Raw genomic sequence first — 57671 nt, 5'->3', positions numbered from 1 at the left:
TTGTAGTCATCGTCCTGTTCCTTTTAATTAAATTTTTAATAGCCGGTAATGGCAATACTTTAGTAATTACTTATGACAAACGATTAAAAGGCGCCAACAAATCCGCCTCTTGCTCCTTGCTTAATACTCCTGCTTTTCGCCTTGCCCGGCTCGCGTTAATCTCTTTCAAAATTGCCGCTGCTATTTCTGGTGATGAAAAGCTATATCTAAGATGAGTACCTATACCGTCTGGGTTCTCATCATTCACTCGCGTTAACTCAAAACCGTGCAAGCGCTCTAACTGCGTAAAGTAGTTCCTGCCACTGGATAGTCCAACGTTACGCAAAATATCGTTTTCTGTAGCACCTGCAGGGTGCTGTAAAATATAAATAAATGCTCGCTCTTTCTTTGGCTGCGTTCTCGGCTTTTTTGGGCTATTATCATTGGCTGCTGAATTGGCTTGAGTGGCGGCTTTTTTGCCGCTGCTCCCTTTCATTAGGCCGCCCCTTTCACTTCATTAGCACCGGGCAAGCTTTCCATCCATTTTTGAATATCACTAGCAAGCCAGCCCATAGCCTTAATACCTAGCTTTTTTCTAGCAGGGAACTTACCCGCCTTTTCCCAGCGGTTAATCGTAGATACGCTAGCGCCAGTAATTTCCACAACATCATTTAATTTTAAAATTCTATCTGTCATCGCCTTTCACCTTCTATTTTATTGGGTCAAGGCGAATATTAAGGACTCAAAAATAAATTACACGACAGCTAACTTTTGGTTGCGGATTTCAAGACTAAGCTTTCTAAAAATAAATATAAGAATATGATTCAAAACAAAATTCACCTTGCTTTATTCAACCATTCATTAATTATCTTTTCAATCGACCCCTTATCTTGTGGAGGCTCCAATGTTTCAGGCCAAAATAGCTGTGCTTTGGTTTCAACTAACTTAGCTACCTTTGCGCCAGCCACTTTACCTGTGGTTTTTGTTACACACTCCCCCCTAAATTCAGATAATACAGCTAATGCTGCCCCCAGTATTTCCATTCTTTCCCTATTACTTTTATCTATAATATCGAAACGATTATGAGGCTCTTTTTTTGGCTTAATTGCTTTCACTAATATTGCTACTTGATCAGCCTTAATTAATAAGTCATCAACTTGAGGGTGTATAGGGTGAATATGATGTACTTCAATTCCTTTATATTCTGCTAGCTCTTGATCCTTTAACTTCCACACTTGCCCTTCAATATCTTCCACCAACCCAATACTAAAGCTTTCATAGAAAAGGTGATGATCGTAGGGATCAATAACATTGCTACCCGCTTCAACATCACTATCTTTGAACTCTACACCTAAATGTAAAAGCAATAATTCAGAGAAATACTCATCACAATGCTGTCGGTTCAACTTAAAAAAGCCCTCCAACTTTTCTATACTTTCAGGGCTTTCCTGCTGATTTTCACGCACACCATAACGACTATGCCGACCAAATAATTCAATATAAAAATCAATTTCCCCTCTCTTGTAATACTGAAATAAGCGCTTTAACTTTTGTTTATCGTCCATATCTGCTTTATCAAAAAGCACCTCTAACGCTTCATCTACACTAATAAATTCATCCATTAGCTAATCCTTAAACTACTTTTAAATGCTGATTGCCAGTGACCGAGTAATCACCCTTGCTAGCCGCTTCAATATGAGCAGACCACCAGCACATCATTTTACGTCTGCGCTCTAAATAGTCGGTTCGGTTGTAGGCTGCGCGTACTTGGTTTTTATCTACATGCGCTAGTGCGGCCTCAATTAAATCAGAGTCAAAACCTTGTTCATTCAGTGTTGTACTGGCAAGCGCTCGTAAACCGTGGGCTGTTTGCTTACCTTGTAAGCCCATTCTCCTAAGCGCTGCCCCTAAGGTCTCACGGCTTAAGTGATTACGAGGGTTTTTATATGCAGGAAAAATAAATTCACGATGGCCTGTGATTGGCTTCATATATTCAAGTAAAGATAGTAATTGAGGCGTAAGTGGTACGGTATGAGGTCGCTTTTTTTTCATTGTTTCCGCTGAAATATTCCACGTTCTATTTTCAAAATCAATCTCGCTCCAAGCAGCCTTCACAGCCTCCCCAGGTCTAACCATTGTATGTAGCTGCCATTCAAATAAGCATCTTGTAATTAGCTTGATGTTAGCGCTATTCACTATGCTAATAAGATCGGGTAATTCTTGCGGAGCAAAGCTATACATACCTGTATGAGTAGCGCTATCAAATGCCTTGCTGATACCTCTTAAATTATTGGATTGTAGTCGGCCTGTATTAATAGCAAACTCCATAACCTCATTTATGCGCCTACAAATTCGATTAAGAATATCTAACTTTCCAGCAGCAGCTAACGGCTTTAAGACTTCAATAGTCAATTGAGCCGAGAGTTTACTAATCGGTATATCACCAACATCAGGAAAAAGGTGAATCTCAAACCCCCTACGCAGATTAAAAGCATATCTAGTACTTACCTTTGGCTCCTTAAGCGATACCCATTCCCTAACCACTGCCTCAAATGTGCTCTTGGCCTCAGTTATCTTGGTGCTCTGAATTTTTTCTCTATATTCTTTAGGGTCAATATCATCAGCAAGTAACGCCCTTGCCTCGTCACGCCTCTTTCTAGCTACTGCTAACGTCACTGCAGGGTAAATACCAAAACTTATTTGAGCTCGCTTTTTGATGTGCGGACGGTAGTAATTAAACAGCCACGTTTTAGAGCCATTCTTTTTTATACGTAAGCCTAACCCGCCACCATCCGACAATAGGTATTCACTTGCTTTTGGTTTCGCATTTTTTATCTGCGTATCATTCAAAGGGGTTGTTGCTCTTGCCATGTTTCACTCCATTTCCGAACAGGTAGCTAGGCCTAAAATGGGATACTTAAATCAAGATCCTCATTCTTCCTTTAATTTTCATCTGCTTAACTGAATTACAGCGGTTTTAGTTACATCAAAATCGATAAAATGATTCGGTGTAACTATGAGTGTAACTAAAAAAATGGAATATAAAAAGTGGTTATGGTGGGATATGGTAGAACTTGAACTTTAGGTATAACCAGCTACAGCAAGCCCTAGACGATTAAGCTGGTCTCATATGAATGAATATGAAGTAGTATGAAATACAAACAAAAACGTAAGTTGGTAGCCCCTGCAAGAATCGAACTTGCAACTGCCCCTTAGGAGGGGGCCGTTATATCCATTTAACTAAGAGGCCACAAATAAGCTGTATGCTTAGAGGTGTGAATTATAACGGCATCTGGTTTTTTATATCAAGCGACAACTGAACTTAATTACTTGATAAGTATATATCTTCTTTATTTAGTACATAAATTGGGATTAGTTTTCGACTACTCGCGACGATTTTTTTTGTATGCGCGTTAATTACACGTGTATTTACAACAACAGCATCATGTCGATAAATTAATGTACCCGCTAATACATGGCTCGCCATTTGCTCTTCGCTAAGCTTTTCAATATCACGCGAAAATGCAAAATCACCACGGCTATTTACATCTATTGTTTGGGTTGTTTTAAAATCAACCACGCCATAACCAAACTTTTGTAACTGATGAATTAATGTTTCAGAAATTTGATTACCCAATTGATTACTTTTAGTAAGCGATGAATCAAGATCGACCAAAGTAGTAACAGCAATATTAATGTTGGTGTCAGTATCACTTTCATACTCAAGCGTATCAACTAAATCAAGTGCCATTTGCTCTACATAGTTAGCAAGTGTTTTATGGTGCTGAAGTGGTGTAAATTGATTGCCGTTAGCATCCTCTTGAGTTGATTTTTGCTCGGCTGTTTTAAGCATGCTTGCTAGGTCATAATTTACTTGTGTGGTTGAAGATGCATTCATTTCAGCACTTTCATTATTTTGAGTAAAGGCACAACCAGTTAAATTAGCTAAAGCAAAAAAAACGATAAAGCGGTTTAATAATTTACTATACATAATTATCTCACTTGCTTGCTTGTTTTAACATTATGCCATCAGTGCGATAGCTACTATTAAGCGCATCAACAACCGACTGTGGAATAAACCCTTGTGCAGAACCGACTACGGCCTTACTTTCTAGCCCAACAATACGTGCATTGACAAGTACACCACCTTGATGGTTTACAAGCGTACCGGCTAGTACATACTTAAAGTTTTGATCTTGATTTAGCTCTAAATAGTCGCGACTAAATACAAAGTCGCCTGTTGAGGTAACGCGCATATAATCAGTTGTTTTAAAATCAATAACGGGTACACCAAAGCTGTGTAATTCATGCATGAAGCTTTCTGCAATTTGATTCCCTAGTAAGCTACCATCGTTGTAGTCTTCATCTAAAAAAATAAAACTCGAAACAGCTAATGGTGTTTGTTCACTTACGTACTGTAAGTTTTCAACCATGTCTTGCATTATGCCGCGCACATAATGGTTAATATTTTTACGCATTGGCGGTGTTGCTTTTGTGTAGTTATCCTGTGGAGCCATTCCTGACTGAAATAAGTTATCGTCAGAAACAGGCGCTGCAACGTCGCGTTGGTTACTCACCAGTTGGTTGCTTTGCTCACTTTGTGGTGTTGCGGTGTCTGTATTCATTGTGCCTAGTATTTGAGAGCAACCAAAGCCCAGAGGTAAGCATACTGTAATTAATAGGTTTTTCATTTTGTGCTCCAAATTAGTATTCGCTTCGGTATAAAAGTCCGTCACGCTGCTGAATTTTCTCATTGCCCCACATTACATTAATTGGGATCTCGGTACTTCCCGCAGAGAGCACCTGTTTATTTTCTATATTCACAAGCCGTGCATTAACTATGTATGCATGCTGCTGGCGAGTCACTGTTCCTGTGATAACCAAGTCAATATTTTGGCGATTACGTAATTTACTTAAATCGCGACTTAAAATACTGTCTGAGTTTTCTGATAAAGAAAGGTTATTCCCAAGTCTGTACTCAACGGTGTGATAACCTAGTTGAGTAAATTGTGTAAGCAGACTTTCTTGGATCTGCTGACTTAAGCCTGAGGCCTGCCCAGTCACTAATTTTGTATCTAGTGCGTCTGCATAAAAGAAGCTACTAACGCCAACACGTGCATTAGCATTTAACGCTCCATTTAGGTGGTTAAGTTGCGACGTTAAATTCACTACATAATCATTAACCGTAAAAGGAGCCATGGCCGCTTTAGATGCATTTGTAGGCACACTTGGTTCTGGTGGTGGCACCAAGTTACAAGCAGCTAAATTTAAAAATAATAAAGGCAGTAAAAGGCGCATAATTGCCATCCTCTTCAAAACATACTGAGGATAAAGCAATTTGTATGCCGACTTAACTATTGTGCGATAAAGGGCTGATCCACGTAATAGCTAACTAAACAATTTATATTTTGGCTCTTTAATTTTTGACAGTCAGCCATAGCGTTTTTTTTGTCTATGTATGCGCCTAGCTTTAAACGGTTATACATAACTTCTTTTACATTTATTGTTTCAACATTCATCACAAAGTTATCGCCTAGTAAGCTAGGAAGCTTTTTTTGTAGTTGCCTAAAAGCTAAAGAGAGTTGTTCTTTTTGCGTTATTGAAAGCACTTGTAAAGCAAATTTGGGATTAACTGGTTTTGTTACTTGTATATTCGAGTTATTAATTGTGTTGGTATTAACGATTTCTGCTTTTATTACTGGTGCGTTTTTCTGCTCATTTTCTTTTGCAATTGTATTAAGTTGCGATATTAGTAAGCTTAAGTCTTCTTCAATAAGTAATAAGCGCGCAAGTTCAGGCCTCATATTTTGCCACTGCTGGGAGCTCATTTTTAGAGCTTCAAGTTCTTGCTTTGTTATTTTTACGTAGCTTTTTTCGTCAGCTATTTCCGTCTGAGTAATACTATTATCAATTGCTTTATTATTCGCACAACCATAACTTAGCAACATTGCACTGATTAAAAACATACATTGAACTCTTTTCATCCTAATTCCTTTAATGGAGTATTTTATGTGTTTCAACAACACACTTTAATCCTTGCGCTTTTACTGAGTCGCATACAGAAATAAGCTCTGGCGAACTGTTTGTTGCGTACGCTAAGGCTAAAATAAATTTATTTTTAGCTTTATCATGCATATAAAAAGCTTCTTGCTGCTCTATTCGTGGTGCTATTAAACGGTAATAAATTTTTAAGATATTTAACGAACTAAAACTTCCTGCATTGGCAATGCTTCCAGTTGTTGCACTGAGCGCCTTTAACGTTAAATCAACGCCCATTACTACATCTCCTTGAGGCGATAAATTAACTGTTATATTTTGAGTGTTTTTTAGCTGCTTGCGTTGTTTATATTCATCATCAATTACTGCTTTATACTGCCCCGGTTTAAGGTCTGTAAATAAATAATAGCCATCATATGCTGCTTGAGTTTGTGCAACTTGATCCCCTTTCTCATTCAACAGCGCTATATTTGCAAAGGGTTGGATCTGTGTTGTATCACCTTTTTGTTGATAAACAACTCCCTCCACTTCACTGGCATTATTTAATGCGAAGTCCATATACTCTACAAAACCAGCCCTTGGGGTAATAGAAAAACCCTCGTTAGCTGATATTAAAAACGGATCTTCAAAACTATTTCTATCAAGTATTATATCTGTTGTACGATTTGCTGGCATTGAAGTTAATAGCGCAACGCCGTGTTCGTCTGTAATTGCTTGACGATAATTGTGAACGCCTTTTACTTTTACGCCGGCAACGCCGTGCTCATCATCATCCATAATACCGTTATTATTTTGATCTAAGAATACGCGTAACATTAAGCTACCCGTGTTAGTTAAGCTGCGCTTAGAGACAAAATATGTATTGTGTTCAACATCAAAACCTAAGCTAAAACGGCTATAAATACCGAGCCGCCAATCATCGTTACTGTTGTAGTTTAAGTTACTCGTTAAACTAAACTTGTCGCTTTGCCAATTGAGCCCTAATTCGGCCGATTGAATATTATTACGAAGTGAATCAGTTATAGTCAGTTCGGCTTGTAAATCTCGGCCCAAGTTGCGGCTAAACTCAGCCTCGTAACTAACAAGCTCACTTACTGGCGATATACTATAATCTATACCAAACCTTGTGTAGGTTCTCCCAAAGCGCTTTTGAAAACGTGTTGTTCCAAAAGTACTCTTAGAGCTATCGTCTTGTTGCCACAGTAATTGGTTACTTAGTGCAAATCCTGAGTATGAGTAGTTGAACTGGTTGCGTACTTGTTTAAAACGCCCTCTAATATCACTATCGTCATATAGGACGTTATTTTGATAAGAAAGGCGTCCATAGGTATTATTCATTAGCCCACCAGCTAAATTTATTTGGTAGCTGTTAAAATCTTGCTGCTGTTCGTCGGTACGATTTGTAGCACTAAAAAGTAGTGATTGTTCGGCAATTTGAGTTCGGGCTGTAAATTCAAATTCTTGTTCATTGTTATTATTTTTTTCAACATTCGCATTTAATAATAATCGGTCAAACAAGCTTATATTGGTACCAAATGCATACTTAAGTAGATCGTCATCTGTATTTTTTTGACCTGATGTAGCAGTGTATACAGATATATTATCTGTAAGCCCTTGCTCATATCTACCCGCAACTTGCCAACCCTGCCCCTGCGAACTTGAAACATTTTTATTTAGTAATTGCTTACCTTGTTCAGTAACCGACAATTCATAGTTACCTTGCCCCTGCTTAAGTTGATTTCCGTCCACAAAGTAATAATCACTTTTACGCTCAACTTGACCTTGAGGCCCATAAAAAATAAGCTCAAAATTATTAGCTCCAAATAATAGGTTTATATTATCAAAAATATAACGCCCATCTGCAAGGCTAAGCTGCTGGTCTATTAATATTTCATTACGATACAGCTCTACATCCCAACCTGGCTGTATAGCACCGCTTAAGTTAACTTGGTTATTAACTATTTTTCTGCTGGTTACATTATTAGAAACTTTAACACCTCGGGCATACTGACTACTGTAGCTATTACCTACTTGCGTGGCGATAACATCACCAAAAGATATTTCAGTAGGCATGAAGCTGTTTTTTATTTCTTTGTCTAAATTTTGCTTTGTAAACGTTAACCTAGAGTTGGTAAGTAAGTCAGTACTTCGTCCAGACAAAAAATACTCTGCAGATAAATACGCAAAGTCTTGAGTGCCTAAAAGTGAATAGTTCGTAGAATGTCTATCATCGCTCGCGGTAAAATTTAGTTGTAAGTCGGCAACCGGAGAAGATAGCGCTTTATATGGGCTAGCTTTCCATGGCAGCGTTGGTGGCGATCTTTTGTTAGGTGACTTAAGGTTGCGCGACTGTCTGTATCTTTGTTGTTCAACCGGTAAGGGGCTCTCTGAGCTTATAAGTAATTCTAAATCGGGGTAATCAATATTAAACTCTAGATTTAAAGCATTATGTAAACTTTTAATATCTACATAAATATCATCCTCAATGGTAATTTGATTTTTTGCTAATAAGTAGCTCTGTGTAGGACTAGTAAATACAGCGGGTGTAACCGCTGCATTTAGAGAAAGAGGTTGTTGGTTTGCTCCTACACCTTGAGCAATTCGATTGCTAGCATCAACATTCATTGCAAACTGTAGAATATCAAATAAGTCGCTTAAACTAACTTGTACACTTTGCTCGCTTTTAATTGCTGCAACTTCACCTAAGTAGTATGAGTTTAAATAAAGCGAAAGTATTAATAACTCGCCTGTGGCGATTCGCTGTTGCTGATTTTCTTTGTTTTTATAATCAATTACTTCAACGGGCTTAGTTAGCTTTAGTTCAATTGCGCGTAGTGTTGTTAAAGCATCCCCCACGGAAGAATTAGGATTAGCTATTACACTATTACTAAGCAAACTACTTATGCTTAGTAATAGTGCATACAATAAATTATTTAGCGTCATTCACAGTTAAAACATTAAGTGATTGTGAAGTTAAAGGCAGAGTGTATTGTGCAAATGTAAGGTCTTTATATTCTTGACTGCCTTCATATTTAAAAGTGACTTTTCCTGCTTTATCTAAATTTTTGTCACTAAATAAACTAAGGGTTACAAACGCATTATCCACTTCTGGATAAATACTTAAATTACCAATTTCTGCAATTTTAACTTGCTCGTTATTGCTATCAACAAAGTAAGCACTTAATTTACCGTAGCTACTAAACTTACCTTCTCGTTTTATATTCAATAAAAACTGAGGACGTTGATTGCTTTCATTTAGCACTAGCTTAGCTTGTTCTATGGCAACTTCTGGCTGTTTCATGTCTTTACGTAACAAAATAGGAATGCTGTAGCTCATAATCATATTAACTTTTATTGAACTTGTTTTATTAGTATTTTCACCAGGCAATGCTTGAAATAGAAGATGAGAGCGGTACTCACCAGAAGCTAGACCTTTAGGTTTACGTATTGCTATTTTTACTGTTTGTTTTTCACCAGGTGCTAAACGCATTTGTTTTGGTGACAAACGTGCCATTGAACTTAAACTTTCGCTTGTAGCCTCTGCCAACTGTATGTAGCCACCGCTAGGTTGCGCTTGCTTCTCACTCCATAAAACACGATATGTTTGATATTCATCACCCGTATTAATTACGGTAACTTTAGCGGTTCGTTGACGTTCATCAAAACTAATACGGGTTGGAGAGATAAGTAAATTTGCGTATGCATTTTTTCCTAAAATACATACACTCAGTGCGAGCAGCACTACAACTTTATAAAGCATGTTTTTCCTTTAGTAATCAATCGTAATTTCTAATTGGGTGTCAGTAATAAAACTACCATCTAAGTAACTTTGGCTAGTCCCTGTCGTTATTAAACGGCCACCTACTTTGAGTAAAAGCTCTCCAAATTCATCGCTAGTTTGCGTTCTTGGTAAATCCACTAATACAACCGAAAACTTGGCACTATTAGCTCCAAGTACTTCACTTTGCAATGTAGAGTCACTCATTTTATTAAACGATATTTGAGTAAGCGGAGGTAAATCGGTAAATAAAAGTTCTGCGGGATTCCCCTCAGTTAATACGTAAATACTACCAAATGTGGTTATTTCACCATTTTGGTTAATCGTGATAGAGCTTAAAGTATTATTTTGAGGGATAACTAAAGTGCCAAAATTAAGCGCTTCTTGTTGTATGCTTGCACTAAACACACAATGACTAACAAAAAAAAATAGCCATAAAACAGAATATATTAGGCACTTAAATTGAATATGCATACTAGCTAGTAAGATACTTCAACTTGGAAATTCCCAGAGTAATCACCATCAGGGTAATCAACTGTAGATATATTTGATGATGTATAAAGTGTTGCTCCTAAGCTAAATGAAACACTACCGTCACTATCAGCTTTAAGGTTTGGGGTAGTTGACGAATACAAATTACCTTGATTCTCACCACTTGTTATAAAAAATTTCCAATCGCTAATTCTAAAATCTGGTTCGCCTACACCTTGACCATCATCCGACTCAATAGCACCATCGTCTGGACTCGTAATTACAAGCAATGAATTAGGTACTACATCAGAAACAGTGAAGCTAGCTGCTTCCCCATCTTCAATTATAGAAATAATTGCACTCTGACTTGTAGGGTTTTCTCTTATTGATACTGGGGTTGATTCTGGATTAGGGCTTACAGTAAGTTTAGCTTGCTCAGCTCCCGTTTTATCAGCTACAGCACGAATAATACCAAAGCTTAAATCTGTGTCCTTAGTTAATACAACCGCATTTTGAACTGTTACTTTCGCCTCAAAATCTGCGCTTGTTGCATAAACGGCAGATGAATTGACACTTACTGTAATAGCTAATACTGAAAAATAAAACTTCATGCTAAATCCTTATAAGAAAATGGGCTTTATCAAATATTTGCCCAACTATAGTTAGTATCGACTATTAGTACAAATACTTTAATACTATATAAGTTTAAAAGGCCTAATTTATTAATTATATTGGTTTTCCGGCAAAAGCAGCAATATTACATGCTTGATCAAGCTGATTAGCTAAATAACAAAACGCACTTACTTGAGCATCGTTTTTAAATGGACCTACACGTAATCCATACAAAGTCATATTATTATTTTTACGTTCAAACATAGTAAAATTAAATTGAGTAAATGCACTAGGGTATAATTGCTTAAGCCTTTCGACTCTTGCTTTAACAAGCTCTGGCTTTAAATACCAACCAAGCTGTGCTCCAATTTTAGTTTCATCTGTTAAGGTGAGTTCTGAATTTTGTAAGTTTGGTGCTTTTACTTCGGGAGTGTTATTTAGTGCCGTCGGTTCCAAATTCTGTGAAGGCTGATTACCATAGGTGATATCGGTTTTACTTTGCATAAGTAAAGGAGGGTTTTCAGTTAATTCACTTTGAGACGATAACGCCATAATTAATAGCTGTAAATCATCTTCCATAGCAGTTAAACGACCAATGCTTTCTTGCTGTAAGTGCCACTGCGAAACATACTCTTTTACTTGTTTATCAGTTATTAAAGAATGCTGCACGCTCTCGTTATTTACAGTTGCGCTGCTGCATCCATATAAATAAAAAGATAAGAATAAAACTGATATTAAATGACAAGACTTAAAATACCGCATTGCAAAAGCACTCTACTAACCAAGATAATAAATTAAAGCAAATTTTGCGCCACTTTATAGCAACTTTTTAATTAAGTAGTCTATTTTTGAAGTAAGAAAAGCCATATCGATAACAAGGCAAAATTTCATCATTTAGTTGGTATCACTAATTGCTGCTGCATTGCTCTACCTCCTGCATTCATGCAGTCGTATATCAAAAATTATTAGCGAAGTTAGCGTCAGGTCTAATCCTTCAAATTGATTAGATATTATTGCAGATTGATATTACATGCTGTGAGCTAGAGCCTTACTGGCTTATCGGTGTAGTTACTTACTATGCAATCGAGTTTATACAGCTTAAATACGTCACAGTCTGCTTTTGCATTTTTAAAGTTTTGGTAAGAGCCTAGTTTTAGCCTGTAAAACATTTTGTCGTTTATCTTGGCGGTTTCAACGTTAGTCAATATTTTGTCTCTAAACAACGGTGCAGCTTTAGTATTTAGCTCTTGCCATGCTTTAGCCACACCTTGCTCTGAGTCAACCGAAGCTACCTGCAAAGCAAATACATGTTTTGGTTTATTTAATTTTACAGCTTGTTTTTTATTGCTGTAGTTTTGTTTAACTTGTTGGCGTGATTTAACATTACGTGTGTTTCGAGGTAAGCGTACAGACTTGCTGCTATACCCTTGATTAGACTGCGCAATAGCTTTGCTGTTTATAATATCAATATGATTTACGAGGTAAGTTATTTCTTTTTCTAATCTTAAAATTCGCTCTATACCTTCGCGTGCTTGTTGCCACTGCATTGCAGCATCTTTTAGCTGAGCAAGCTCCAAGGCTGTAATTGAGACGTAGTCAGGCGAGTTACTTTGAGGTTGTTCGTCAATGGTTTTTTTTTCAGGCGTAACGCTGCATGCTGTGCCAAATAAAAGCATTAGCAAGCTAAGTAAAAGCCCAATGTTATTTTTTTTATATATAAACATGTATTTGCTGTCCTGAAAGCAGTGTTTTCACTACATTTCAGTTAAACATTCTCACAAGAAAGCGTTTAACTTTATTTAAGCTGTGAGCTATAAAACTTAGCTCTTCGCATGCTTGTCAGTGTTTTGTAAAACACAACGTTGCATACTCCCACCCTTCCTTGAGAGCATTATTTAATACAAATTCAATGCCAGTTAACACAAACTTTACAACATAAATAACAATATGTCTGTAATGACTTAAAAACTTTTATTTTAGAGCTATTCCTTTCCTTATTTTATTTTATTTTAGGGCCTGTTGACCTTTCAGGATTAAAATTTGTTCAATCTAGGGGCCATTTAATCGCGGCGCGAGGTTTGTAACCTAGTGGGCTCGATAACTGCTCCTGCGTTATTCTACTGACTTACATCCCTGTAAGAATAAGTAAAAACCGAGTAAAGCTTCCGCGTCCTGCTCACGCCCCTTACCTACATCCATGTATGCAACAAAGAGTAAATTGCCCCGGGGCAGAACCCTTCGGGCAGCGCATGTTTGGCATCTATGCTACGTTATCGCCTATTTATGGGGAATAACCACACTACATAGGCTCTGCCTTGCCTAAATACCAAACAGCCTGCTGCAAATTTAACCTTGAAAGATAAACAGGCCCTGATAAAACTCATAAAAAAGGCGCCGATGCAGGCGCCTTTCATGATTTATATTAACTGTTAAATCAGTTTTTTAATAAATGACTTTAATTCATCAGCAAATTCATCGCGACGAAGTGCAAATTCAATAGTCGCTTTTAAATAACCAATTTTACTTCCACAATCGTGGCTACGGCCTTTTATAGCGTATGCATCTACTTTTTCGTGTTCCATTAACATCGCAATTGCGTCAGTTAATTGAATTTCATTGCCTGCTCCTTGCGGAGTTTTTGCAAGTAACGGCCAGATATTTTCGCTTAATACGTATCGACCCACTACAGCTAAGTTAGATGGTGCTTCGTCTACTGGCGGTTTTTCTACCATATTAAAGATTGCTGAGCTTTCACCTTGCTTTAGGTCAACATCGCCTAAATCAACCACACCAAACTTATCTACTTCATCCATTGGTACTGGCTCAACCATTATTTGGCTATGCTTATTTTGCTCAAAATTAGCGATCATTTCTGCTAAGTTATCTTTTTTAAGATCGCTCTCTACATCGTCAATAATTACATCTGGTAGAATAACTACAAACGGTTCGTTACCAATAATAGGCGCAGCACAACTAATAGCATGGCCTAAGCCTTTTGCTTCACCTTGGCGTACGTGAATAATGGTTACGTCTTTAGGGCAGATTGCTTGCACTTCGGCAAGTAGTTGCCGCTTTACACGCTTTTCTAAAGTAGCTTCTAGTTCAAAGCTCGTATCGAAGTGATTTTCGATTGAATTTTTACTTGAGTGAGTTACTAACACTATTTCTTTAATGCCTGCAGCAACGGCTTCGTTTACTACATATTGAATTAAAGGACGGTCTACCACTGGCAGCATTTCTTTAGGAATTGCTTTAGTGGCTGGTAACATACGAGTACCAAGGCCTGCTACTGGGATCACTGCTTTCATTTTATGTTTTCCTTAATCTTTTATTATACTGAAAATGGGTATTGAATCGCTTCGTGGCATTGATAGCCTGTTACTTCAAAGTCGTCTCGTGTTACCCACGTTTCTATGTCTTCTAATGATTTAATTTCTGGATTAATTTTTAACTGAGGTGATGCAAATGGCTCACGCGTTAACTGCACATCACGCATCAGCTCAAGTTGGTTTTCGTAAATATGTGCATTAGCAATTTTATGATACGCCTTACCCGCTTTGTGGCCGGTAATTTGAGCCACTAGCGCAAGCAACACAAAACACTGAATTTGATTAAAATTAAGGCCAAGTGGCACATCACAGCTTCGCTGATATGACGTTAAATATAGCGTATCGCCAAGTAACGAAAAAGTGTGTGTATGCATACACGGGCGCAAGCAACCAAGCTCAAACTCACCTGGATTATAAAACGTGATTATTTCACCACGGTCATCAATGCCATTTTTTAAGTTATTAATAACTTTTGAAAGCTGATCAAGCGTTGAGCCATCTGGTCGTTGCCAACCACGGCCTTGTACGCCATAAACACGCCCCATGTCATCCTCACCTTTACGGTTAGGGTTATTAAGCCATGCATTGTTATCGTTTGCGTTAGCATCCCATGTTTTACAGCCAATTTCACGAAACTGCTCAGCGCTGTCGTACCCGCGTAAATATCCTAGCAATTCAGCAATCGCTGCTTTGTAGTAACTTTTGCGTGTAGTGATCATCGGAAACTGATTATTAGCCACATCGTATTCTAAATCAGCATTGATAACGGTTAAACAACGCGTACCTGTACGTTTATTTTCGACCCACTGCCCTTCGTCAACAATACGCTGACATAATTCTAAATATTGTTTCATGCTTTTCTTATTATGCCTTAGCTGGTGTAACGTGTTGTGGTTTCTTATATGCCCAAATTAACAAGCCTAAACCACCCACTATCATAGGTAACGAAAGTATTTGTCCCATTGAAATAAAGTCTGCAAATAAACCTAATTGTGCATCAGGTTGGCGGAAATATTCAATACAGAATCTAAACACGCCATAGCCTAATAAAAATACACCGGCTACACTGCCTGCTGGGCGTGGCTTTTTAATAAACCATTGCAGGATTAAAAACAGCACTAGGCCTTCAAAAAATGCTTCGTATAATTGCGATGGGTGACGCGCAAGCGGACCGCCCGTTGGAAATACCATTGCCCATGGCACGTCGGTAACTCGGCCCCATAATTCACCGTTTATAAAGTTACCAATACGTCCAGCTAAAAGCCCTACAGGAACCAGTGGTGCAACAAAGTCGCCCACTTGAAGAAGCGACTTTTTACGCGTCCACGAAAAAATTGCGACGGCAGTTATAACGCCAAGTGTTCCACCATGGAACGACATACCGCCTTGGTCTATTCTAAATAAATACAGTGGGTTTTCTATAAAGTAACTAAACTGGTAAAACAATACGTAGCCAATACGCCCGCCTAGTATTACCCCTAACATGCCGTAAAACAGTAAATCGCTTACTTGCTCTTTAGTCCAACCCGAATTTGGCTTTGATGCTTGACGATTTGCAAACCACATAGCAAATGCAAAACCTATTAAATACATTAAGCCATACCAACGTACGCTTAGCGGTCCAACAGAAAAAATAATTGGATCAATTTGAGGAAACTCAAGTGCCATAAAAAATAAACCTTTAGCTAAAAACCATTTTAATTGCGATAACTACAAGCAGCACCGCGAAAACTTTTTTAATTGTATTAACAGGTAAATAGTGAGTTGCTTTGGCGCCAATAGGCGCAACAAACCACGAGGTAATAACAATTCCAAATAATGCAGGTAAATAAACAAACCCAGCAAAACCATGCTCTAAATCGGTAACATGCCAACCTGCGCTGATGTAACCAATAGAGCCAAATAATGCTATAACAATTCCGCACGCGGCTGCGCAGCCAATTGCTTTTTTTATATCAACCGAGAAATAATTAAGCATAGGTACTATTAAAGCACCACCGCCAATACCAATTAAACCTGATAATCCGCCCATTATCGCAGAAAATCCACCTAAAATAGGACCTGCCGGTAACGGTTTATCTGACATCGGTTTATTACGCGCAGATAGCACCATTCTTGCTGCAATAAATACAACGCTTATAGCAAACACTGTACGCAATATTTGTTCAGGGATTAAACTTGCTGCAAAGCCACTAATAAGTGCACCTAAAGCCACGCCAGACATAACCCATGGGGCTATATCCCAAGGTACGTTATCATTTTTATGATGAGCCAGCGCTGAAGACGTTGAAGTAAATAAAATAGAAGCGAGTGAGGTTGCAATAGCAATTACTAATACATGATCAGCTGACGTTACATTAAATGAGAGTAGCAGAGTGCTTAGAACTGGAACGATAATTAAACCGCCACCAATGCCTAGTAACCCAGCTAAAAACCCAACAATACAGCCTAGTAGTGCGCAGCTTGCGACTAACAAACCTAAGTCATACATAGTAATCTCAAATACCCTTTTAAGGTTTATATATTAAAGGATTATAAAACTAATAGCATCTGTGTATTGCAATTAATTAGGCGTATAAGCTTATTTAGGAGTGTAAAACAAATCACCTAATTTATGCTCTAGCATAAAGCTTCGCGTTAAACGTAGTACTTGTTTGGCTGTAGATTGCGCTAAGCATTCACTTAATAGTTGTTCCATGTCACTAACATTTAAACGCCTAAGTACCCATTTAACTTTATTAAGCGATGATAAATTCATACTAAGGCGCCTGTAACCCATGGCAATAAGCAAAATAGCCCCCTCAGGATCGCCGCCTAGTTCACCACACAAACTAAATGGCAGTTCATATTGTTCACATTCACGCGCTACTTTATTTAGTACCCTGAGTACGCCCGGATGATAAGGATTAAAAAGTTCGGCAACTCGTGCATTAGCCCTGTCTACTGCTAATAAATACTGTGTTAAATCGTTACTACCTACTGAGCAAAAATCGACTTTTTTTGACCACTCTGGAAGCATAAATACACTTGAAGGTACCTCTAGCATTATCCCTATGTCGGGTCTTTCTATGGTTTGCTCTGGGTATTTTTCACTTAACTCAAAATAAGCCTGTTCAAATAACGCAAGTGACTCATCAACTTCTTCAGTGCCGCTGATCATAGGGAGCATTATTTTTAGATTACCTAAACCAATATTGGCTTTAAGCATCGCTTTTAGTTGATCTAAAAATAACTCTGGGTGATCAAGGCTAATACGAATGCCACGCCAACCTAAAAATGGGTTTTCTTCGGTAATGTTAAAGTAATCGAGTACCTTATCGCCCCCAATATCCAATGTACGCATAACCACAGGATTAGGATGATAGCTAGTTAGTACTTCTCGGTACCAGTTTTCTTGCTCTGATTGCGAAGGAAACTGACCCTTTTGCATAAACCACGCTTCGGTTCGATAAAGCCCCACACCGTCACAAATATGCGCGCTACTTTGCTCGGTATTAAGCTCAAGGCCTGCGTTTAATAATAAGCTAACATGTTCACCGTCAAGCGTAATTGATTCTGAGTCTTGCTCTGCTAAAAAGCGGTTATTAAGTAGGTTATCTTGATGCTGTAACTCTGTGTATTCATCCATCAACATTTGCGAAGGCGATATATATAAACGCCCAGCAAATGCATCTAAAATCATCGGTTTGCCATTAAACTGCAGTAGAGGTAAATCTTCTATACCCCAAATGGCAGGGATCCCCATCGCACGCGTTAATATAGAAGCATGGCTATTTGCAGAGCCATTTACGCTTACAACGCCTGTTAAGTGACCTTTTGGCACCTCAGCTAGCATGGCGGGTGTTAAGGTATTAGCAATTAAAATAGTGTTGGCCGGATAATTTTTAACAGCGTGCTCGGTATTTACAAGATGATGTAATACGCGAAGACCAATGTCTTTAACGTCAACAGCACGCTCTTTTATATAAGGGTCTTGCATGGCATTAAATTGAGATATTAAACGCTCTATTACAATTTTTAGGGCGCTTTTAGCACACCAGCCTTCTTGTAATTGCATTTCAACATTATGCCCTAAACTTTTAGCGTCAAGCAGTTGTTGATACACATCAAATACCGCAAGAGCTTCGTGCGGAATAGAATCGCTTAGCGTCATAGATAGGGTATTAAATTCTTTGCGTGTTGCAGCTACAGCTTGAGTAAACAAACGGCGCTGCTCAGTAACGTCACTGTCTTTTAAAAGCTCAATAGATTTAAAATCGAGTTTTGGTAATACAACAAATGCTTGCCCTATACCTATTCCAGGCGCGCTCGATACGCCTTTTAAAACAGACGTTTGATGAGATGACTCATCTTGGCGGAGTATTTCTTTAATTTCAGCATGCGCTAATTGTGAAGCAAGTTGAGCAGAAAGCGTTATTAAAAACGACTCTTCGTCTTGGCTAAATACACGTGCCATTTTTTGTTGAACAACAATAACACCCAGTACTTTTTTTTGATGAACAACGGGTACAGATAAAAAAGCGTTGTAGCCTTCTTCATTTACTTCGGGGGAAAGCTTAAAACGAGGATGCGATTTAGCAAATGCAATATTAATAGGCTCTTCGCGTTGCGCTACTAGGCCAACCAAACCTTCGGTAAAACCAATTCTAAACTTACCTACCGCATCAGGATTTAACCCTTCGGTAGCCATAAGTACAAAATTGTCTTGGCTGTAATCTGCAAAATAAATGGAGCAGCACTGGGTTTTCATGGCATCTTTAACCATTTGCACAAAGCACACTAATGCGCTGTCTAAATTCGCTTGTCGCGATACAGACTCCGCAATAGATCTCAGTGTAGCCAGCATACCCTGCTCCTTTATTGTATCGAGAAATTACTACCTTTTACTTCGCCAATGATCTTTATGTTGTTCTCTCTTATTAAAAGGCATAGCGAAAGGAGCAAACTCTTTCATTACTCGTCGATAAACATCCCGTTTAAACGATACAACCTGTCGTACAGGATACCAATAACTTACCCAGCGCCAATCATCAAACTCTGGATGATGGGTTTTAAGTAAATTTACATCTTCGTCTTTACAGCGTAATTTTAGTAAAAACCATTTTTGTTTTTGCCCAATACACACCGGACTAGAGTCTCGGCGGATTAATCGTTTGGGTAATTTATAGCGTAACCAATGTTTTGAGCTTGCGACTATTTCTACATCTTCTGGTCGCAACCCTACTTCTTCGTGTAATTCACGGTACATGGTTTGTTCTGCAGTTTCGCCATCATCAACACCACCTTGGGGAAATTGCCAAGAGTGTTGACCATAACGTCTGGCCCAAAAAACCTGTCCCTGATTATTGCAAATCACAATTCCGACATTGGCACGAAAACCTTCGGCATCAATCACCTTAGTGCCTCATTTGTAAGTCGATTTTTAATGATTGTTCCACATTAGCCGCAATACGGCAAATACTATTATACCCAAGCCAATTAGTGAGCTAAGTTTGAGCTTTTAGTATGTTGATAAATTAATAGAGAATAGGTAAATATTTAGAAAATAACTCAGCAAAGCTATTGCGGTTCTTGTTTTCCTCTAGTTACTCACAGTTTGTGCATAACTTTTGTAAAACACGCTCATTTTGCAAACAAATCCACAATATTAGATCTTAAAACTTAGCTTCTCCACAGATTCTGTGGATAAACATGTTCATATAGTTGTATTTATCCTTACAACTTTTAAATGGCTTAATCAAAACTGAACGTGCACATTTAAAAAAACCTGCAGAGTCAGTAACTTAAAGTAAAGTAGCTTAATTTCAATATGTGCAAAATTAACACAAACAACAGACGAGCAAAAAACGTACAACCCTAAAGATATCCACGGCTTAGCCTATTTGCTATCATGGCTATGGTATTTATACAACCGAAATTAAGAATATGCGACCTACAAAACCACACTCAATAAACGACTTAATGCAGCGCGTTAACAGTATTGCCGGATTAACACTTGGGCAACTTGCAAACCAGTACCATTTTAAAACACCTGATGACTTACTACGTGAAAAAGGCTGGACTGGGCAACTCATTGAATACGTACTAGGCGCTACTGCAGGCTCAAAACCCCTTCCAGATTTTGAAGATTTAGGAATTGAGCTAAAAACACTGCCTATTTCTTATAAAGGTAGGCCACTGGAAACTACGTTTGTATCGGTTACACCTTTAATGAACGTGACGGGAATGACGTGGCATACCAGCTCTGTGCGTAAAAAACTAAATCATGTTTTATGGCTGCCAATTTTAAGCGAACGTGATATTGCGCCGTTTGACAGAACCATCGGCAGCGGCTTTTTGTGGCAGCCTTCACCTGAACAAGACGCTTTGTTACAACGCGACTGGGAAGAGCAAATGGAGCTAATTGCGCTTGGGCGAGTGGATGAAATATCAGGCCATTTAGGCGATGCGATGCAAATACGCCCTAAAGCTGCTCATAGTAAAATAGTCACTGATGCTATTGGCCCAAATGGGCAAATAATTAAAACCCTACCCCGTGGTTTTTATTTAAAAACCAGTTTTACAGGTGATATTTTAAAGCAGCAGTTTCAACTATGAGTGCGTAAGAAATTAAAGTATGAATAAAGCGTTATACTTTTGTGTTCCACTCTTTAGTGCTGCGTACATCAACAAGCTTAAAGCCTACAATTTATTTTCATCTCTTTGGAAAAAGTATCAGGCATAAAAAATCCCCGCATAGGCGAGGATTTTATCATCTAAATTAAAAGTTAGATTCTATATTAAATAGAATTACTGACCTTTAACTTCTTTAAGACCGTTGTACGGTGCTTTATCACCTAATTGCTCTTCAATACGTAGCAATTGGTTGTACTTTGCAACACGGTCAGAACGGCTCAGTGAACCTGTTTTGATTTGACCTGCAGCAGTACCCACTGCTAAATCAGCAATTGTTGAATCTTCAGTTTCACCAGAACGGTGAGAAATAACAACAGTAAAACCAGCATCTTTAGCCATTTTGATTGCAGCTAAAGTTTCAGTTAAAGAACCGATTTGGTTAAACTTAATTAAGATTGAGTTAGCAATACCGTTGTCGATACCACGTTTTAAAATCTTCGTGTTAGTTACAAATAAATCATCACCTACTAATTGGATTTTATCACCCATTAGTTTAGTTTGGTGTGCAAAGCCATCCCAATCAGACTCATCAAGACCATCTTCAATAGAAACGATTGGGTACTGATTAGTAAGATCTTGTAAGAAGAAGTTAAATTCTTCAGAAGTGAATTTTTTACCTTCACCTTTAAGATCGTAGATGTTTGCTTCTTTGTCGTAAAACTCAGATGCAGCACAATCCATCGCTAAAGTAATATCTTTACCTAGCTCGTAACCTGCGTTTGCAACAGCAACTTTGATTGCAGCAAGAGCCGCTTCGTTAGATGCAAGGTTAGGTGCAAAACCACCTTCATCGCCAACCGCTGTTGAGTGACCATCAGCTTTAAGCACTTTAGCAAGGCTGTGGAATACTTCAGCGCCCATACGTAGGCCTTCGCGGAAGTTTTTAGCGCCAACAGGTTGGATCATGAATTCTTGAATATCTACAGAGTTATCTGCGTGCTCACCACCATTGATGATGTTCATCATTGGAAGTGGCATAGAGTAAACACCTGGTGTGCCATTTAAGTCAGCAATATGTTCATAAAGCTCAACTTTTTTAGACTGTGCAGCTGCTTTCGCAGTTGCTAGTGATACAGCTAAGATTGCGTTTGCACCTAATTTTTCTTTATTTTCGGTACCATCTAAATCTAGCATCACTTTATCAACAGCGTTTTGATCTAATGCATTTTGACCAGCTAAAGCATCAGCAATTTCTTTATTAATATAACCAACTGCTTTTAATACGCCTTTACCTAAGTAACGTGATTTATCACCGTCGCGTAACTCTAATGCTTCACGAGTACCAGTAGATGCGCCTGAAGGTGCTGCTGCACGACCCCAAGAACCATCTGCTAAATGTACGTCTGCTTCAACAGTTGGGTTACCACGCGAGTCCATAATTTCGCGACCGATTACTTTTACGATTTCTGACATCTTGATTCCTCTATATTCCCAAAATGGTGAGTTCAGCTAACTTTACTACGTTTTATATAGCTTAGTCAGCCCTTAAAACAAAAAAGCCGTGCAATATGCACGGCTTTTAAAATTACGAATTCGCTTTTTGGTGGATGTGCGCAGCTGCTACAAACCCTTCAAATAACGGATGACCATCACGTGGCGTTGACGTGAATTCCGGGTGGAACTGCGCGGCAATAAACCATGGGTGATCTTTATTTTCGATAATTTCTACCAGTTTTTTATCTTCTGATAAACCAGTAAAGCTTAAGCCTGCTTTTTCAAGTATTTCTACAAAGTTATTATTTACTTCGTAGCGATGACGATGACGTTCAACAATTTCGTCGCTGCCATATACTCCATGTACTTTAGAACCAGGCGTTAAATGACATTTTTGTGCGCCTAAACGCATAGTGCCACCTAAATCAGATTTTTCGCTACGTGTTTCAACATTACCTTCAGCATCTAGCCATTCAGTAATTAAGCCAACTACCGGTGCTTCTGAATTTGCATTAAATTCTGTAGAGTTTGCATCCGTTAAACCTGCAACATTACGTGCATATTCAATTAATGCTACTTGCATCCCTAAACAAATACCTAAGTATGGTACTTTATTTTCACGTGCATATTTAGCTGCTAAAATTTTGCCTTCAACACCACGTCCGCCAAATCCACCCGGTACTAAAATAGCATCTAAGTGTGAAAGTAATTCAACACCTTTGCTTTCTAAGTCTTGTGAATCTACGTATTCAATGTTGATTGTTAGGCGGTTTTTAAGACCCGCATGCTTTAATGCTTCGTTAACCGATTTGTACGCATCTGGTAATTCAATATATTTACCAACCATACCAATGGTCACTTCACCCGTTGGGTTAGACTCTTGATAAAGTACTTGTTCCCACTCAGCTAAATCAGCTTCTGGTGGATCTAAGTGAAAACGACGACATACAAAGTTATCTAATTCTTGTGTTTTTAATAACGCAGGAATTTTATAAATGCTGTCTACATCTGGTAGTGAAATAACCGCTTTTTCTTCTACGTTTGTGAATAATGAGATTTTTGCACGCTCATTATTAGGTAGTTTACGGTCTGAACGACAAATAAGAATATCTGGTTGAATACCTACTGAGCGCAACTCTTTAACAGAGTGCTGAGTTGGTTTCGTTTTCACTTCACCGGCAGGGCCTAAAAATGGCACTAGCGTTAAGTGAATAAATAGCGCGCGTTCGCGACCAATTTCAGTTCCCATCTGACGAATTGCTTCAATAAACGGTTGTGATTCAATATCACCTACAGTGCCGCCAATTTCTACAATAGCAATATCATAACCTTCAGCACCGTCGTATACACGTTGCTTAATATCGTTAGTGATATGTGGAATAACCTGAATAGTAGCACCTAGGTATTCACCACGGCGCTCACGACGTAATACGTCTTCATATACACGGCCTTGTGTGAAGTTATTACGACTAGTCATTTTGGTACGGATAAAACGCTCGTAGTGACCTAAATCAAGGTCAGTTTCTGCGCCGTCTTCTGTAACGTAAACTTCACCGTGTTGAATTGGGCTCATTGTGCCTGGGTCAACGTTGATGTAAGGATCCAGCTTTAAAATGGTAACATTTAAACCACGGGCTTCTAAAATAGCGGCCAGTGAAGCTGCGGCAATACCTTTACCCAACGAAGAAACAACTCCGCCAGTAACGAAGATAAATTTTGTACTCATGCGAACCCTAGAATATCAGGAATTAAAAGGAATATAACACCCAAAGAAGAGCCTAAGGGTATATCATCAAGACGGGGCGAAATTGTACCAAAACACTGCTTATCAATCCAGCTAAAATTAGCTAATACGCGCACAAAAAATGTGCACTATTTAACATTAAGCCTATTTTACTTTTTTAATCGCATCCCACGCACTATCCATCTCTTCAAAGGTTGCTGTATCTAAGCTTTTACCTTGCGCATGCAAATAAGCGTTTACCTTTTCAAAACGCGCTGAAAACTTATCATTAGCGCTACGAAGCAGTTGTTCGGGATCTCGTTTAACATGGCGTACAACATTAACAGTGGCAAAAAGTAAGTCGCCGAGTTCTTCCGCTGTATGATCAGATAGCGGGTCTTGCTCAATCGCTTCTTTTACTTCTAGCACTTCTTCACTCACTTTATCTAGTGCACCATGATACGTTGGCCAATCAAAGCCAAGGGAAGCCACGCGTTGTTGTATTTTTTTGGCTTTGCTTAAGCTTGGCATATTGCCAGGGATATCTTGCCAAAAAGAAGGGGATTCGGTTTGCGCTTTAGCACTTCGCTCCTGTGCTTTGATTGCTTGCCACTGCTGCGATAATTGATCGTCTGTTAACTCTTTTTTTTCACCAAACACATGCGGATGACGACGGGTAAGCTTATCGTTTAATTGCTCTACTAGATCATTAAAATCAAATAGATTTTGCTCTTGTGCAAGTTGCGCATAAAAAACTATTTGAAATAGCAAATCACCCAATTCACCTTTAAGCTCATCTAAGTTGCCTGATTCAATACAGTCGGCAACTTCGTACGCTTCTTCTAGCGTATGCGGCACAATAGATTTAAAATCTTGCTTGAGATCCCACGGACAACCGCCCTTGGGATCTCGCAGTGTTTTCATTATGCTAAGAAGTTGTGTAAGCGCTGCATTATCATTCATGATTAATGACCACGCTTGGCATCATGTACACCTTCAATTTGGTGTAATTTAGAAAGAACACGGTTAGTACCCGATAAGTCATGTACTTCTATTTGCATTGTAAATATAGCTAACTGATTATCTTCAACCGTATTTACGTTCATGTTTAAAACATTTACTTTTTCGTTAGCAAGTACTGAGCTTATATCGCGTATCAGCCCTGAACGATCGGTGGCTTCTATTTTAATACTTAGTGCGTACGAGCCGTTAATATCATCAGACCAACTTACCGAAATAACACGCTCAGGATGCTGGTTTTTTAAGTTATTAAACGAATCACAGTCTTCCTTATGAACACCTATTCCTCGACCTTGCGTTATATAACCTATTATTTCATCGCCAGGTACTGGGCGACAGCACTTGGCTACATGGCTCATTAAGCTGCCAACACCATCAACCACAATGCCGTTTTTATCACCAGTTACTTTACTTGGTGCTTTAATACGAATAACCGGCTCATCTTCAGTCCGATCACTTACAAAGTTAAGCATTTGATTGAGGCGAACATCGCCCGCACCAATTGCAACCATTAAGTCATCCAGCTCTTTAAAGTTAAAACGCTTAATGGCTGGCTCTAAATCTTTATATGTTAAATTGAGCTTTTGTAATTCACTGTCGAGAATTTCTTTCCCCGCACTTAAGTTTTTGTCGCGGTCGAGCTGTTTAAACCAGTGATGGATTTTAGCTCTAGCACGGGATGACTTAATGTATCCTAATGACGGGTTTAACCAATCACGACTTGGATTTGGTTGTTTTTGGGTGAGTATTTCTACCTGATCCCCTGTTGTAAGTTGATGCGTAAACGGCACTATTTTGCCGAATATTTTTGCACCAATACAACGATGCCCCACATTTGAGTGAATGTAGTAAGCAAAATCAAGCGGTGTAGCGCCTAGTGGTAAATCGATAATATCGCCGCTTGGGGTAAATATATATACGCGATCTTCTACTACTTGGTTTTTAAGCTCTTCTGCTAAATCGCCGCCATCGACTACTTCTTCTTGCCATTGCAGTAATTTACGCAACCAGCTGATTTTTTGCTCATAACCCGAGCCGCGCCCTGGTAATGCACCTTCTTTGTACATCCAGTGTGCAGCCACCCCTAACTCAGCATCTTGATGCATGTCGCTGGTACGAATTTGTATCTCTACCGTTTTACCTTCAGGTCCAAATACCACGGTATGGATTGACTGATAGCCGTTTTGTTTTGGGGTTGCTACATAGTCGTCAAACTCTTTATTAAGATGACGCCAATTGGTGTGCACAATACCCAACGCACCGTAGCAGTCTTGCAGGCGTTCAACGACGATACGCATAGCCCGAATATCAAAAAGCTGATCAAACTCGTAGTTTTTTTGCTGCATTTTTTTATAAATGCTGTAAATGTGCTTAGGACGACCATAAACTTGGGCTTCTATGCCCGCTTCACTTAAACGGTTTTTTACTTGCTCAACCATATCTTCCATGTAGGCTTCGCGTGTAAGGCGTTTGTCGTCAAGTTGTTTGGCTATGCTTTTATAGGTGCCTGGGTGCAAATATCTAAACGATAAATCTTCTAGTTCCCATTTTAATTGCCCTATTCCTAATCTGTTTGCCAATGGTGCAAAAATATCAGCCGTTTCTTTAGCGGCAATGACGCGGTCTTCTTCATCCGCATTTTTTACATTGCGTAAATGACATACCTGCTCGGCAAGCTTAATGACCACGGCGCGCACATCTTCAACCATGGTTAATAACATTTTTCGAATATTATCAACTTGCATAGTGCCTTTACCTTGATGCGATAAAGTACTAATAGTGGCCATTTGTGCAACCCCAGTTAGCAGCATAGCTATGTTATTCCCAAGCTGCTCTTCGATGGTTTCAAGCGATATTAAGTCGTTTAAAAAATACGGGGTTAAATACGCAGTAGCTAACGATTCGGGGTCAAGATTTAGCTCAGCTAAAATTTCAACCATTTCGATTGCAGTAGTTTGCCTACTTTCACTATCACATTTTACGCAGAGCGCTTGGGCTTTAGTAAGTAGCTCTGTTTTTTCTTCAGACAAGGCAAGAAATGAAAGCCGAGTGCTAAAATCTGTTGTCTCATCTTGTTGATGTGATTGTCGTGTAGCTACCATAATGCGTTCTACCTCCGTTGAAATAACGCCATAGTTTCAATATGCCCTGTATGAGGAAACATATTCATTAGCCCAATTTTATTAAGATCAAAGCCAGCTTGTGAAATAATTGCGCTGTCACGGGCTAAAGTAACAGGGTCACAAGAGACATATAAAATAGTTTTAAACTGCTTTAAAGGTAATTGCTCTAATACAGCCATAGCACCAGTCCTAGAAGGATCGAGCACAAGCACATCTAAGTTTTTGCTAAACCATGGGGCGCTCTGTATGCTTTGGGTTAAATCAAAGCAATGAAACTGCGCATTGGTAATAGAGTTAGTTTGCGCATTTTGAGCAGCCATTGCAACCGCTGAAGTCACACCTTCTACACCAATTACAGATTTTGCTTGTTTTGCTAACACTAATGAGAAATTACCAATCCCACAAAATAAATCCAATAAATTTTCATCACCTTTTAAATCAAGCCAATTTGCAGCTTGCTTTAACATAGCTTCGTTAACTTGTGCATTTACCTGAATAAAATTACCTAAACCAAATTCAAATTTTAGATCAAATTCTTTAAGATAATAAAATGGCATGGCTAAGTGTGAATGTTCTATTGCATCGCTCTCGCTTTGCCATACAATTTCAAACTGCTGGCTTTTTGTTATGTGCTCAACCAAAGCCTTTGTATCATCATTAATTGCTTTAGTGTGACGAATAACAACAAAGTTTTGTTTATCACTTTGGCATAACTGTAAATGGCTTATACTGTGCAGTGCTTTGTGTTGATTAATTAAGTCATCAAAAAGTGTAAAAACATCTGTAAATACTTCATCAAGTACTGCACATTTATTAATACTCACAATATTTTTTGAGCCACTTGCTCTGTAACCCACGCGCATTTTTTTAGCTGCTTTATCAAACATAACGGCTATGCGAGCGCTGCGTCTGTAATGCACAGGTTTACTTAATAATGGGGTTTGCCAGTTTAAGCTGTTTAATTTAGCAAACTTACTAAATAACTGAGTAACTGCAGTTTGTTTTTCTACAACTTGTTGGCTTACTTCTAAATGCTGTAATTGGCAACCACCACACTGATTATAGTGCTCACAAAAAGCATGTACTCTTGATTCACTCGCTTGAATAACTTTAATTACTTTTGCACTGCTGTATTTAGCTTTATCTTCGACGAGTGTTGCTTTGACTGTTTCGTTTGGTAATGCACCGCTTACAAAACATACTTTATTGTTATGTTTAGCAATGCCACGCCCTTGATGATCCATTCCCGTTATAGTTAATTCTAGTGTTTGTTGCTTTAACGGTTTTTTTTTCGCTTTAAAAATTTGCGCCATTAGGCATTACCTTAACTTTATTTATGAAGCACCTATATTTAGATGCTTTAGAATGCGTGTTGAACCGTATATACTCAAGTCATACTAATAACGATAAAACGCTCTCATTATGACCAAATTAGGCTTACGCGATTCTGTTTTAACACTGACCCTGATCCCAACGGTGATCATAGGATTACTACTTGGTGGCTATTTTACAATAAATCGTTACATTGAGCTTGATGAAATTTTATATCAGCAAGGCACTACTATTTCTGAGCCCCTTGCTATTGCGCTTGAGCAACCCATGCTCGAAAAAAACAAACAGCTATTGAATCGCCTTATAAGCTACACACATAACAAGCACTCCCCTACAATTAAGTCGATTGCAATTTTTGATAAAAATAATGCGCTATTAATGACCAGTAATTATCACCGCTCATTTGAAAAGTTAATTAATCAAAAAACGCTCATAAATTTAAAAACCACCCATGTGCAAAAGTCAGATGAGCTTGTTACATTTTTCACCCCCATTATTAACCATACAAGTCACGATTCTAAATGGGACCCGTCGGCTTTTCAGTCATCTCTGGGCACCGTTATTATACAGCTAAACAAAGACCAAGCTGTTATAGGGCAACAACGAGCTTTATTAATTAGCGGTATTGTGATTATTTTATCATTGGTGTTTGCAGCTATTTTAGCTTTAAGGTTGAGCCGCATGTTTATGACGCCGCTTAATAAGTTAGTACTTGCAACCGACAAGTTAGTTGAAGGTAAAAGAAGTACTGGCCTTAACGACAATATGATTGGTGAGTTTGAGTTACTTCGCGAAGGCTTAAACACCATTGCTCACACTATGGTGATGCAAAAAGATGAAATGCAAAAAAATATTGATCAAGCAACAAGCGACTACCGCGAAACACTAGAGCAATACGAAACGTCAAATATAGAGCTCTCGTTTGCAAAAAAAGAAGCGCAAGATGCTAACCGTGTAAAATCAGACTTTTTAGCTAAAATGAGTCACGAGCTTCGTACTCCGTTAAACGGTGTTATTGGATTTACACGCCAGCTTTATAAAACACCGCTGAATAAACATCAAAAAGATTACCTCGACACTATTATGCTCTCAGCAAATAGTTTAATGACTATTATTAGCGACATTCTAGACTTCTCCAAACTAGAAGCGGGGGCAATGGAGCTTGAGTCGATACAGTTTCAACTTCGTGATGCTGTAAATGAAGTAATGACACTACTCGCTCCTAGCGCACACGATAAGCAATTAGAGCTATCCATTTACATTAACCAACAAGTACCGGATGACTTAACAGGCGATCCCACTCGCTTTAAACAAGTATTAATAAACCTATTAAGTAATGCGATTAAATTTACCGAAAAAGGCTCTATTAAGGTCGACATAAGCCATCGGTTACTCGACGACGAACGTACTTCTTTACTTGTGTCAGTAACAGATACTGGCGTGGGTATACCTATGGATAAGCAAGACTCTTTATTCACTCCATTTGGACAAGCAGACTCAAGCATTACACGTAAGTTTGGTGGTACAGGCCTTGGTCTTATTATTACCAAGCATATTGTTGAAGCAATGAGTGGTCGTATAACGTTAAATTCTGCGCCTGGTAACGGTACCTGCTTTACATTCAATAGTGTGTTTAGTTTGCCAAATCACGTATTTACAAATGACTTACCGACTAAATCGCTCATTGGTAAGCGTATCTTATATTTAGAGCCACATGAGCATACGCACCATGCCGTACTTTCGTTATTAACCCAGTGGGAATCAAACGTAACGGCATGCTTTAACGAAACTAGCTTTTTAGACGCTATAAAAAATACTGAACATAAATATGATGTTTGCTTAATTGGCCATATGGCATCAGTTGATGATATGCAGCAACTAAAAAGCTATGTAAAAGCCGTGCGTGAATCTACAGATTACTTATATTTAATGCTTAATACTGTATCGCACAATATGCGAGAAGCCTTTATAGGCAGCGGAGCTGATGCATGCTTAAGTAAACCACTTAATCACCGTAAGTTATGTGAAGTACTCGCAGCACCTTACAGGCTTGACCACCCTACTCATAATATTGAACAAAACGATCAAGCTTTACTGCCGTTAAAAGTATTGGTTGTTGATGATAACGATGCCAATTTAAAACTTCTCCATACTTTATTAAGTGAACAGATTGAAGTAATAGAAACGGCTCATAATGGTTCACAAGCATACAGCTTAAGTAAAAGTCATAAATACGACATAATTTTTATGGATATACAAATGCCAATTATGGACGGTATAACCGCATGTAAGCTTATACAAGAATCATCACTTAATGAAGATACACCCATTATCGCTGTAACGGCACACGCCCTTCAAAGCGAAAAAGAGCAACTGTTAAAAGATGGCTTTAAAGGCTATTTAACTAAGCCTATTGATGAAGATATGCTTAAACAAATTATTAGCGACCATAGTCCACAGACTCCTGTTAATCGTGACAAAGCTAAAACAGATACACCACAAAGTCCTGCACCATTTCAAAGTAGTAGAATTGATTGGGCACAAGCCCTGCAGCGTGCTGGCGGAAAGAGCGAGTTAGCGCTAGAGATGCTTAACATGCTACTTTTAAGTGTCCCTGAGACCCTTACATTACTTGCTAAAGCAATAGAGAGTAACGATTGCCAGCAAGTGTTAAGTATTGTTCATAAATTTCATGGTGCATGTTGTTACACTGGTGTACCTAAACTTAAATCACTCGCAGAAACAATTGAAACATCGCTTAAAAATAAATGCTTGTTAGAGAATATTGAACCTGAATTATTTGAGTTACAGGACGAGCTTGAAAACCTACTTGCAGATGCAAGTGTGACCGAACTGCAAAGATAAGCTTTGAATTTTAGATACAAAAAAACGCGGTATTTACCGCGTTTTTTAATTAAGCTTTTTAAATGCTTATGTTTGCTTATCTTACATTCTTGCTTCAATCATTAATCGTTTCATGTCTCGTACGGCTTTATCGAGCCCATCTATCGCTGCACGAGCAATAATAGCGTGACCAATATTTAGCTCATAAATCTCAGGCATTGCAGCGATTGGTTTCACGTTATGATAATGAAGACCATGGCCAGCGTTAACAATCAAACCTAAGCTTGCTGCGTATTTGACACCTTCACGAATGTGCTCTAACTCTTTGTGTAAATCAGTATCATTTGTTGCATCGGCGTACGCGCCTGTGTGTATTTCTACATAAGGAGCACCACATTCTTTGGCTGCATCTAACTGTGCTTTATCTGCATCAATAAATAGCGATACTTTAATACCCGCTTCGGTAAGCGTTTTTGTTGCTGCTTTAATTTTATCTATATTACCGGCTACGTCTAAGCCACCTTCGGTTGTTAATTCTTCGCGCTTTTCAGGTACTAAGCACACGTACTCAGGTTTTACTTCAAGCGCTATTTTTATCATTTCATCGGTAACAGCGGTTTCAAGATTCATACGAGTTTGAATGGTTTTAGCCATTACATAAACGTCGCGATCTTGAATATGGCGTCTGTCTTCACGTAAGTGAATCGTAATACCGTCTGCGCCTGCATGCTCTGCTACACTGGCTGCATGAGCGGGATCTGGATAGCTTGTTCCACGCGCTTGGCGAAGTGTTGCAATATGATCTACGTTTACACCCAAAAGAATATCTTTCATTTTCTTACCTGTAAAATTACGTTTATTGAGAGGCCATAAATAGCTCGCGGCTTTTTAATGGTTTACTACCTAATAAGGGTTTTAATAAATAGCGACTTAATTGCTTTGCCATATATAGCACATCATTTTGGCTAAAGTCATGATTTGCTATGGCGTTGAGTTGTTTGCCACTAAATCCAGAACGTGTATCTTCTTGTACTAAAAAACCAAGTTCGGGGAAATAACTATACGTCTGCTTTTCATCTATTGGTTCACCACTGGCGTCAAAACTAAAATCCACGCCATAACCGAGTAATTCCAATAGTTGAAACTCGTATGAGCGAAGCACCTCTTGTAAATTAGCCCCGCTGTTTAGGTTTGATAGATGAGTTTTATATAGCTCAAATACTTGTTCAATTGGCTCGTTAACAGGAACGATACGATTTGTAAGCTCATTTAAATAAAAACCACAATAAAGCTCATCACCTTTTAAAAAGTGCGAGTTCCCATGCAGTTCAAACTTATTGATATATTTTAAATCGTACTTGCCACTGTAATTAACAAGCAGTGCCTGAAACGGCTGAAGTTGTGCTTTATGTTTAGTGGCCTGGCGACCACTAATTCGGGCCAGCATTCTTAACTGACCAACGCCTTCTACAAGCATATCTAACATTACTTGGGAGTCACTATAAGGACGCCGATGTAATAAATACGCGGTGTAGAAGTCGCTATCCATTCACTAAGCTACTGCTTGGTCTAGTCTTCACTGTAACCTAAGCTTCTTAGTGCACGTTCATCGTCAGCCCAACCCGACTTAACTTTAACCCAAAGCTCTAAAAATACTTTGTTATCCAGCATTTCTTCTATGTCTTTACGGGCTTCACGGCCAATGGTTTTTAGCTTTTCGCCTTTATTACCAATAACCATGCGTTTTTGTGTTTCGCGCTCAACAAGAATTAACCCGTTGATATGCCAAATACCGTTGTCTTGCCATTTAAACTGCTCAATTTCAACAGTTACAGAATACGGCAATTCTTCGCCCATAAAACGCATTAGTTTTTCACGAATTACTTCAGCTGCCATAAAGCGCATTGAACGGTCAGTTACATAATCTTCCGGAAAGTAAAATTCGCAAGGAGGTAAGCGTTTAGTTACTTCTGCTTTGATTAAATCAACATTTTTACCTTGCGTTGCCGATACTGGCATAATTCCAACAAAATCAAACTTGTCACTTAACCACTTCATATGAGGCAACACAAGGTCACGGTCTTTAACTTGGTCTATTTTATTAATAACCAATAATACCGGCTTACCACTTTGCGATACTTTATTAAGTACCATGTCGTCATCGGCATTCCAATGAGTGCCCTCAACTACAAAAATAATAAGCTCAACATCGCCGATAGAACTAGACGCGGCACGGTTCATTAAACGGTTAATCGCACGTTTTTCTTCAACGTGTAGACCTGGTGTATCTATGTATACCGCTTGGTGTTTACCTTCGGTATGAATACCCATAATACGATGACGCGTGGTTTGTGGTTTACGTGAGGTAATACTCACTTTTTGCTCAATAATTTCATTAAGCAAAGTCGACTTACCTACGTTTGGGCGCCCTACAATAGCAACCATTCCACAAAACGTATCTACATCACCTTCATGAGGCTGTATTAGGGTATCAAGGTTCATTTTTAAGTATCTTCAATGCTTTTTCAGCAGCTTTTTGTTCGGCTTTACGGCGCGAGCTACCTACAGAAATTATGCTATCCATTCCATCAACAATACATTCAACCGTGAATGTTTGATTGTGTGCTTGGCCTTTGGTATCAACCACAGTGTAACCCGGTAAAGATAATTTACGGGCTTGTAAATACTCTTGCAGCAGGGTCTTCGGATCTTTTTGGTTAAGCCCTGGTGAAATAGCATCTAATCGTGATTCGTACCATGACAATATAAGATCGCCACAGCTATCAATACCTGAATCTAAAAATGCAGCGCCAATAATAGCTTCTACTGCATCAGCAAGCGTTGACTCGCGACGGAATCCGCCACTTTTAAGCTCGCCCGGCCCTAAGCGTAAATAATCGCCTAGGCCAAATTCAAGACCAAACTCGGCAAGTGTTTGACCACGCACAAGCGTTGAGCGCATGCGGCTTAAATCGCCTTCACGCGCTTTAGGAAATTTGGCATAAAGTGCATTGGCAATCACAAAGCTTAAAATAGAGTCGCCTAAAAATTCTAGTCGCTCATTATGCTGGCCTTTGTGGCTGCGGTGCGTCATTGCTTGCTCAAGTAAACCTTGATCGGCAAATTCATAGCCAATTTTTTTATATAATTCTGTTACATTTTTTTTCATCGTTACTGAATATTACCTAGGCGCTCAAAGCGAACACCAGTTGGAACCCATCCTGGTAAAATATCATCAGGGCCATTCTCAAATTCAAAACTCATCCATATAAAGACAGCTTTACCCACCAAGTTTTCTTTTGGTACAAAGCCCCAAAAGCGACCATCTTGGCTGTTGTCGCGGTTATCACCCATCATAAAATAATGATCAGCAGGAACAGTCCATTCATCAGAAGGCGTGCCCGGTTGCTGGTAGTAACGCCCTTTTCTCTCAGGCGCTTGTGGGTTGATTAATATATCATGCGTAACTGTTGTTAAATTTTCATTTACACGAGCTAGAGGCATTGGGCCTTGTTTAAATTCGTTATCATTAATTAGTTTAAAATCAATTTTATTGAATTCATTACATAAAAGCTCACCCTGCTGGGTTTCGCCTTCTTTACAATTTGGCTGAATATATAAACGTTTATCGCGATAAACAATTTTATCGCCAGGTAAACCAATTGTACGTTTAATATAGTCAACATTTTCATCTAAAGGGTATTTAAAAACAACAATATCACCACGCTCAGGCTGCCCAATATCAACTAATTGAGTACGCCAAACAGGATCTTTTATTCCATATGAATACTTTTGCACTAAAATAAAATCACCTACTAATAGTGTAGGCATCATTGAACCGGATGGAATTTGAAACGGTTCAAAGATAAATGATCTAAAAATAGTAATTGCTGCAATCATCGGGAAAATCGACTTTGCTGTTTCTGTTAGCACTGGTTCTGGTGCAATTAATGCCGCAGTTTCTTCATCTAACGGAGCTCCAGCAGACGTTTGCGCTATCGCTAAGCGCTCCTGTCTTTTTGGGGCGTACATTAAGTGATCTATTAACCATATTAAACCTGAGCCTAAAGTTAATAACACCAATAAAACTGAAAAATAACCAGCCATTTATAATCCTTTGTTTTTATTTGCCAACTTTTAAAATAGCTAAAAACGCTTCTTGAGGCACTTCAACATTACCTACTTGCTTCATACGTTTTTTACCATCTTTTTGCTTTTTAAGTAGCTTTTTCTTACGACTCACATCACCGCCGTAACACTTAGCAATTACGTTTTTACGTAATTGTTTTACCGTGGTACGGGCAATAACATGTTGTCCGATAGCAGCTTGAATCGCTATATCAAACATTTGACGTGGGATAAGCTCTTTTAACGCATCAGCTAACTGGCGACCACGAGACTGTGCACCATCTCTGTGAACAATTATCGCAAGTGCGTCAACGCGCTCACCATTGATTAAAATATCAACACGCACCATATCTGATGTTTGAAAGTGTTTAAAGTTATAATCAAGCGACGCAAAACCACGGCTAGTTGATTTTAATTTATCAAAGAAGTCCATCACCACTTCAGCCATAGGTAGCTCGTAAGTTACAGCTACTTGCTTTCCGTGATAAGTCATTTTTGTTTGGCTACCACGTTTTTCAATACACAAAGTAATAACGTTACCTAGGTATTCTTGTGGTACCAAAATATTAGCTTCAACAATCGGCTCACGAATCTCTACAATATCGTTTACTGCAGGCAAATCAGATGGATTATCAATCTGAAATGTACCTTCTTTAGTAACTATCTCATAGATTACCGTAGGTGCTGTTGTAATTAAATCAATATCGTATTCACGCTCTAAACGCTCTTGAATGATTTCCATGTGTAGCATACCTAAGAAGCCACAGCGGAAACCAAAGCCTAGTGCAGTTGAATTCTCTGGTTCAAAGAATAACGACGCATCGTTTAAGCTTAATTTATTAAGTGCATCACGGAACGATTCATACTCATCTGATGCAATTGGGAACATACCCGCATAAACCTGAGGCTTAATTTTTTGAAAGCCAGGTAAGCGAAGTGGAGCTGCATTTTTTTGATGAGTAATAGTGTCACCTACTGGCGCACCATGTATCTCTTTAATACCAGCAATAACAAACCCTACTTCACCTGTTCTTAAAATACCGGTGTTGGTTTGCTTAGGTGTAAACACACCTACTTGGTCGGCAGTATGTATATGCTCGTTCGACATTATTTTTATTTTGTCGCCAGTGCGTAATTCACCGTGCTTAATACGCACTAGTGATACAACGCCTTGGTATGGGTCAAACCAAGAATCGATAATAAGTGCTTGTAAAGGTGCATCTTTGTCGCCTACTGGCGGCGGTACATCTTTAACAATCATTTCAAGAACTTCGGCAATACCTACACCTGTTTTAGCGCTACATTGCACTGCATCAAGGGCATCAATACCAATAATCTCTTCAATTTCTTCTGCAACACGTAAAGGATCCGCTTGCGGTAAATCGATTTTATTAAGTACTGGAATTACTTCTAATTCCATTTCAATAGCGGTGTAACAGTTAGCTAGTGTTTGTGCTTCAACGCCTTGGCCTGCATCAACAACAAGCAACGCGCCTTCACAAGCAGCTAAAGATCGTGAAACTTCATACGTAAAATCAACGTGTCCTGGAGTATCAATGAAATTAAGTTGGTAGGTTTCGCCGTCGTTCGCTTTGTAATTCAACGTTACACTTTGCGCTTTAATGGTAATACCACGTTCGCGCTCAATATCCATTGAATCCAAAACTTGTTTTTGCATTTCACGGTCGGTTAAACCGCCACAAACTTGGATCAAACGATCTGAAAGGGTCGATTTACCATGGTCAATATGGGCGATGATCGAAAAATTACGGATATGCTTCATAAACTGGATTCTATACTTCTATTTTAATGGACTAAATATGAATACCTAAGTGACTTGAAAATACTTGCTTTAGGATGCCATAAGCTAAATTTGTATATAACAAACTGTACTTACGCTTTTTAAGATGGGTTACAACCATTTTATGTATTGAATAACAATAAGTTATATTTACTTAACTTAAATAATTCAGCCAGATAAAATAATTTAAAAAACCACGATTCCCTGTATTTCCAAGTTACTTTGGTATAAAACGGCAATTTTACATTTAATTGGCGTCAATCACCATCTATTTGAGTTAAAGGGATACTAATTGGGTGAATTTTTATAACTTTTATATCGTGCTTTAGAGATTTCACGCGAGTTTTAGCTATAAAAAAGCCAGTAACACCACCTATAGCAGCAGCTAAAATCTGCCAGCCTTCGGAAGTCATAAACAATTGCGCCGCAACAAATGCAAAAACAAGACTCAAAAGGAGCGGTAGCATGTAAACCGCAAAAGCATGCTTAACAACATGACTATCATCTAGTGACAAAGTGACCTTTTGCCCTATTTCTACAGAGGATTCAAATTTATAAGGAAAGGTTTTTTTTGCAGTGCCAAATAATTTACTAAACACTTGTGAGCCGCAACGGCCATTGCAGCCTTCACAAGCTTGTTTTTGCTGTGCTTCTAAATGAGCAATGTGGCCATCGAGGGCCACAACAGTGAGGGTTTGTTCAATCATAACAATCCTTACGGAATCGTCTATAGTGCGCGGGTAACTGACTCTGCAATCGCTTTTGCGGTCATACTCGGTACATTACCAACAACCGAAACATCAAAATTACCGCCATTATGCACATATACTGTCGTTGCACCAGAAGTGAGTGCTCCACTTAAACGCTTACCTGGTAATGGGCGCTGAATAAATACAGAAACCTCAACAAAACCATCAGAGAACAAGTAATAATCAGTTAACTCGTTATTTAAATCGAGCTTATGTCTGTCTGATTTTAGCAACTCAAAGCCATCTGGTAACCAGCTAATTTTCCAATTAGTGGCAGTACTATCTTCATTTATAAGTGCATCGTTTGGCAAAGGCGTTGGAAAGTTTCGATTAAGCACTTCAACTAGCATACCGGCTGGCTGCTCTGTCACACTAATATGTGTAAGCTGTAACTGCTCTAAGGCTTCACCTTCATGGTTAACGTACGCGGCTTTTAGCAACAACGACGATTCCATATCCAGCCAAATCCAATAATTATATTTATACTCGTCTTTAGATTCAATGCGAACAAGTTGCGCTGCGCGCCCTGCAATACGCCCTTTACCGCCTAGTACAAAATCATAGTGCGCACTTAAGCGATCTATATCTTTAAAAAGTACTTCAGGGATTGGACCTGCTATTGAATCTGTTTTTAGAGAATATGGTTCAGACTGAGGTTCAAAATAAGTAACTTGATTATCGATACGGACCATTTCAAGCCCAGCACCGTTAAGTAAACTTAAATGCTCAAGCTCGGTGTCACCTTGTAAAGCATGCACCCATCGGTAGGGTTCCATTGTTTTACCTTTGACAACCACAAACGAGGCGTCAAAATTACGGGTGTGAACGGCATTAGCCATTTTGAGTAATAAATCTTTGGCAGGATTTGTGTCGTTGGCAAATGCATTAAAGCTTACTACCAACGACAGAACAAAAGTGATTACTTTCATTTAATTAGTTTTTTTCCTCAGACGCTTTGGTATTAGTTTGCGCTGTTTCTAAAGAATTCGCAACTCGTGCTTGGCGTTGATGCTCAAGAACTAACGCACCAATACGCTGTTGCTGTAGTTCACGTAAACCTTGCTCAGCATTTTCAAGCGCAGGCTCAGACGAATAACTTACTGGCGAGGCCATACCTGCTAGCGGTGTGGTTTGCAGTAATGGAATTTCACTTTGCTGCTCATTGTTACTTTGAGGAAGCGTATTAACGCCCACAATAGCAAACATCGCTACACTTGCAGCAATAGCTAATTGAGCAACTGGTTTGCGCCAATTAAAAGCGACTACTTTATTATCTTGTACTGTTTCAGTGATTGCTTGAGGCTGTGTTTTTGACTGACTAAAGTCAGCATAAACAGGCTCGCTTTCTAGTGCTAATGCAACGCGATCGCTAATATCAATATGTATGTCGTTATTATTTTTTTGAGCACGCATCGCATCACCAATTAACGCATAACGGCCAAACGTAGTTACATCTTGCTCTGCAATTTTTGCATCATTTAGATGTTGCTCGCCATCAAGTAATGCCGATAACGCTTCGTTATCTAACTTGTTAAGGTGTGCTTTTGTCATACTAAGACTCGCCTATTAATGGGTTTAATTTGTTATCTATTGCTTCACGGGCACGAAATATACGCGAACGCACAGTCCCGACTGGGCAATCCATTACCACTGCTATTTCTTCATAGCTCATCCCTTCTATTTCTCTAAGGGTGATTGCGGTTTTAAGATCTTCAGGCAAACTATCAATCGTATTAAAAATAACAGCGCGTACTTCTTCGCTTAAAAGTAGGTTTTCAGGAGATGCATTCGATCGCATTGAATCTGCACAATCATAAAACTCGGCATCTTCAGCGTCTATATCATTTGCTGGCGGCTTACGCCCCTGAGCTACTAAGTAATTTTTAGCACAATTAACGGCAATACGGTATAACCACGTGTAAAAGGCGCTGTCACCTCTAAAGTTAGGAAGTGCACGGTAAGCTTTAATAAAAGCTTCTTGTGCTACATCAGCAATATCGCCTTGGTTAGATACATAACGTGAGATCAAACCTGCAATTTTATTTTGATACTTCTTTACTAATAGGTTGAAGGCGTTTTTATCTCCTTGCTGGACCCTTTTTACTAGCACTAAATCTAATTCCTGCTCGCTCATTCGAGCCGGTACTCCTATGTCTGATTTTTGCTTGTTATTCATATTGTCGTCATTGTTCACAAATACTCTGACCTCTTTATGAATAAAAAGTTCTGCTTAATATTATTTTTTTATAAAATAGATGATAATAACGGCGCTAAGCCTTTAAAATCACTACGTAGTAGTATGACAAATATGATACAACTACAGATATTAAAAACAAATATTGCTCTATATGAGCATTGTAACCGCAAAGTACCTCTGACATGAACCAAAATAAACATCACATTGCAGATGTCGCTATTATAGGTAGCGGCGCAGCAGGCTTATCACTTGCATTATCTCTAGCTAATTATTGTAACGTTACCGTGATCAGTAAAGGAGCGCTTACCGAAGGTTCTACTTTGTATGCCCAAGGCGGTATAGCTGCTGTATTTGATAAACAAAACGACAGCATAGAATCTCATGTTGAAGATACTCTCGATGCAGGCGGCGGTTTATGCGATAGAGACGCTGTTCATTATACCGCCAGCAATGCTCACGATTGCCTACAGTGGTTAATCGACCAAGGCGTACCCTTTGATATGGAGTTTGATAGCAAAGGAAAAGAGCGTTTTCACTTAACACGTGAAGGTGGTCACAGCCATCGTCGTATATTGCATGCAGCCGATGCAACAGGCAAAGCGGTGCAAACAACACTTATCAGCCAAGTTAAAATTCATAAAAATATAACGCTTTTAGAGCAATACAACGCCATTGATTTAATCACAGATAAAAGCGCCGGAAAAACAGGCTCACACATTGAAGGTATGTATGTGTGGAACAAAAAAGCTAAAAAGGTAGAAACCATTTCAGCTAAATTTGTTGCTCTTGCCACTGGTGGCGCAAGCAAAGTGTATTTGTATACTTCTAATCCAGACGTATCAAGTGGTGATGGTATTGCAATGGCATGGCGCGCAGGCTGTAAAGTTGCCAATATGGAATTTAATCAATTTCATCCAACAAGCCTTTATCATCCAGAGCTACAAAACTTTTTAATTACAGAAGCTATGCGCGGTGAAGGGGCTTATTTAAAACGACCTGATGGCACTCGTTTTATGAAAGACTTTGACAGCCGTGAAGAACTCGCTCCACGCGATATAGTGGCACGCGCAATCGATTTTGAAATGAAGCGCTTAGGCGCTAATTGTGTTTATTTAGATATTAGCCACAAAGATAAAGACTTTATTATTGAGCACTTTCCTACTATTTACGCAAAATGCCTAAGTGTAGGCCTCGATATAACGAAAGAAGCAATCCCAGTTGTGCCTGCTGCGCATTACACCTGTGGTGGTGTAATGACTGACTTTAACGGCAAAACAGATCTCGATAACTTATATGCTGTAGGTGAAGTTGCTTACACAGGCTTACATGGTGCAAACCGTATGGCAAGTAATTCACTATTAGAGTGCATTGTATTTGCCCACGCTGCAGCTAAAGATATTTTAAGTAAAATTGAACATGCACCAGAGCCGATAGCGCTTCCTCATTGGGATGAGAGCCGTGTTAGTAACTCAGATGAAGAAATTGTTATTACCCATAACTGGCATGAACTACGTTTATTTATGTGGGATTATGTAGGTATTGTACGCTCTACTAAACGCTTAGAACGAGCACTGCATAGAGTTGAGTTGCTACAGCAAGAAATACACGATTACTATGCAAACTTTAGAGTAAGTAACAACTTACTTGAGCTTCGTAATTTAGTGCAAGTATCAGAGCTAATTATTAGAAGTGCTATGGAGCGAAAAGAAAGCAGAGGCTTGCATTACACTATTGATTACCCTGAACAAAGTGAAAACCCAACGCCGACTATTTTGACTCCAAAACGCAATTAATTGCGCCGACAGTGGCACGTTTTAGACGCGCATAACTTTGCTCATTAACGCCATTGGCTGAAATTATAAGCCAATGGTTGTTACTAAAACCTTTAATATGAAGCCATATATTATTACCATAAAATCGGCTTTTGTTACTTATTTCACCCTGAATTTTTAAGCTCTCGCCCTCAAATCTAAATAACTTTGGTTCTAATATTATAATGCCCTCATGTGGGTGAATTGCTAATACTTTGCGCCACATTATCAAGCCAGCTAGTGCATTTAGTATTAAACAAAAAAGCATAGCTAATAGTGAATCTAAAAATAAACATAATATAAAACTGAGCATACAAAAAAAGACCACAATTGGTTTGTGGTCAGCTTTATTATTTGTAACCGTAAACCTATACACGAACTCGGTCTAAGATCAGCGAAACCATACCGTTTAACTGCTCGTCTTTACATTCTTCATGACCCATAAACCATGCAAATAAGTCAGGGTCTTCTTCTGTTAGCAAACGCTGAAAGATAGCCTGTTGCTCTGCGCTCAAAGAGTCGTATGCTTCTTCTACAAACGGCATAAACAAAACATCTAGCTCTAACATGCCACGACGACAAGCCCAACGAATACGTGCTTTACTATGAATTTCAACCATTTTAAACCTCATACTTAATTGACTCGAGTTTAACAAACACAAGCCTATTTAGCAGCTATTAATCTCTCATTAAATAATAAACCCGCACCAATAAGCGCTTGTCTGTACCATACGTAACAACTGCGTTATTATGTCACTTCATTTATATTGCAAAGAAGGTTTTTATGTCGAGCGTTTATGCATGTCCGTTATCTCATCAACTTATTAGCCTCTGCGGTGCTGATAAATTATCTTATTTGCACGGACAAATCACTCAAGATCTAAATAAATTAACCAGCAGTAATTATTTGTGGGCTGGCCATTGCAGCGCCAAAGGTAAACTTTGGGGTGTATTTAAATTATTTTCTTACCAAGATAGTTACTACCTTGCGGGTAGCCAAGCTGAAGTTGAAAAATCATTAGCTGAACTTAAAAAATACGCTGTATTTGCAAAAGTTGATATTACTGAATGCTCAAAGCGTTTAATTGGTTTAATTGGTGATGATTTATCTGATGTACTGGCACAACTTGATATTAGCTTTGAAGGCGATGCAAGCGCGTGTGATTTTACGAATGGTAAAGCGCTAAAATTAGCTGATAACCGTGTTTTAATAATGGTTGATAACCAATTTAGCATGCCTGATAACGTATCCACACTTGATAACGAAGCCCCTTGGCAACAAGCAGCGATGCTTGCCGGTGAGCCTCAGCTAAGTGCAGATGCAATTGGCGAGTACGTTCCTCAAATGGCAAACCTACATGCTATTGGCGGTATAAGTTTCAAAAAAGGGTGTTATACAGGTCAAGAAACAGTAGCCCGTATGAAGTACCTTGGTAAAAATAAACGTGCAATGTATATCGTTTCAGGGCAAAGCGAAGGGATTCTTTCAGAGCCTGATTTAGAAACCCAATTAGGCGAAAATTGGCGCCGTGCAGGTAAACTTATTGCACAAAGTTTTGATGAGCAAACAAATAAATTAACAGGCCTCGTTGTGTTGCCAAACGATACTGATGTAACTCAGGTACTTCGTGCAAAACACACACCTCAGGTGGAGCTAAGCATTCTGCCTCTACCCTACTCTCTTGAAGATGAATAAATAGGAATGACTATGATCGTTGCGGCAAACAAAGTGGTAAAAATGCATTATTCAGTAATGGATAATGATGGCAATAGCATTGATAACTCGTTCGGTGGTGAGCCACTACACTTTATCATTGGCACAGGCTATTTAATTTCAGGCCTAGAAAATGCTTTGCTGGGCAAGCAACCAGGCGACACGCTTAGCGTAAAGGTTGAACCTGAAGAAGGTTACGGCGAGCGCCACGAAAACCTAATGCAAGCAGTACCTAAATCAATGTTTGAAGGTATGGAAATTGAAGTTGGCATGCAATTTCGTGCATCAACAGATGATGGTGACCAATCAGTAATGATCATCGATATCCAAGATGAAGAAGTGATTGTAGATGGTAATAACCCACTTGCAGGTATAACACTTAACTTTGATGTAGAAATACTAGAAGTACGTGATGCTACAGAAGATGAATTAACTCACGGCCACGTACATGGCGAAGGTGGGTGTGGCCACGACCACTAATGCACTGCTAAACAGATAAAAAAAGCGCCTAAGGCGCTTTTTTTATATCATATTGTTACGCTTTACCGTTTCAGCTTTTGGCTTACTAGGCAGCGCGATTGATACGTTTTTTTCTTTTAAAGCAGCTAGTAAACCTTTTTGATCGTTTGTACCAACTCTATACAAGGTGCCATCTTTGAGCGTTAACTGTATTGCACTAAAGCCAGATACTGTATACACCCAACCATCATGAGTAATTCGCATACCAATACCGTGCCTGTAAGAGTTTTGAACTGCTTTTGCTTCTACTACTTCGCTAAGCTCAATACTTTGCCCAGCAACGCCTGGACCAAACGTCCAGCTAATATTTTTATCATCTACTTTTACTGTTAGGCCATGGAACAAAAAACCCACCAGCACTAAAATCCCAGTAAATATTATTAAAGGTCCATCAGCGCCTAACAAGTTCCACGCAAGCGCCACAAAACCGCCAATCCACGCTAATACAAAAAAGATAAACACCGCGTACTGTTTATGCTGATACATAATATTCTCTAAATTAAATAAATACTTAAAAGCTGTATACCAATGTAGCACTCAGCTCTGAGTCAAACTTGAGTTTATCATCTTCGGGTTTTGAATTATAACGATACATGTAGGTAAATTTGAGTGATACCGCGCCAATCACTTGGCTTATCAGTGCGGTTTCCGATTTTAAGCGAGAATTAAGACCTGAAAGCGACTGCTCTATACTCACATCTTGATTAAAACGAGTACGCTTAGAGACTAAACGTTCCCACTGCATTGCAACACGTACTAAATAACCGGTTTTATCAATTTCATCTTCGCTCACATCCGAATCTTCATCGGCGACTGAACGGTATAAACCAGGTCCTATATCAATATCTACTTTGTTTTTAGAGCCTTGATATACACGCGCACCATAGCCTGTCGCCACCGTGCTTTTAAAATCAAGTCCACTAAACTCATCTTCTTCGTAATCACCGTAAATAAAAAATGAGGAGTTTTTAACACCTACTTTATAGTTACCTTGCGCTGATACAAAAATACGATTAGCAGTAACATCAGTGCCACCGCTTTCATCGTTTTCATCACGCTTATAAAGAGAGTCTATTTTAAATTGGTTACGCCACTTTTCAAAATCTTGGTATAAATTACCTTTGAGCTTAAAACTGGTCGAATTGGTGTTACCTTTACTTAGAATAAAACCAAATTCAGTATCACCGTAAAGCATATCACCTTTGTGTAACTCATGAATTTCTTCATCAGAGAGCTTGCCATATTCATGAAAATCTTCAAATGGATCAACAGCCCAACTTGGGCAGCTAATTATTAAAAAAATTAAAAATAAATACTTACGCACAACACTCTCTCTGCACACAATTATAAAAATAAGCGGTATTGCTTATTCACTCTCTTTCCATAAAATATGACAAAACGGAGCATCTTTATCACGACTAATCAAAATTTTAGCAAACAAAACATCATCATTTTCAAATTCTAAACCAACTAGCACCTGAATAAAGTGCTCTGGCTCTATCTCAAGGGCAACAAAATCTTGCCACTGATCGTCTGGCTCGTCTTCTTCGATAAAGCCTAGGTCTTCTCTAAACTCATTAAAGTCTTCAACATCTTTATCACTCAAGTTATTTGGCGCTAGCTCTAAAAAAATATCATAAGCTTGGTGAGTAGCTTCTTCTACCGTATATAAACGTGGACCCGACATATGTGCTTAACCTTAAGCTTTTAAGTTGCGCTATATTATCAAATCTCATCATCATTTTGATAAAAAAAAGCGTAAAACACAGACTTTTTTGTAACTGAGTCATGCTTTATTCAGCATACAACTCAAACAATAAATAATAATTTAACTAACCCATTGAATATCAAGATTACTTTTTTAATTTAAGCTTAAAATAACAACGTAAAAAATTTTATTATTTCAAGTTCTAATTGTTTAGCTTTTTCTCATCTAAATCTAACCCTTTAAGACTACAGCTTTAGCAATAAATTCCATTTATTTAAAAAATACCGTCACTTTACTTAATTCTTATAACAACATAAGCTCAACTAACAGGTCAGAGGAGTGTGTAATGATAAAACTAGAAAAACAAAATGGCATTGCAACCGTCACGCTTAGCAGAGCAAAAAAACAAAACGCATTAAGCTTTGAAATGTTTGTAGAGCTAAACAAAGCCATTAAAAACATAAAAAGAGATCGCAGTATTCGTGCTGTAGTAATAAAAGGCGATGGCGAGCATTTTTGTGCAGGCCTTGATATATCAGCCGTAATGGCGGCACCATTGAATATTATAAAATTATTGCTTAAATGGTTACCTGGCAATCAAAATTTAGCGCAAAAAGTAGTATTAGGCTGGCAGTCACTGAGTGTGCCCGTTATTGCACAAATTGATGGCAACTGTTTAGGCGGAGGATTACAAATAGCACTAGGTGCCGATTACAGGATTGTTCATATTGATGCCAAGCTTGCCATTATGGAAGCGCGTTGGGGGTTGTGCCCCGATATGGGCGCAAATGTAATGATGAGCGGTTTAGTTAAGCGTGACCAAGCCCTTTGGCTTGCAAGCCACGCAAACCTAATCACAGCACAACAAGCAAATGAGCTAGGTTTAGTTACTCAGCTTACCGATGATACTCAACAAGCCACGCAAAACATGCTCAATACATTACTTGAGCGCTCACCCGATACGCTTGCTGCTATTAAACGTGTTACACAACTTAGCTATAAACCAAACCAACGAAAAATACTCGCTAAAGAAACCTTTAGCCAAATTCGCTTATTGCTAAACCCAAACACTAAAAAAGCAATTGCTAAAGCAAAAGGAAAAGCGGATATAACCTACGCAAATACAAAGCACTGGTAGACTATTGCACAATGCATAAAAGAGTTTGATTTGTTAAAGTTAAGCTCTTATCTTTTCTGTGAGCCACTTTGATGAAATATCTGCTCAGTAGCGCTATTATTTTACTATGTTTAGCCTGCGCTAAACTCATTATGCACTTTATTGGTGGAAGCTTTCCTGCACCGTTACTCGCTATGGTTATTTTATTAGTTTTACTCTTGTCGGGTATTGTAAAAGAGCAACATATAAAACCATGCGCCTCCCCTATTTTAAATATTATGCCTATATTTTTCATTCCTGCTGGCGTGGGATTTATTGAACATCTCGGCCTTATAAAATCGCACTGGGCATTTTTAGCATCAGTTGTGGTGCTTGTCCCTATAACTACCTTATTGCTTGTTAGCAGTGTAATTGCGTACTTTAAGGGAAGAGAAAATAATGACTAATTTTACTTTTTCCGCTATTTCAGAGCTACAGCCTAATTTATGGTGGCTAAGTATTCCTTTTATTATTGTATTATTTTTAGCACTAAGGGCCGTAAACCAAAGTATAAAAAACAGCGTATTTAAATCGCTCACCAACCCCGTATTTTTAAGTATTAGTATTATCGCTTTACTACTCGTTAATCTAAATTTGCCTTATACGCAATTTGCCACGCACAGCAAATTACTAAGCTGGTTATTAGAGCCCGCAATTGTGGCTCTAGCGCTTCCTTTATATCAGCAGTTTACACACGTACGAAAAAATCTATTACTCATAGTCGCAACATGTAGCTTAGGCATTGTTAACGCAACCGTTGTGGCATTTTTGCTAAGCATATTATTTAACGCACCTGCACAGCTAAGTGCATCTGTTGCCGCACTCAGTGTGACGACCCCAATATCTTTAATTGTTACCGACTCGTTAGGAGGGATTAGCTCACTTGCTGCGGCTTTAGTTATTTTTATTGGTTTACTAGGCGCTTTATTTGGTTTTATGCTTTTTAAACTCATTAATATTTTTAATCACGAATCTCAAGGCGTTGCCATGGGCACAGCTTGCCATGCAATTGGGACCGCTGCTGCTATTGCTGAGCATCCAAAAGTAGGCGCTTACTCATCAGTTGCAATGGCACTAAGTGCTTTATTAACAGCGATTATAGTGCCGCTGTTATATCCATTTTTAGTCAACATTTTGCTATAGTTGGAAAAATACAACATAGCCCTAACATAGAGCGCTTTATGATCAGTTCTGAAATCGAACAGTTTGAAAAATATTACACCATGCTTACTGAGTATATGGTTACCTACAGTATGCAAATTGTTGGCGCTATTTTTATCGTCCTCATTGGTTTGTGGATAGCACAAAAGCTTGCCAAATTTGTAGCCGCGTTAATGACCCGCCATAACGTTGATATTACGCTCACAAACTTTGTCAGTAGCGTGGTAAAAGTACTGCTCATTGTAATGGTTATAATTATTGCACTTGGCAAAATAGGTATCAGCGTTACGCCATTTGTAGCAGCCATTGGTGCTGCATCTTTAGGTGCTGGTTTAGCGCTGCAAGGAATGCTTTCTAATTATGGTGCAGGCCTTGCCATTATAGCCACTCGACCTTTTGTTGTTGGTGATACTATTGAAGTTAAAAATGTAAGCGGCCAAGTTAAAACAATTGAGCTTGGCTACACTATTTTAATCAATGAAGAAAAAGTAGAAATTACTATTCCAAATAAGCACATAGTGGGTGAAATACTTCATAACTCATTTAGTTACTCATTGGTCAAAGGTGAAATAGACATAGCCTATAGTGCTTGCTCTGATAACGCGATTAGCCTCATTGAAGACGTACTTAAAGCACATGAATTAGTCGCACAAAATCCGTTATCACAAGTGGGTATTGAACGCTTCGCCGATAGCGGTGTTACAATAAGCTACCGATATTGGGTGCCTACTACTAAAATTATCGAAACCAAACTGGCTATTAACGGTGGTGTTTATAAAGCAATTAATAACGCTGATATTGAAATTCCATTCCCTCAACGCGTCATTACAATTAACAAAGCCGACCTAGAAAGCTAATTTATTTTTATTTTGAGCTTGCATATCTGCAAGCTCATCCTTTACTACCCCCCCCCCTCTGCTCAGAATAAACTCAAATAGTTGTGTTATAGATTTATTTGCCATATAAATAGTGTTAATAAATATCAATACGCACTTAATTTTAATAATAAAAAAACAATAATGAGTAATGATGATGCGCAACCCCTTCTACCTAGGCGATTGGCAAGTAACACCTTCAACTAACTCAATTCAACTCACTGGTAAAGCCAAACAGTTAGAGCCCAAAGCGATGGAAGTTTTATTGCATTTGTGTCAAAAAAATGGCGACATTGTAAGCAGCGATGAATTGCTCAATAAATGCTGGAAAAATACTGATATTGGCGATAATCCATTACATAAAACTATCACTCAGCTAAGAAAAGCGCTCGGTGATAAAGCCAATGAACCACATTACATTGAAACTATCCGTAAACGTGGCTACCGCATTATTGCAAAATTATCTTTTCCGTTAGCAGATCCTATCCCAAGCACTAAGAGTACATGGCAGGGAGGATCCCCTTTCTTAGGCCTGCGTGCATATAACCCAAATGATACCCACGTTTTTTTTGGCCGTACCCAATCTATAGCTACCCTGCTGGAAAGGATATCTAGCCAGGTAAATTACGGTCGTGCTTTTTGCTTAATACTTGGCCCTAGTGGTACAGGTAAATCCTCGCTTGTTAATGCTGGAATTTTACCAAAACTGCTAGATGAGCGAGGCTATAATGGCATCGGGGTTATTTCCTACACCCAGATCGACTTTGCAGATGTGCATAAAAATAGACTTTTTCTAGACTTAGCTTCTGCATTACTTGATTGGGATATAAACGCCCAGCCTGTGTTTGAAGGATTAAGCGCGCAAACACTTGCAGAGCAACTAGAATTGGCAATAGATGGCGTAATTAACGCCATACAAGCTGCACTTAGTAAAGCCTCTACACAACTTAAAACACCCCAGTTATTTTTATTTATTGACCGCTTAGAAGTACTGCTTTCTTCTCCTATATTTAGTAGCGAAACACGCAGCCATTTTTTATCGGTTATTGAACGCTTAGCAATCTCTAAAGCTGTGATTGTATTTAGTGCGTGTCGTAACGACTTTTACCCTTTAGTGGTTGAACAACCAAGTTTAATGGCTGGCAAAGCTCATGGCGCGCACTACGATTTAACACCGCCAAACCGCCAAGAACTCCAACAAATTATTCGCCTGCCAGCGTTAACCGCTAATTTAACGTTCTCCAATGACCCACAAACCCAAACACCACTGGATGAAATATTGTGCGCCGACACAGCCAATAACCCCGATGCATTGCCCATGCTGCAATACACATTGCAAGAGCTGTACTTACAGCGCAGTGATAATAACGAGCTACTGCACAGTGTTTACACAAAACTCGGGGGTATTGAGGGCGCCATAGGCAAAAAAGCAGAAGATATATTTATTGACCTTAGTAATGAGCAACAGCAGCAACTAAAAAGCGTATTATCACAACTGATCACTTTAAACCCAGATGGTAAAACCATTACGAGCCGCGCTGCCCGCTGGCAAACATTAACCAACACAAGTCAAAAAGAGCTTGTGCAAGCCATGGTCGATAGCCGTTTATTTGTATCGCATTTACAAAACCAAGAAGCCTGTTTTAGTCTTGCTCACGAGGCATTATTGCGTCAATGGCCGCGCGCAAAACAATGGATTAATGACCATAAAGATGCCTTAGCAATAAAAAGTCGTTTACAACATCAAGCACAAAATTGGATAGATGAAGGTAAAAGTAGTGCTTACCTCCTAGCGCCAGGTAAACCGCTACAAGAAGCGCAGCTATTACTTAACGACAAACTGTTTAAATTAGATGATAACGAGCATGCTCTTATCAAAAGCTCTGTAAAAAAAACAAAAACAAAAATAAGAGCAAAACGAGTGACCGTTACTTTATTGTGCTTACTTACATTTACCGCGTTATTAATGAGCTTCACTAGTTTTAAAGCCCAACAACATGCGCAAAAAAAACAGCTTGAGGCCGAAAGCTTACTGGGGTTTATGGTCGGCGACTTTGCCGATAAATTACGTAGCGTTGAACGTATGGACTTACTTGATGGTATTAGTAATAAAGCACTTGAGTATTTTACTGATCAAACTGACGATTCAAGTTCACTTTTTAACTTTAGCGATAATAAAGCACAATTTAACAACCGTTTTCAGTACGCACAAACCCTCGAAGCAATGGGTGAAGTAGCTTATTCGCGCGGCAAAACCGATGAAGCCTTTACCGCCTTTGAAAACGCCCGCACCCGCCTTGAGGCACTCTTAAAGATCCAGCCAAACAATTTAGAACTATTAACGCTTGCAGGTGCCAATGCCTTTTGGCTCGGCCAGCTCCATTATGATAAAAGTAATTACGCCGCTGCTGAACCGCTCTTAAAAAAATATCATACTTATAGCGAAATCATGTATTCATTAGCACCGAATGATTTTAACTCGATTATGGAGCTATCGTATTCGCATAATTCGCTGGGATCTTTATATTTAAAGCAATTTAACTACACTGCCGCGAAACAACGCTTTACAGAGTCGCTTGCTCTTAAAAATAAAGCCCTTGAGCTTAAACCCAATAATAAAAACTTATTACGCGATAAAGCTGATACCATCAGTTGGCTGGCAAAAACAGAAGAGAGATTAGGTAACTTTAATACAGCAGTAGATATGCTGGAAAATGCAGTTAAAGTAGTCAACAAAATGACTGCACACTACCGTGATGATGCAAGCCTTTTTTATATGTCAGCAAATATACTTATGCAACAAAGTTATTTACTGAGCTATTTAACTGATAAAAAGATCGCCTATCTAAAAGCTCGCTTTGCAAATGAAATTATAAATGAGGCTATAAAGCAAGATCCAAAAAATAATGAATTTCAACATATGTATTATCGTTCATTAGCGCAGTTGATAATGTTGTCTGATGACAAAAGGACTGATTCTAGAATAAAAAATATCATTAGCTTTCTGGGTATCCAAGATTTCAAGAGTAATATCACTATCAATATACAAATTATCCTTATTCAATATTTTATAGAAAGAAACTCATTGACTAAAGCACAAGAATTATTAACTAGCCTTGAGAGTGACGAAGACTATAAGAAGCACACCGCTAAACAAATTAAAATTGGAGATAACGTAGCCTTCACAAATATATACCTACTCAAAGCTAAATTAGCTGCAACGAGTGAACAGCGAGAGCAATTGTGCTTAAATGCGCTTCAAGCCATTGCTAAAACAGCAACAATAAATCAAAGCATTAAAATAACCTACCCGCTTGTACAGGCGTACACCTGCTTAAATCGAGCAAACGAAATACCAGAAATAAAAGCAAGCCTAGTAAAATTTGGTATAACAAACTTTCAACTTTAACCCTATATACAAAGGAAATAATATGACAATTACTTTAGAAAAAGTCGACTTTCAAGTACATATTGAACTTAACGATAACAAAGAGGCTGTTTTTAGCTACAAAAAAATGGCGAAGACGTTACTGGTGGTGGTATGGTAAGAACCGAAACTGCCAGTACGTACACCCTAGATTCATCAACAGTTCAACAAGGCTTTTTTTTCACAGGAGCCACAATCACTGACAAAGTAGGTACTTGTGCTCAAGATTTCAGCCATAAGCTAAGCGATAACCGCCAAGCAATCACCATCACAGACACCGCTGAAAACTCAGGTACAGCGTGTTTAATATTTAATGTTGAGTGTAATGGCAAAGCCTATAAAAGCGCCGACCCTCAGATTATAAATAAAGACGAAAATTAATTTATAACACCTAGTTATTGATTTTAAATTGCACAAGTATAATTTGCCCCTGTGCAATTTATTTATAAACTAACTACCTTTTAGGTAAGCACTGACACACTTCAATAAAAACAAATAAAATCATAAACTTAAAACAGAAGGTTACCGAAAGGTTTCAAACCCAAAAATTAAATAAACTACTAGACATAAAGTTTCATTAACAATAAAAATGAGCAACACCATGTCTAACAATAATGAAAATAGCAAAGTAAATAACACCGACAACGCTGTATCTGCATTAATGAGCAGCATTTCTAATACCGTTAACAATGAAAAAATAAGCGCGATTATTAATGTTACTAATGTGATGGCCGATGCTATTTTTATTGTAAATGCTGAAGGGATTTTTGAGTCGGTAAATCCTGTTGCAGCAAAAATTTTTAATATGCAGCTTGAAGAAGTAATTGGTAAAAAATGGCAGTATTTTTTACATGAACAATACCGTGAAGACTACAACTACATGTTTGAAAGCTGGAAAAAAAATTATCAAACACCGCTTAATCATGGCCCTAAAGAAGTAAAAATAATTAAAGCAAATGGTAACTTTTTGGACGTAGAATTATCTGTATCGTGTTTACCCGAATCGGTAGTCGCAAGTACCCCACTTTTTATTTGTATAATGCATGATATTTCAAAGCACGTTAAAAAGTATAAAGTACTGGAAAACGTAGCCAAACTTGATCACCTCACTGGTATTGCTAATCGTTGTACTTTAGAAAAAACCATCATTAAAAATTGGCAAGAGTGCATAGTTAACAAGCAGCCTCTTAGTTTTATACTTATTGATATTGATTACTTCAAATTATTTAACGATAACTTTGGCCATGTAAAAGGTGATAAGTGCCTTCAAAAAGTCGCTCGTACAATTGAAGAGTGCTTACCATCTAAAGACAGTTTAGTAGCACGCTATGGTGGTGAGGAGTTTGCTGTTGTGCTGCCTCGTTCGCACATTTCAAATGCACAAATGATTGCTAAGCGTATTCAAGAAAAAATACTCAACATTAATTTTAGAGATCTCGGTTTACCAGCGAATGTAAAAATAAGTGTAAGTCAGGGTTTAGCATGTGAATACAATAATCAATACAGAACATCTGAGGCATTAATATGCGCGGCGGATACTGCCTTATACAGAGCGAAGTCGGAAGGTCGTAATAAATTATGTATAAAGTGATGTACTAACTATTTGGTATAGCATTTATCTACTAAAATAAAAAAACCGCAATTGCGGTTTTTTTATTACTTGAGAAAAGCTTAAATTGTACTAGCTCAGACTTGATCTGACAGTTACCCATTTTTCTAATGGTGACTGTTAGTTTAGATTTGAGCTAAATTCTTTTCTGCCCAAACCTTTTTTCCATCCAGTAATGTTTCAAGTGGTGTTCGACCGCAACATACTTTTCCTTGATGAGTCCGATCATTGTTGTAGTAATCCATCCATTCGTCCAGATCTTTTTGTAGTTCTTCCATTGAATCGTACAACTTTTTGCGGAATGTGATTTGATAGAACTCGTTCAAAATCGTCTTATGGAAACGCTCACAGATACCATTTGTTTGCGGGGACATTGCTTTCGTTTTTGTATGATCGATGTCGTTAATTGCCAAATATAGCTGATAATCATGATGCTCTACTCGCCCACAATACTCAGTTCCTCGGTCAGTTAATATTCGAAGCATAGGCAACTTATGTGCTTCGAAATAAGGCAATACTTTATCATTGAGCATGTCAGCCGCTGTAATTGGCGTTTTCGTTGTGTAGAGCTTCGCAAAGGCGACTTTGCTGTAGGTATCCACAAAGGTTTGTTGATAGATACGACCAACACCTTTAAGGTTACCAACATAAAATGTGTCTTGTGAGCCAAGATAACCGGGATGCGCTGTTTCAATTTCACCACAGGCTTCATCGTCATGCTTTTTCTTTCCTAGCGCAGCAACTTGAGCGTCAGATAAAATAATGCCTTCATTAGCGACTTTGTTTTCCAATGCTTTCAATCGTTTTTTTGAAGTTTTCTAAATCGTGACGCAACCAGATTGAACGAACACCACTACCTGAGACAAACACGCCTAACTTACGAAGCTCATTGCTGGTTCTATGTTGACCGTGAGCAGGATAGTCAACTGCATAGTTAATGACGGCTTGCTCTGTTTCTTCGTCAACGCGATTCTTTATATTTGGTGTACGGCGGTTCTTTTCGATTAATGCATCGATACCACCTTCATTAACGAGTTCTTGATAACGATAAAATGTATCTCGTGATACGCCCATGACTTTACAGGCTCTTGATACATTGCCTAGTTCTTCGGCAAGGTTAAGTAAACCAGCTTTGTGTTTTATGATTGGATTGTTAGTATGCAACATGAGAGTTACCTTTTTGTTTGTTTTGATTTAAAGATTCGACACCTTTATCAAAACGGGTAACTCTCACTTTTTCAAGTTGAATTGTCAGATCTTGTCTGAACTAATACACTTAAATATCGATTAGCAATCCTTCGTCCTTTTTAATCTTTTCGATCACCATATAAGTATGATGAGTACCCACGCCGGGAATATCTACTAAGTCGCCAAGAACTTGTCTATATTCTTCCATATTAGAAACGCGAATTTTTAATAAGTAATCATAACCACCAGCAACCATGTCACATTCGACTACTTGTTCTATCCTTAATATGTGCTCTCTAAATACTTTAAATACAGCTGTATTTGAAGCAACAAGCGATACTTGAACATGCGCTACTAAGCTCTGATTAAGTTTAGCTTCGCTAAGCTTGGCATAATAGCCTTCAATATACCCTTCTTGCTCTAATCGTTTAACCCGATCTAGGCACGGGCTGGCACTCAAATTAACCTGTTTTGCGAGGTTAACATTAGAAATTCTGCCGTTCTTTTGAAGAACGTCTAGTATGGCTAAATCAATGCGATCTAGCATGCGTAATCTATTTGGAATTGTCATAACAGAATTTTATGCGGATAAGTTAAATTTATACCCTGTAAATTATCGTAAATCGCGAAATTTAACCAGCATATTCTGCTGAATTTTAATTAGAATGCACTCACAATATCACTGGTAATTTATTGGTAATTAATTTTACTTTAATTCTTAACATCCTGAGGGTTGCTTATGTTATTCAACGGCGATTTAACTACTACTTGTCCTATCAGACAAAGAATCCGTGATTTTTACCGCATAGATGAAAATGCAGTTATTGATCATATTTTACCGCTTGCAGAAGTAGGCGTAAAAGCACGAAGTCGTGCCTGGGAAAGAGCCCGCCAGATTGTTTTGAACATTCGTAAAGAGCAAGATGGGCAAGGCGGTGTTGATGCGCTTTTAAATGAATTTTCACTCTCTAGTGAAGAAGGCGTTGTATTAATGTGTTTGGCCGAAGCACTGCTTCGCGTACCAGATAAAGCAACTCAAGATGTACTTATTCGTGACAAGTTAGCCAAAGGTGATTGGAGCTCTCATTTAGGAAGCAGCGATTCTTTATTTGTAAACGCATCTTCTTGGGGATTATTAGTTACCGGTAAAATGGTTAACTACACAGACAAAACTAAAGAACAACAGTTCGGCATGCTTAAAAAGACCATTGGTCGTTTAGGTGAGCCAGTTATTCGTAAGTCTGTAAACTTTGCTATGAAAATTATGGGCAAGCAATTCGTAATGGGTCGTACCATTGACGAGGCAATTGAACGTGCTGCCGAAACAGAGCAAAAAGGTTATGTGTATTCTTACGATATGCTAGGCGAAGGCGCGCGCACAATGAAAGATGCGAAGCGTTACTTTGACAGCTACATGAATGCTATACACTCAATTGGTAAAGCGGCTAATGGTCGTGGTCCAATTAAGAGCCCTGGCATTTCAGTTAAGCTTTCTGCTATTCATCCACGCTATGAGTTCACTCATAAAGACCGTGTGATGGAAGAAATTGTACCAAAGTTAAAAGAACTTGCTCTTGCCGCTAAAAAATACGATATCGGCTTTACCGTTGATGCAGAAGAAGCAGACCGTTTAGATATTTCATTAGATGTAATTGAAGCGGTATTCAGTGATGAAGATCTTGGTGATTGGCAAGGATTTGGCTTAGCGGTTCAAGCCTATCAAAAACGCGCTATTTTTGTAATTGAATGGCTAACTGATCTTGCAACCCGCGTTGGTCGCAAGATGATGGTACGTCTAGTAAAAGGCGCATACTGGGATACTGAAATCAAAACCACACAGCAAGATGGTTTAGATCACTATCCAGTATTTACCCGTAAAGCAACAACAGACGTTTCTTACAAAGCGTGTGCTATTAAAATGCTTGAAGCGCGCGATGTGCTTTATCCGCAATTTGCTACACATAACGCTTACACTGCCGCAACTATTTTAGAAGTAGCAAAAGGCGACAACACTGGTTTTGAATTTCAACGTTTGCACGGTATGGGTGAGTCATTATTCGACCAAATCGTTAACGAAGAAAAAATTCAGTGCCGCGTGTATGCCCCAGTTGGTCAACACGAAGACCTCCTTGCGTACCTTGTTCGTCGTTTATTAGAAAATGGTGCTAACTCATCATTTGTAAACGCCATTGTAGATACAACAAAACCTGTTGAATCATTACTTCCAGACCCTGTAGAAACATTGCAAGGCTTGCGTAACAAGTACAATACGCAAATCAAAATGCCAATTGATTTATACGGTGAAGAACGT

At 38.7% G+C, this 57671-nt stretch carries 55 protein-coding genes, 1 tRNA gene and 1 pseudogene (2 of these 57 cut by a window edge); 13 read left to right on the top strand and 44 right to left on the bottom strand.

Going from position 1 to position 57671, the window contains the following annotated elements:
• The 22 genes from I6E69_RS10815 to rppH all read right to left on the bottom strand — a co-directional run.
• Window positions 1–10: the 5' end (the start) of a hypothetical protein gene (locus I6E69_RS10815; RefSeq protein ID WP_182749736.1), read on the bottom strand. 410 nt of this gene lie to the left of the window's left edge; 10 of the gene's 420 nt are visible here — the first part of the coding sequence; it begins with the start codon at window positions 8–10; its stop codon lies off the left edge, out of view.
• Window positions 11–70: 60 nt separating this feature from the next.
• The gene (locus I6E69_RS10810) at window positions 71–475 is read right to left on the bottom strand and encodes a hypothetical protein (RefSeq protein ID WP_182749734.1); all 405 of its coding nucleotides are present in this window, start codon (window positions 473–475) and stop codon (window positions 71–73) included.
• Window positions 475–675 carry an AlpA family transcriptional regulator gene (locus tag I6E69_RS10805; protein WP_121637829.1) on the bottom strand — a complete coding sequence of 67 codons (201 nt, stop codon included), beginning with the start codon at window positions 673–675 and terminating at the stop codon, window positions 475–477. Before I6E69_RS10805 ends, I6E69_RS10810 begins: the two co-directional genes overlap by 1 nt.
• Before the next feature lie 140 nt (window positions 676–815).
• Complete coding sequence (locus I6E69_RS10800; RefSeq protein ID WP_182749732.1) at window positions 816–1601, bottom strand: hypothetical protein; 786 nt, start codon at window positions 1599–1601, stop codon at window positions 816–818.
• A gap of 10 nt (window positions 1602–1611) precedes the next feature.
• The gene (locus tag I6E69_RS10795) at window positions 1612–2850 is read right to left on the bottom strand and encodes an integrase domain-containing protein (protein WP_182749731.1); all 1239 of its coding nucleotides are present in this window, start codon (window positions 2848–2850) and stop codon (window positions 1612–1614) included.
• 304 nt (window positions 2851–3154) lie between these two features.
• Window positions 3155–3229: transfer RNA gene (locus I6E69_RS10790), tRNA-Arg, on the bottom strand.
• A gap of 72 nt (window positions 3230–3301) precedes the next feature.
• Window positions 3302–3970 carry a FlgO family outer membrane protein gene (locus I6E69_RS10785; RefSeq protein ID WP_197121235.1) on the bottom strand — a complete coding sequence of 223 codons (669 nt, stop codon included), beginning with the start codon at window positions 3968–3970 and terminating at the stop codon, window positions 3302–3304.
• A gap of 7 nt (window positions 3971–3977) precedes the next feature.
• A complete protein-coding gene (locus I6E69_RS10780) occupies window positions 3978–4670 on the bottom strand; it encodes a FlgO family outer membrane protein (protein ID WP_197121234.1) in 693 nt (230 codons plus the stop codon).
• Between the two features lie 13 nt (window positions 4671–4683).
• The gene (locus tag I6E69_RS10775; protein WP_197098619.1) at window positions 4684–5277 is read right to left on the bottom strand and encodes a FlgO family outer membrane protein; all 594 of its coding nucleotides are present in this window, start codon (window positions 5275–5277) and stop codon (window positions 4684–4686) included.
• A gap of 56 nt (window positions 5278–5333) precedes the next feature.
• Window positions 5334–5963, bottom strand: a complete 630-nt coding sequence (locus I6E69_RS10770) for an SPOR domain-containing protein (protein WP_197121233.1) — start codon at window positions 5961–5963, stop codon at window positions 5334–5336.
• A gap of 10 nt (window positions 5964–5973) precedes the next feature.
• On the bottom strand, window positions 5974–8919 hold the full coding sequence (locus I6E69_RS10765; protein ID WP_231619764.1) for an MSCRAMM family adhesin SdrC: 2946 nt from the start codon (window positions 8917–8919) through the stop codon (window positions 5974–5976).
• Entirely contained in the window at window positions 8906–9736 is an 831-nt protein-coding gene (locus tag I6E69_RS10760) for a molecular chaperone (RefSeq protein WP_002961355.1), read from the bottom strand. Before I6E69_RS10760 ends, I6E69_RS10765 begins: the two co-directional genes overlap by 14 nt.
• Window positions 9737–9745: 9 nt before the next feature.
• Window positions 9746–10162 carry a DUF4402 domain-containing protein gene (locus tag I6E69_RS10755; protein WP_331459127.1) on the bottom strand — a complete coding sequence of 139 codons (417 nt, stop codon included), beginning with the start codon at window positions 10160–10162 and terminating at the stop codon, window positions 9746–9748.
• 71 nt (window positions 10163–10233) lie between these two features.
• The gene (locus I6E69_RS10750; protein ID WP_197121232.1) at window positions 10234–10836 is read right to left on the bottom strand and encodes a DUF4402 domain-containing protein; all 603 of its coding nucleotides are present in this window, start codon (window positions 10834–10836) and stop codon (window positions 10234–10236) included.
• A gap of 115 nt (window positions 10837–10951) precedes the next feature.
• Window positions 10952–11506: an SPOR domain-containing protein gene (locus I6E69_RS10745; protein WP_197121231.1), complete on the bottom strand. Its 555-nt coding sequence runs from the start codon at window positions 11504–11506 to the stop codon at window positions 10952–10954.
• Between the two features lie 371 nt (window positions 11507–11877).
• On the bottom strand, window positions 11878–12561 hold the full coding sequence (locus I6E69_RS10740; protein WP_197121230.1) for an SPOR domain-containing protein: 684 nt from the start codon (window positions 12559–12561) through the stop codon (window positions 11878–11880).
• 705 nt (window positions 12562–13266) lie between these two features.
• The gene (gene galU / locus I6E69_RS10735) at window positions 13267–14145 is read right to left on the bottom strand and encodes a UTP--glucose-1-phosphate uridylyltransferase GalU (protein WP_024594910.1); all 879 of its coding nucleotides are present in this window, start codon (window positions 14143–14145) and stop codon (window positions 13267–13269) included.
• A gap of 23 nt (window positions 14146–14168) precedes the next feature.
• On the bottom strand, window positions 14169–15020 hold the full coding sequence (locus tag I6E69_RS10730) for a thymidylate synthase (RefSeq protein WP_149602248.1): 852 nt from the start codon (window positions 15018–15020) through the stop codon (window positions 14169–14171).
• 10 nt (window positions 15021–15030) lie between these two features.
• Window positions 15031–15834 carry a prolipoprotein diacylglyceryl transferase gene (lgt, locus tag I6E69_RS10725; protein ID WP_039484768.1) on the bottom strand — a complete coding sequence of 268 codons (804 nt, stop codon included), beginning with the start codon at window positions 15832–15834 and terminating at the stop codon, window positions 15031–15033.
• A gap of 13 nt (window positions 15835–15847) precedes the next feature.
• Window positions 15848–16657: a sulfite exporter TauE/SafE family protein gene (locus I6E69_RS10720; RefSeq protein ID WP_002958702.1), complete on the bottom strand. Its 810-nt coding sequence runs from the start codon at window positions 16655–16657 to the stop codon at window positions 15848–15850.
• Window positions 16658–16747: 90 nt separating this feature from the next.
• Window positions 16748–19012 carry a phosphoenolpyruvate--protein phosphotransferase gene (ptsP, locus tag I6E69_RS10715; RefSeq protein WP_002958703.1) on the bottom strand — a complete coding sequence of 755 codons (2265 nt, stop codon included), beginning with the start codon at window positions 19010–19012 and terminating at the stop codon, window positions 16748–16750.
• Between the two features lie 30 nt (window positions 19013–19042).
• On the bottom strand, window positions 19043–19561 hold the full coding sequence (gene rppH / locus I6E69_RS10710; protein WP_002958704.1) for an RNA pyrophosphohydrolase: 519 nt from the start codon (window positions 19559–19561) through the stop codon (window positions 19043–19045).
• Window positions 19562–20091: 530 nt separating this feature from the next.
• Here rppH and mutH point away from each other — a divergent pair.
• Entirely contained in the window at window positions 20092–20763 is a 672-nt protein-coding gene (gene mutH / locus I6E69_RS10705) for a DNA mismatch repair endonuclease MutH (protein ID WP_002958705.1), read from the top strand.
• 192 nt (window positions 20764–20955) lie between these two features.
• Here the strand turns inward: mutH and eno are convergent, their stop codons facing one another.
• The 5 genes from eno to rlmD all read right to left on the bottom strand — a co-directional run bounded on the left by eno (window position 20956) and on the right by rlmD (window position 28454).
• Window positions 20956–22254 (bottom strand): phosphopyruvate hydratase, encoded by a 1299-nt coding sequence (gene eno, locus I6E69_RS10700; RefSeq protein ID WP_002958706.1) that lies wholly within the window; start codon window positions 22252–22254, stop codon window positions 20956–20958.
• A gap of 112 nt (window positions 22255–22366) precedes the next feature.
• Window positions 22367–24001, bottom strand: coding sequence for a CTP synthase (locus tag I6E69_RS10695; protein ID WP_033020682.1), 1635 nt, complete (start codon window positions 23999–24001; stop codon window positions 22367–22369).
• A 162-nt stretch (window positions 24002–24163) separates the two neighbouring features.
• Window positions 24164–24961: a nucleoside triphosphate pyrophosphohydrolase gene (gene mazG, locus I6E69_RS10690; protein ID WP_197121229.1), complete on the bottom strand. Its 798-nt coding sequence runs from the start codon at window positions 24959–24961 to the stop codon at window positions 24164–24166.
• 2 nt (window positions 24962–24963) lie between these two features.
• A complete protein-coding gene (gene relA, locus I6E69_RS10685) occupies window positions 24964–27120 on the bottom strand; it encodes a GTP diphosphokinase (RefSeq protein WP_024594977.1) in 2157 nt (718 codons plus the stop codon).
• A gap of 8 nt (window positions 27121–27128) precedes the next feature.
• Complete coding sequence (rlmD, locus tag I6E69_RS10680; RefSeq protein WP_002958710.1) at window positions 27129–28454, bottom strand: 23S rRNA (uracil(1939)-C(5))-methyltransferase RlmD; 1326 nt, start codon at window positions 28452–28454, stop codon at window positions 27129–27131.
• A gap of 109 nt (window positions 28455–28563) precedes the next feature.
• Here rlmD and barA point away from each other — a divergent pair, with 109 nt between their 5' ends.
• Window positions 28564–31338: a two-component sensor histidine kinase BarA gene (barA, locus tag I6E69_RS10675; RefSeq protein WP_182720286.1), complete on the top strand. Its 2775-nt coding sequence runs from the start codon at window positions 28564–28566 to the stop codon at window positions 31336–31338.
• An 81-nt stretch (window positions 31339–31419) separates the two neighbouring features.
• Here barA and pdxJ read toward each other — a convergent pair whose 3' ends face one another.
• From pdxJ to rpoE, 10 genes are all read right to left on the bottom strand, one after another.
• Complete coding sequence (gene pdxJ, locus I6E69_RS10670; RefSeq protein WP_002958712.1) at window positions 31420–32151, bottom strand: pyridoxine 5'-phosphate synthase; 732 nt, start codon at window positions 32149–32151, stop codon at window positions 31420–31422.
• 22 nt (window positions 32152–32173) lie between these two features.
• A complete protein-coding gene (gene recO / locus I6E69_RS10665; protein WP_002958713.1) occupies window positions 32174–32866 on the bottom strand; it encodes a DNA repair protein RecO in 693 nt (230 codons plus the stop codon).
• Between the two features lie 20 nt (window positions 32867–32886).
• Window positions 32887–33819: a GTPase Era gene (gene era, locus I6E69_RS10660; RefSeq protein ID WP_002958714.1), complete on the bottom strand. Its 933-nt coding sequence runs from the start codon at window positions 33817–33819 to the stop codon at window positions 32887–32889.
• On the bottom strand, window positions 33809–34486 hold the full coding sequence (gene rnc, locus I6E69_RS10655; RefSeq protein WP_002958715.1) for a ribonuclease III: 678 nt from the start codon (window positions 34484–34486) through the stop codon (window positions 33809–33811). Before rnc ends, era begins: the two co-directional genes overlap by 11 nt.
• A 2-nt stretch (window positions 34487–34488) precedes the next feature.
• Window positions 34489–35424, bottom strand: a complete 936-nt coding sequence (lepB, locus tag I6E69_RS10650) for a signal peptidase I (protein WP_002958716.1) — start codon at window positions 35422–35424, stop codon at window positions 34489–34491.
• A gap of 16 nt (window positions 35425–35440) precedes the next feature.
• Window positions 35441–37228: a translation elongation factor 4 gene (gene lepA / locus I6E69_RS10645; RefSeq protein ID WP_002958717.1), complete on the bottom strand. Its 1788-nt coding sequence runs from the start codon at window positions 37226–37228 to the stop codon at window positions 35441–35443.
• Between the two features lie 275 nt (window positions 37229–37503).
• Entirely contained in the window at window positions 37504–37953 is a 450-nt protein-coding gene (locus I6E69_RS10640) for a SoxR reducing system RseC family protein (RefSeq protein WP_002958718.1), read from the bottom strand.
• Window positions 37954–37973: 20 nt separating this feature from the next.
• Window positions 37974–38924, bottom strand: coding sequence for a MucB/RseB C-terminal domain-containing protein (locus I6E69_RS10635; protein ID WP_002958719.1), 951 nt, complete (start codon window positions 38922–38924; stop codon window positions 37974–37976).
• Between the two features lie 4 nt (window positions 38925–38928).
• Window positions 38929–39546 carry a sigma-E factor negative regulatory protein gene (locus tag I6E69_RS10630; protein WP_039484802.1) on the bottom strand — a complete coding sequence of 206 codons (618 nt, stop codon included), beginning with the start codon at window positions 39544–39546 and terminating at the stop codon, window positions 38929–38931.
• 1 nt (window position 39547) lies between these two features.
• Window positions 39548–40129, bottom strand: coding sequence for an RNA polymerase sigma factor RpoE (gene rpoE, locus I6E69_RS10625; RefSeq protein ID WP_002958721.1), 582 nt, complete (start codon window positions 40127–40129; stop codon window positions 39548–39550).
• A gap of 245 nt (window positions 40130–40374) precedes the next feature.
• On the opposite strand from rpoE, the gene nadB reads away from it, so the two are divergent.
• Entirely contained in the window at window positions 40375–41985 is a 1611-nt protein-coding gene (nadB, locus tag I6E69_RS10620; RefSeq protein WP_154903488.1) for an L-aspartate oxidase, read from the top strand.
• Here nadB and I6E69_RS20675 read toward each other — a convergent pair.
• Together I6E69_RS20675 and I6E69_RS10615 are read right to left on the bottom strand one after the other, a co-directional pair.
• Window positions 41960–42316 (bottom strand): hypothetical protein, encoded by a 357-nt coding sequence (locus I6E69_RS20675; protein WP_039484806.1) that lies wholly within the window; start codon window positions 42314–42316, stop codon window positions 41960–41962. The genes nadB and I6E69_RS20675 overlap by 26 nt on opposite strands.
• A 55-nt stretch (window positions 42317–42371) precedes the next feature.
• Window positions 42372–42623, bottom strand: a complete 252-nt coding sequence (locus I6E69_RS10615; protein WP_002958724.1) for a succinate dehydrogenase assembly factor 2 — start codon at window positions 42621–42623, stop codon at window positions 42372–42374.
• Between the two features lie 164 nt (window positions 42624–42787).
• Here I6E69_RS10615 and I6E69_RS10610 point away from each other — a divergent pair, with 164 nt between their 5' ends.
• Together I6E69_RS10610 and I6E69_RS10605 are read left to right on the top strand one after the other, a co-directional pair.
• Complete coding sequence (locus I6E69_RS10610) at window positions 42788–43699, top strand: folate-binding protein YgfZ (RefSeq protein WP_197121228.1); 912 nt, start codon at window positions 42788–42790, stop codon at window positions 43697–43699.
• Between the two features lie 12 nt (window positions 43700–43711).
• Window positions 43712–44197 carry a peptidylprolyl isomerase gene (locus I6E69_RS10605; protein WP_002958726.1) on the top strand — a complete coding sequence of 162 codons (486 nt, stop codon included), beginning with the start codon at window positions 43712–43714 and terminating at the stop codon, window positions 44195–44197.
• 42 nt (window positions 44198–44239) lie between these two features.
• Here I6E69_RS10605 and I6E69_RS10600 read toward each other — a convergent pair whose 3' ends face one another.
• Genes I6E69_RS10600 through I6E69_RS10590 form a run of 3 tightly spaced genes read right to left on the bottom strand, consistent with a single transcriptional unit; the run spans window position 44240 to window position 45923 of the window.
• Window positions 44240–44722, bottom strand: a complete 483-nt coding sequence (locus tag I6E69_RS10600) for a hypothetical protein (protein WP_182672531.1) — start codon at window positions 44720–44722, stop codon at window positions 44240–44242.
• Window positions 44723–44747: 25 nt separating this feature from the next.
• Window positions 44748–45560, bottom strand: a complete 813-nt coding sequence (locus tag I6E69_RS10595) for a DUF481 domain-containing protein (protein ID WP_024597159.1) — start codon at window positions 45558–45560, stop codon at window positions 44748–44750.
• Between the two features lie 42 nt (window positions 45561–45602).
• The gene (locus tag I6E69_RS10590) at window positions 45603–45923 is read right to left on the bottom strand and encodes an HI1450 family dsDNA-mimic protein (protein WP_002958729.1); all 321 of its coding nucleotides are present in this window, start codon (window positions 45921–45923) and stop codon (window positions 45603–45605) included.
• A gap of 367 nt (window positions 45924–46290) precedes the next feature.
• Between I6E69_RS10590 and I6E69_RS10585 the strand changes: the two genes are divergently transcribed.
• The 7 genes from I6E69_RS10585 (at window position 46291) to I6E69_RS10555 (ending at window position 54154) form a co-directional block, all read left to right on the top strand.
• Window positions 46291–47082 (top strand): crotonase/enoyl-CoA hydratase family protein, encoded by a 792-nt coding sequence (locus tag I6E69_RS10585; protein ID WP_149602242.1) that lies wholly within the window; start codon window positions 46291–46293, stop codon window positions 47080–47082.
• 71 nt (window positions 47083–47153) lie between these two features.
• Window positions 47154–47507, top strand: coding sequence for a CidA/LrgA family protein (locus I6E69_RS10580; RefSeq protein WP_002958731.1), 354 nt, complete (start codon window positions 47154–47156; stop codon window positions 47505–47507).
• Complete coding sequence (locus I6E69_RS10575; RefSeq protein ID WP_169059746.1) at window positions 47500–48243, top strand: LrgB family protein; 744 nt, start codon at window positions 47500–47502, stop codon at window positions 48241–48243. Before I6E69_RS10580 ends, I6E69_RS10575 begins: the two co-directional genes overlap by 8 nt.
• 38 nt (window positions 48244–48281) lie before the next feature.
• On the top strand, window positions 48282–49118 hold the full coding sequence (locus tag I6E69_RS10570; protein WP_002958733.1) for a mechanosensitive ion channel family protein: 837 nt from the start codon (window positions 48282–48284) through the stop codon (window positions 49116–49118).
• A 172-nt stretch (window positions 49119–49290) separates the two neighbouring features.
• On the top strand, window positions 49291–52545 hold the full coding sequence (locus tag I6E69_RS10565; RefSeq protein WP_197121245.1) for a winged helix-turn-helix domain-containing protein: 3255 nt from the start codon (window positions 49291–49293) through the stop codon (window positions 52543–52545).
• A gap of 132 nt (window positions 52546–52677) precedes the next feature.
• The gene (locus I6E69_RS10560) at window positions 52678–52944 is read left to right on the top strand and encodes a DP-EP family protein (protein ID WP_231619762.1); all 267 of its coding nucleotides are present in this window, start codon (window positions 52678–52680) and stop codon (window positions 52942–52944) included.
• A gap of 220 nt (window positions 52945–53164) precedes the next feature.
• Entirely contained in the window at window positions 53165–54154 is a 990-nt protein-coding gene (locus I6E69_RS10555; RefSeq protein WP_197121227.1) for a sensor domain-containing diguanylate cyclase, read from the top strand.
• 143 nt (window positions 54155–54297) lie between these two features.
• On the opposite strand, the pseudogene I6E69_RS10550 reads toward I6E69_RS10555, so the two are convergent.
• Both I6E69_RS10550 and I6E69_RS10545 read right to left on the bottom strand, forming a co-directional pair.
• Window positions 54298–55339: pseudogene (locus I6E69_RS10550) on the bottom strand (IS481 family transposase).
• Window positions 55340–55448: 109 nt separating this feature from the next.
• Entirely contained in the window at window positions 55449–55931 is a 483-nt protein-coding gene (locus I6E69_RS10545) for a winged helix-turn-helix transcriptional regulator (protein WP_024596882.1), read from the bottom strand.
• A gap of 168 nt (window positions 55932–56099) precedes the next feature.
• Between I6E69_RS10545 and putA the strand changes: the two genes are divergently transcribed.
• A protein-coding gene (gene putA, locus I6E69_RS10540; protein ID WP_024596881.1) for a bifunctional proline dehydrogenase/L-glutamate gamma-semialdehyde dehydrogenase PutA crosses the window boundary here: on the top strand, window positions 56100–57671 show its beginning. Its footprint extends 2232 nt past the window's final position; only the first 1572 of its 3804 coding nucleotides appear in the window; its start codon is at window positions 56100–56102; its stop codon lies beyond the right edge, outside the window.

Origin of the sequence: Pseudoalteromonas sp. NZS100 (assembly GCF_015864815.1) — a bacterium.
Classification (GTDB): Bacteria; Pseudomonadota; Gammaproteobacteria; order Enterobacterales; family Alteromonadaceae; genus Pseudoalteromonas; species Pseudoalteromonas distincta.
Note: the sequence above shows the minus strand (reverse complement) of the source record. Positions and strands in the feature narration are given on the sequence as shown.

Bases quoted from the DNA above. Each gene is read 5' to 3' on its own strand.
- I6E69_RS10810 (WP_182749734.1), bottom strand. From the start codon at position 475: ATGAAAGGGAGCAGCGGCAAAAAAGCCGCCACTCAAGCCAATTCAGCA.
- I6E69_RS10805 (WP_121637829.1), bottom strand. From the start codon at position 675: ATGACAGATAGAATTTTAAAATTAAATGATGTTGTGGAAATTACTGGC.
- I6E69_RS10800 (WP_182749732.1), bottom strand. From the start codon at position 1,601: ATGGATGAATTTATTAGTGTAGATGAAGCGTTAGAGGTGCTTTTTGAT.
- I6E69_RS10795 (WP_182749731.1), bottom strand. From the start codon at position 2,850: ATGGCAAGAGCAACAACCCCTTTGAATGATACGCAGATAAAAAATGCG.
- I6E69_RS10785 (WP_197121235.1), bottom strand. From the start codon at position 3,970: ATGTATAGTAAATTATTAAACCGCTTTATCGTTTTTTTTGCTTTAGCT.
- I6E69_RS10780 (WP_197121234.1), bottom strand. From the start codon at position 4,670: ATGAAAAACCTATTAATTACAGTATGCTTACCTCTGGGCTTTGGTTGC.
- I6E69_RS10775 (WP_197098619.1), bottom strand. From the start codon at position 5,277: ATGCGCCTTTTACTGCCTTTATTATTTTTAAATTTAGCTGCTTGTAAC.
- I6E69_RS10770 (WP_197121233.1), bottom strand. From the start codon at position 5,963: ATGAAAAGAGTTCAATGTATGTTTTTAATCAGTGCAATGTTGCTAAGT.
- I6E69_RS10765 (WP_231619764.1), bottom strand. From the start codon at position 8,919: ATGACGCTAAATAATTTATTGTATGCACTATTACTAAGCATAAGTAGT.
- I6E69_RS10760 (WP_002961355.1), bottom strand. From the start codon at position 9,736: ATGCTTTATAAAGTTGTAGTGCTGCTCGCACTGAGTGTATGTATTTTA.
- I6E69_RS10750 (WP_197121232.1), bottom strand. From the start codon at position 10,836: ATGAAGTTTTATTTTTCAGTATTAGCTATTACAGTAAGTGTCAATTCA.
- I6E69_RS10740 (WP_197121230.1), bottom strand. From the start codon at position 12,561: ATGTTTATATATAAAAAAAATAACATTGGGCTTTTACTTAGCTTGCTA.
- galU (WP_024594910.1), bottom strand. From the start codon at position 14,145: ATGAAAGCAGTGATCCCAGTAGCAGGCCTTGGTACTCGTATGTTACCA.
- I6E69_RS10730 (WP_149602248.1), bottom strand. From the start codon at position 15,020: ATGAAACAATATTTAGAATTATGTCAGCGTATTGTTGACGAAGGGCAG.
- lgt (WP_039484768.1), bottom strand. From the start codon at position 15,834: ATGGCACTTGAGTTTCCTCAAATTGATCCAATTATTTTTTCTGTTGGA.
- I6E69_RS10720 (WP_002958702.1), bottom strand. From the start codon at position 16,657: ATGTATGACTTAGGTTTGTTAGTCGCAAGCTGCGCACTACTAGGCTGT.
- ptsP (WP_002958703.1), bottom strand. From the start codon at position 19,012: ATGCTGGCTACACTGAGATCTATTGCGGAGTCTGTATCGCGACAAGCG.
- mutH (WP_002958705.1), top strand. From the start codon at position 20,092: ATGCGACCTACAAAACCACACTCAATAAACGACTTAATGCAGCGCGTT.
- eno (WP_002958706.1), bottom strand. From the start codon at position 22,254: ATGTCAGAAATCGTAAAAGTAATCGGTCGCGAAATTATGGACTCGCGT.
- I6E69_RS10695 (WP_033020682.1), bottom strand. From the start codon at position 24,001: ATGAGTACAAAATTTATCTTCGTTACTGGCGGAGTTGTTTCTTCGTTG.
- mazG (WP_197121229.1), bottom strand. From the start codon at position 24,961: ATGAATGATAATGCAGCGCTTACACAACTTCTTAGCATAATGAAAACA.
- relA (WP_024594977.1), bottom strand. From the start codon at position 27,120: ATGGTAGCTACACGACAATCACATCAACAAGATGAGACAACAGATTTT.
- rlmD (WP_002958710.1), bottom strand. From the start codon at position 28,454: ATGGCGCAAATTTTTAAAGCGAAAAAAAAACCGTTAAAGCAACAAACA.
- barA (WP_182720286.1), top strand. From the start codon at position 28,564: ATGACCAAATTAGGCTTACGCGATTCTGTTTTAACACTGACCCTGATC.
- pdxJ (WP_002958712.1), bottom strand. From the start codon at position 32,151: ATGAAAGATATTCTTTTGGGTGTAAACGTAGATCATATTGCAACACTT.
- recO (WP_002958713.1), bottom strand. From the start codon at position 32,866: ATGGATAGCGACTTCTACACCGCGTATTTATTACATCGGCGTCCTTAT.
- era (WP_002958714.1), bottom strand. From the start codon at position 33,819: ATGAACCTTGATACCCTAATACAGCCTCATGAAGGTGATGTAGATACG.
- rnc (WP_002958715.1), bottom strand. From the start codon at position 34,486: ATGAAAAAAAATGTAACAGAATTATATAAAAAAATTGGCTATGAATTT.
- lepB (WP_002958716.1), bottom strand. From the start codon at position 35,424: ATGGCTGGTTATTTTTCAGTTTTATTGGTGTTATTAACTTTAGGCTCA.
- lepA (WP_002958717.1), bottom strand. From the start codon at position 37,228: ATGAAGCATATCCGTAATTTTTCGATCATCGCCCATATTGACCATGGT.
- I6E69_RS10640 (WP_002958718.1), bottom strand. From the start codon at position 37,953: ATGATTGAACAAACCCTCACTGTTGTGGCCCTCGATGGCCACATTGCT.
- I6E69_RS10635 (WP_002958719.1), bottom strand. From the start codon at position 38,924: ATGAAAGTAATCACTTTTGTTCTGTCGTTGGTAGTAAGCTTTAATGCA.
- I6E69_RS10630 (WP_039484802.1), bottom strand. From the start codon at position 39,546: ATGACAAAAGCACACCTTAACAAGTTAGATAACGAAGCGTTATCGGCA.
- rpoE (WP_002958721.1), bottom strand. From the start codon at position 40,129: ATGAGCGAGCAGGAATTAGATTTAGTGCTAGTAAAAAGGGTCCAGCAA.
- nadB (WP_154903488.1), top strand. From the start codon at position 40,375: ATGAACCAAAATAAACATCACATTGCAGATGTCGCTATTATAGGTAGC.
- I6E69_RS20675 (WP_039484806.1), bottom strand. From the start codon at position 42,316: ATGCTCAGTTTTATATTATGTTTATTTTTAGATTCACTATTAGCTATG.
- I6E69_RS10615 (WP_002958724.1), bottom strand. From the start codon at position 42,623: ATGGTTGAAATTCATAGTAAAGCACGTATTCGTTGGGCTTGTCGTCGT.
- I6E69_RS10610 (WP_197121228.1), top strand. From the start codon at position 42,788: ATGTCGAGCGTTTATGCATGTCCGTTATCTCATCAACTTATTAGCCTC.
- I6E69_RS10605 (WP_002958726.1), top strand. From the start codon at position 43,712: ATGATCGTTGCGGCAAACAAAGTGGTAAAAATGCATTATTCAGTAATG.
- I6E69_RS10600 (WP_182672531.1), bottom strand. From the start codon at position 44,722: ATGTATCAGCATAAACAGTACGCGGTGTTTATCTTTTTTGTATTAGCG.
- I6E69_RS10590 (WP_002958729.1), bottom strand. From the start codon at position 45,923: ATGTCGGGTCCACGTTTATATACGGTAGAAGAAGCTACTCACCAAGCT.
- I6E69_RS10585 (WP_149602242.1), top strand. From the start codon at position 46,291: ATGATAAAACTAGAAAAACAAAATGGCATTGCAACCGTCACGCTTAGC.
- I6E69_RS10580 (WP_002958731.1), top strand. From the start codon at position 47,154: ATGAAATATCTGCTCAGTAGCGCTATTATTTTACTATGTTTAGCCTGC.
- I6E69_RS10575 (WP_169059746.1), top strand. From the start codon at position 47,500: ATGACTAATTTTACTTTTTCCGCTATTTCAGAGCTACAGCCTAATTTA.
- I6E69_RS10570 (WP_002958733.1), top strand. From the start codon at position 48,282: ATGATCAGTTCTGAAATCGAACAGTTTGAAAAATATTACACCATGCTT.
- I6E69_RS10565 (WP_197121245.1), top strand. From the start codon at position 49,291: ATGATGCGCAACCCCTTCTACCTAGGCGATTGGCAAGTAACACCTTCA.
- I6E69_RS10560 (WP_231619762.1), top strand. From the start codon at position 52,678: ATGGTAAGAACCGAAACTGCCAGTACGTACACCCTAGATTCATCAACA.
- I6E69_RS10555 (WP_197121227.1), top strand. From the start codon at position 53,165: ATGTCTAACAATAATGAAAATAGCAAAGTAAATAACACCGACAACGCT.
- I6E69_RS10545 (WP_024596882.1), bottom strand. From the start codon at position 55,931: ATGACAATTCCAAATAGATTACGCATGCTAGATCGCATTGATTTAGCC.